General features: G+C 62.6%; 49 protein-coding genes and 1 pseudogene (2 of these 50 running past the window's edge). 19 read left to right on the top strand and 31 right to left on the bottom strand.

All coding sequences use genetic code 11. The features are described 5' to 3' along the window. Positions 1-63 carry the beginning of a 50S ribosomal protein L21 gene (gene rplU / locus BV82_RS04295; RefSeq protein ID WP_010225695.1) on the bottom strand. 249 nt of this gene lie to the left of the window's left edge, so the window shows 63 of its 312 coding nt (coding positions 1-63); its start codon is at positions 61-63; its stop codon lies off the left edge, out of view. Between the two features lie 252 nt (positions 64-315). On the opposite strand from rplU, the gene BV82_RS04290 reads away from it, so the two are divergent. The 3 genes from BV82_RS04290 (at position 316) to BV82_RS04280 (ending at position 2135) form a co-directional block, all read left to right on the top strand. Continuing rightward, entirely contained in the window at positions 316-1284 is a 969-nt protein-coding gene (locus tag BV82_RS04290; protein WP_010225693.1) for a polyprenyl synthetase family protein, read from the top strand. A gap of 136 nt (positions 1285-1420) precedes the next feature. Then, a complete protein-coding gene (locus BV82_RS04285) occupies positions 1421-1762 on the top strand; it encodes a zinc ribbon domain-containing protein YjdM (RefSeq protein ID WP_010226371.1) in 342 nt (113 codons plus the stop codon). Positions 1763-1886: 124 nt separating this feature from the next. Then, positions 1887-2135 (top strand): PA4570 family protein, encoded by a 249-nt coding sequence (locus BV82_RS04280; protein WP_010226372.1) that lies wholly within the window; start codon positions 1887-1889, stop codon positions 2133-2135. A 116-nt stretch (positions 2136-2251) separates the two neighbouring features. On the opposite strand, the gene BV82_RS04275 is transcribed toward BV82_RS04280, so the two are convergent. From BV82_RS04275 to BV82_RS04255, 5 genes are all read right to left on the bottom strand, one after another. After that, positions 2252-2869 carry a BamJ family beta-barrel-assembly machinery protein gene (locus tag BV82_RS04275; RefSeq protein WP_010226378.1) on the bottom strand — a complete coding sequence of 206 codons (618 nt, stop codon included), beginning with the start codon at positions 2867-2869 and terminating at the stop codon, positions 2252-2254. A gap of 86 nt (positions 2870-2955) precedes the next feature. Continuing rightward, a complete protein-coding gene (locus BV82_RS04270; RefSeq protein WP_010226380.1) occupies positions 2956-3261 on the bottom strand; it encodes a DUF6482 family protein in 306 nt (101 codons plus the stop codon). Between the two features lie 134 nt (positions 3262-3395). After that, positions 3396-3884, bottom strand: coding sequence for a TIGR00645 family protein (locus BV82_RS04265; RefSeq protein ID WP_010226381.1), 489 nt, complete (start codon positions 3882-3884; stop codon positions 3396-3398). A 100-nt stretch (positions 3885-3984) separates the two neighbouring features. Beyond that, positions 3985-4326, bottom strand: coding sequence for a PA4575 family protein (locus BV82_RS04260; RefSeq protein WP_010226382.1), 342 nt, complete (start codon positions 4324-4326; stop codon positions 3985-3987). A 173-nt stretch (positions 4327-4499) separates the two neighbouring features. Next, positions 4500-6938, bottom strand: a complete 2439-nt coding sequence (locus BV82_RS04255; RefSeq protein WP_036993802.1) for a Lon protease family protein — start codon at positions 6936-6938, stop codon at positions 4500-4502. A 277-nt stretch (positions 6939-7215) separates the two neighbouring features. Between BV82_RS04255 and BV82_RS04250 the strand changes: the two genes are divergently transcribed. The 4 genes from BV82_RS04250 to BV82_RS04235 all read left to right on the top strand — a co-directional run bounded on the left by BV82_RS04250 (position 7216) and on the right by BV82_RS04235 (position 10740). Further along, on the top strand, positions 7216-7704 hold the full coding sequence (locus BV82_RS04250; RefSeq protein ID WP_010226385.1) for a DUF3015 domain-containing protein: 489 nt from the start codon (positions 7216-7218) through the stop codon (positions 7702-7704). Between the two features lie 77 nt (positions 7705-7781). Then, the gene (locus BV82_RS04245; RefSeq protein WP_036993801.1) at positions 7782-9635 is read left to right on the top strand and encodes a DUF7840 domain-containing protein; all 1854 of its coding nucleotides are present in this window, start codon (positions 7782-7784) and stop codon (positions 9633-9635) included. Positions 9636-9819: 184 nt separating this feature from the next. Beyond that, on the top strand, positions 9820-10176 hold the full coding sequence (locus BV82_RS04240) for a hypothetical protein (RefSeq protein WP_010226388.1): 357 nt from the start codon (positions 9820-9822) through the stop codon (positions 10174-10176). Between the two features lie 66 nt (positions 10177-10242). Continuing rightward, entirely contained in the window at positions 10243-10740 is a 498-nt protein-coding gene (locus BV82_RS04235; RefSeq protein ID WP_010226390.1) for a GreA/GreB family elongation factor, read from the top strand. Here BV82_RS04235 and gdhA read toward each other — a convergent pair. Together gdhA and ettA are read right to left on the bottom strand one after the other, a co-directional pair. Continuing rightward, a complete protein-coding gene (gene gdhA / locus BV82_RS04230; RefSeq protein WP_010226392.1) occupies positions 10737-12074 on the bottom strand; it encodes an NADP-specific glutamate dehydrogenase in 1338 nt (445 codons plus the stop codon). The two genes, BV82_RS04235 and gdhA, sit on opposite strands and share 4 nt — an antisense overlap. Before the next feature lie 244 nt (positions 12075-12318). Further along, positions 12319-13983: an energy-dependent translational throttle protein EttA gene (ettA, locus tag BV82_RS04225; protein WP_010226393.1), complete on the bottom strand. Its 1665-nt coding sequence runs from the start codon at positions 13981-13983 to the stop codon at positions 12319-12321. 1110 nt (positions 13984-15093) lie between these two features. On the opposite strand from ettA, the pseudogene BV82_RS04220 reads away from it, so the two are divergent. Together BV82_RS04220 and glyA are read left to right on the top strand one after the other, a co-directional pair. Then, positions 15094-18081 (top strand): annotated as a pseudogene (locus tag BV82_RS04220) (sensor domain-containing protein); the annotation flags it as partial. Between the two features lie 196 nt (positions 18082-18277). After that, complete coding sequence (glyA, locus tag BV82_RS04215; protein WP_010226395.1) at positions 18278-19531, top strand: serine hydroxymethyltransferase; 1254 nt, start codon at positions 18278-18280, stop codon at positions 19529-19531. Positions 19532-19652: 121 nt separating this feature from the next. Here glyA and yjiA read toward each other — a convergent pair whose 3' ends face one another. From yjiA to BV82_RS04200, 3 genes are all read right to left on the bottom strand, one after another. Next, entirely contained in the window at positions 19653-20621 is a 969-nt protein-coding gene (gene yjiA, locus BV82_RS04210; RefSeq protein ID WP_036993796.1) for a GTPase, read from the bottom strand. A gap of 90 nt (positions 20622-20711) precedes the next feature. After that, positions 20712-20909 carry a YbdD/YjiX family protein gene (locus BV82_RS04205; protein WP_010226397.1) on the bottom strand — a complete coding sequence of 66 codons (198 nt, stop codon included), beginning with the start codon at positions 20907-20909 and terminating at the stop codon, positions 20712-20714. 18 nt (positions 20910-20927) lie between these two features. Then, positions 20928-22994 (bottom strand): carbon starvation CstA family protein, encoded by a 2067-nt coding sequence (locus BV82_RS04200; protein ID WP_010226399.1) that lies wholly within the window; start codon positions 22992-22994, stop codon positions 20928-20930. Between the two features lie 183 nt (positions 22995-23177). Between BV82_RS04200 and BV82_RS04195 the strand changes: the two genes are divergently transcribed. Both BV82_RS04195 and BV82_RS04190 read left to right on the top strand, forming a co-directional pair. Continuing rightward, complete coding sequence (locus tag BV82_RS04195; protein ID WP_010226401.1) at positions 23178-23543, top strand: PilZ domain-containing protein; 366 nt, start codon at positions 23178-23180, stop codon at positions 23541-23543. Positions 23544-23805: 262 nt separating this feature from the next. After that, positions 23806-25326: a nucleobase:cation symporter-2 family protein gene (locus BV82_RS04190; RefSeq protein WP_010226403.1), complete on the top strand. Its 1521-nt coding sequence runs from the start codon at positions 23806-23808 to the stop codon at positions 25324-25326. Between the two features lie 60 nt (positions 25327-25386). On the opposite strand, the gene BV82_RS04185 is transcribed toward BV82_RS04190, so the two are convergent. From BV82_RS04185 to radA, 10 genes are all read right to left on the bottom strand, one after another. Further along, complete coding sequence (locus BV82_RS04185; RefSeq protein ID WP_036993793.1) at positions 25387-26553, bottom strand: Fic family protein; 1167 nt, start codon at positions 26551-26553, stop codon at positions 25387-25389. Between the two features lie 162 nt (positions 26554-26715). Further along, positions 26716-28062: a TolC family outer membrane protein gene (locus tag BV82_RS04180; RefSeq protein ID WP_051636694.1), complete on the bottom strand. Its 1347-nt coding sequence runs from the start codon at positions 28060-28062 to the stop codon at positions 26716-26718. A 5-nt stretch (positions 28063-28067) separates the two neighbouring features. Then, on the bottom strand, positions 28068-29402 hold the full coding sequence (locus BV82_RS04175) for an HlyD family type I secretion periplasmic adaptor subunit (RefSeq protein ID WP_036993791.1): 1335 nt from the start codon (positions 29400-29402) through the stop codon (positions 28068-28070). Between the two features lie 2 nt (positions 29403-29404). Continuing rightward, positions 29405-31174 carry a type I secretion system permease/ATPase gene (locus BV82_RS04170; RefSeq protein ID WP_036993788.1) on the bottom strand — a complete coding sequence of 590 codons (1770 nt, stop codon included), beginning with the start codon at positions 31172-31174 and terminating at the stop codon, positions 29405-29407. Between the two features lie 160 nt (positions 31175-31334). Further along, positions 31335-31952, bottom strand: a complete 618-nt coding sequence (locus tag BV82_RS04165) for a heme acquisition protein HasA (protein WP_010226413.1) — start codon at positions 31950-31952, stop codon at positions 31335-31337. A gap of 81 nt (positions 31953-32033) precedes the next feature. Next, positions 32034-34727: a TonB-dependent receptor gene (locus BV82_RS04160; RefSeq protein ID WP_036993787.1), complete on the bottom strand. Its 2694-nt coding sequence runs from the start codon at positions 34725-34727 to the stop codon at positions 32034-32036. Between the two features lie 178 nt (positions 34728-34905). Next, positions 34906-35367, bottom strand: coding sequence for a hypothetical protein (locus BV82_RS04155; RefSeq protein ID WP_036993785.1), 462 nt, complete (start codon positions 35365-35367; stop codon positions 34906-34908). Between the two features lie 76 nt (positions 35368-35443). Further along, the gene (locus BV82_RS04150) at positions 35444-36442 is read right to left on the bottom strand and encodes a FecR family protein (protein WP_010226416.1); all 999 of its coding nucleotides are present in this window, start codon (positions 36440-36442) and stop codon (positions 35444-35446) included. Positions 36443-36510: 68 nt separating this feature from the next. Then, positions 36511-37014, bottom strand: coding sequence for an RNA polymerase sigma factor (locus BV82_RS04145; RefSeq protein ID WP_036993783.1), 504 nt, complete (start codon positions 37012-37014; stop codon positions 36511-36513). A gap of 104 nt (positions 37015-37118) precedes the next feature. Beyond that, positions 37119-38486, bottom strand: coding sequence for a DNA repair protein RadA (gene radA, locus BV82_RS04140; RefSeq protein WP_010226418.1), 1368 nt, complete (start codon positions 38484-38486; stop codon positions 37119-37121). Positions 38487-38660: 174 nt separating this feature from the next. On the opposite strand from radA, the gene mscL reads away from it, so the two are divergent. Next, positions 38661-39074, top strand: coding sequence for a large-conductance mechanosensitive channel protein MscL (gene mscL / locus BV82_RS04135; RefSeq protein ID WP_010226419.1), 414 nt, complete (start codon positions 38661-38663; stop codon positions 39072-39074). A gap of 48 nt (positions 39075-39122) precedes the next feature. Here the strand turns inward: mscL and BV82_RS04130 are convergent, their stop codons facing one another. Beyond that, positions 39123-39899, bottom strand: coding sequence for a ferredoxin--NADP reductase (locus tag BV82_RS04130; protein ID WP_036993781.1), 777 nt, complete (start codon positions 39897-39899; stop codon positions 39123-39125). Between the two features lie 278 nt (positions 39900-40177). On the opposite strand from BV82_RS04130, the gene BV82_RS04125 reads away from it, so the two are divergent. Continuing rightward, on the top strand, positions 40178-40882 hold the full coding sequence (locus tag BV82_RS04125; protein ID WP_010226421.1) for an autoinducer binding domain-containing protein: 705 nt from the start codon (positions 40178-40180) through the stop codon (positions 40880-40882). A gap of 92 nt (positions 40883-40974) precedes the next feature. After that, positions 40975-42099, top strand: a complete 1125-nt coding sequence (locus BV82_RS04120) for a methyltransferase (RefSeq protein ID WP_036993779.1) — start codon at positions 40975-40977, stop codon at positions 42097-42099. A gap of 170 nt (positions 42100-42269) precedes the next feature. Here the strand turns inward: BV82_RS04120 and BV82_RS04115 are convergent, their stop codons facing one another. From BV82_RS04115 to BV82_RS04105, 3 genes are read right to left on the bottom strand one after another with little or no spacing between them, the layout of a single operon-like run. After that, a complete protein-coding gene (locus BV82_RS04115) occupies positions 42270-42425 on the bottom strand; it encodes a DUF2474 domain-containing protein (RefSeq protein ID WP_010226425.1) in 156 nt (51 codons plus the stop codon). Between the two features lie 12 nt (positions 42426-42437). Beyond that, positions 42438-43445 carry a cytochrome d ubiquinol oxidase subunit II gene (gene cydB, locus BV82_RS04110; protein ID WP_010226427.1) on the bottom strand — a complete coding sequence of 336 codons (1008 nt, stop codon included), beginning with the start codon at positions 43443-43445 and terminating at the stop codon, positions 42438-42440. 3 nt (positions 43446-43448) lie between these two features. Further along, on the bottom strand, positions 43449-44888 hold the full coding sequence (locus BV82_RS04105; RefSeq protein WP_036993776.1) for a cytochrome ubiquinol oxidase subunit I: 1440 nt from the start codon (positions 44886-44888) through the stop codon (positions 43449-43451). Between the two features lie 361 nt (positions 44889-45249). Between BV82_RS04105 and BV82_RS04100 the strand changes: the two genes are divergently transcribed. Beyond that, positions 45250-46476 carry an MFS transporter gene (locus BV82_RS04100; protein WP_010226430.1) on the top strand — a complete coding sequence of 409 codons (1227 nt, stop codon included), beginning with the start codon at positions 45250-45252 and terminating at the stop codon, positions 46474-46476. A 94-nt stretch (positions 46477-46570) separates the two neighbouring features. On the opposite strand, the gene BV82_RS04095 is transcribed toward BV82_RS04100, so the two are convergent. Then, on the bottom strand, positions 46571-47119 hold the full coding sequence (locus BV82_RS04095; protein WP_010226432.1) for a DJ-1 family glyoxalase III: 549 nt from the start codon (positions 47117-47119) through the stop codon (positions 46571-46573). Between the two features lie 39 nt (positions 47120-47158). Next, complete coding sequence (locus BV82_RS04090; protein ID WP_036993774.1) at positions 47159-47638, bottom strand: GNAT family N-acetyltransferase; 480 nt, start codon at positions 47636-47638, stop codon at positions 47159-47161. A 204-nt stretch (positions 47639-47842) separates the two neighbouring features. Here BV82_RS04090 and BV82_RS04085 point away from each other — a divergent pair, with 204 nt between their 5' ends. Together BV82_RS04085 and trmA are read left to right on the top strand one after the other, a co-directional pair. Next, positions 47843-49138 carry an NCS2 family permease gene (locus tag BV82_RS04085; protein WP_010226435.1) on the top strand — a complete coding sequence of 432 codons (1296 nt, stop codon included), beginning with the start codon at positions 47843-47845 and terminating at the stop codon, positions 49136-49138. Then, positions 49135-50220: a tRNA (uridine(54)-C5)-methyltransferase TrmA gene (gene trmA / locus BV82_RS04080; RefSeq protein ID WP_036993770.1), complete on the top strand. Its 1086-nt coding sequence runs from the start codon at positions 49135-49137 to the stop codon at positions 50218-50220. Before BV82_RS04085 ends, trmA begins: the two co-directional genes overlap by 4 nt. A gap of 17 nt (positions 50221-50237) precedes the next feature. Here trmA and BV82_RS04075 read toward each other — a convergent pair whose 3' ends face one another. Next, entirely contained in the window at positions 50238-51410 is a 1173-nt protein-coding gene (locus BV82_RS04075; protein WP_036993768.1) for an alkaline phosphatase family protein, read from the bottom strand. Between the two features lie 171 nt (positions 51411-51581). Between BV82_RS04075 and BV82_RS04070 the strand changes: the two genes are divergently transcribed. Then, positions 51582-52442, top strand: a complete 861-nt coding sequence (locus tag BV82_RS04070) for a shikimate dehydrogenase (protein WP_026001507.1) — start codon at positions 51582-51584, stop codon at positions 52440-52442. Positions 52443-52542: 100 nt separating this feature from the next. Here the strand turns inward: BV82_RS04070 and BV82_RS04065 are convergent, their stop codons facing one another. Next, positions 52543-53211: a TetR/AcrR family transcriptional regulator gene (locus BV82_RS04065; protein ID WP_010220550.1), complete on the bottom strand. Its 669-nt coding sequence runs from the start codon at positions 53209-53211 to the stop codon at positions 52543-52545. Between the two features lie 77 nt (positions 53212-53288). Next, positions 53289-55199 carry a 3-dehydroshikimate dehydratase QuiC gene (quiC, locus tag BV82_RS04060; protein ID WP_010220551.1) on the bottom strand — a complete coding sequence of 637 codons (1911 nt, stop codon included), beginning with the start codon at positions 55197-55199 and terminating at the stop codon, positions 53289-53291. A gap of 302 nt (positions 55200-55501) precedes the next feature. On the opposite strand from quiC, the gene BV82_RS04055 reads away from it, so the two are divergent. After that, a complete protein-coding gene (locus tag BV82_RS04055; RefSeq protein WP_026001163.1) occupies positions 55502-56842 on the top strand; it encodes an MFS transporter in 1341 nt (446 codons plus the stop codon). Here the strand turns inward: BV82_RS04055 and BV82_RS04050 are convergent. Then, positions 56839-56977, bottom strand: partial view of a DMT family transporter gene (locus tag BV82_RS04050; RefSeq protein WP_010220553.1) — the end only. Its footprint extends 740 nt past the window's final position; 139 of the gene's 879 nt are visible here — the last part of the coding sequence; the start codon falls outside the window, past its right edge; the stop codon is at positions 56839-56841. The genes BV82_RS04055 and BV82_RS04050 overlap by 4 nt on opposite strands.

Here is a 56977-nt window from a genome sequence, read left to right as displayed (position 1 = left end):
TTTCAGGTATTCACCTTCGGCGACTTTGTACTGCTTGCCACCGGTAACAATTACTGCGTACATGGGTATTTCTCCGATAATCCTGCTCACCCAGCTCTTTATAGGAAGAGTATTGGCTGGCATGGCTGCATAGGGCTGGAACGGCCCAGTGCAATTGCGTAAGGCAGGTGCTGCCCAGGAAGTTCAGGGTGCGCGATTGTACGCAAGCCCTGCTTTGCTTGCAAGTCCCACCCCCGGCCCGCGGGCAGCGCGCCTTGACACGCCGGGACCCGCGACCTAGCATGCCGCGCAACCTTTATGGAGCACCTGTGGCCGATGCAACCCCAAGCTTTCTACCGTGCGGTAGCGGACGACTTCAGCGCCGTTGACGAGATTATCAAGAAACAGCTGACTTCGCGTGTACCGCTGGTATCGAAAATCGGCGACTACATTACCTCGGCTGGCGGCAAGCGCCTGCGTCCACTGCTGGTGCTGCTGTGCGGCAAGGCCCTGGGCCGCGAAGGCGACGACCTGCGCCTGCTGGCCGCCACCATCGAGTTCCTGCACACCGCCACCCTGCTGCACGACGACGTCGTCGACATGTCCGGCATGCGCCGTGGCCGCTCCACCGCCAACGCCCTGTGGGGCAACGCGCCAAGCGTGCTGGTCGGTGACTTCCTGTACTCGCGCTCGTTCGAGATGATGGTCGAACTGGGCTCGATGCCGGTCATGCAGATCCTCTCCAAGGCCACCCGGGTCATCGCCGAAGGCGAAGTCCTGCAGTTGTCCAAGGTGCGCGACGCCAGCACCACCGAAGAAGTCTATATGGACGTCATCCGCGGCAAGACCGCGATGCTGTTCGAGGCCTCGACCCACAGCGCCGCGGCCCTGGCCCAGGCGAGCGAGGAACAGAGCGAAGCCCTGCGCACCTTCGGTGACCACCTGGGCGTGGCCTTCCAACTGGTCGACGACCTGCTCGACTACAAGGGCGATGCGCAGACCCTGGGCAAGAACGTCGGTGACGACCTGGCCGAAGGCAAGCCGACCCTGCCGCTGATCTACACCATGCGCGAAGGCACCGCCGAACAGGCCGCGCTGGTGCGCCAGGCGATCCAGAAGGGCGGCATCGAAGACCTCGAGAGCATCCGCGCGGCCGTCGAAGCCTCAGGCTCCCTGGACTACACCGCCAAACTGGCCCGCGACTACGTGGCCCGCGCCATCGCCTGCCTGGACGTGCTGCCAGCCAGCGAATACCGCGACGCACTGGTCGAACTCAGCGAATTCGCCGTCGCCCGCACGCACTGATTCGCCACTTCCCTAATCGCGGGGCAAGCCCGCTCCCACACGGTGGGAGCGGGCTTGCCCCGCGATTGCATTCGCCCCACGACAACAAAACCTTATACAATGTAGGTTTTGTACCTGTACGTCTTGAGGAACCTTAGTGAGCACTTTGCCACCCTGCCCCAAATGCAACTCCGAATACACCTACGAAGACGGCGCCCAGCTGGTCTGCCCCGAGTGCGCCCACGAGTGGTCGGCTGCCGGTGATGCCGAAGCAGCCAGCGATGAGGCGGTAAAAAAGGATGCAGTGGGCAACGTCCTGCAGGACGGCGACACCATCACCGTGATCAAGGACCTCAAGGTCAAGGGCACCTCGCTGGTGGTCAAGGTCGGCACCAAGGTCAAGAACATCCGCCTGTGCGATGGCGACCACGACATCGACTGCAAGATCGATGGCATCGGCCCGATGAAGCTGAAATCTGAATTCGTCCGCAAGGTCTGATTCTGGTGGGTTCGGGGCCGCCCTGCGGCCTCGACAGCCCACAACCTGGAAAAAACCGCCAATAGGCACTTGCTATTTTGATAATAAGAATTATTCTCATTGAACGCTTTCAAGGAGAATAGCCATGACTTATCTGATAGACGCCTGGCTTGACCGCCCCCATCCATACTTGCGCATCCTGCACCGGGAAACCGGCGAGGTCTGTGCCGTGCTTGAAGAAGAAGCACTGGACGAACTGCGCGACCAGGGTGACCTGGATCTCAATGGTTTGAATTCGAGTGAGCCGGGTGTGCTCAAGGAACTGGTGAGGAACCTGTTCCTGTTCTGCTATGCGCGGGCGTTGCGCCCGGGTGGGGGGACCGATTGGAACTGAAACCGCATCGCCGGCAAGGCCGGCTCCCACAATGGACCGGTGTGAAGCGAATCCTGTGGGAGCTGGCTTGCCAGCGATGAGGGCCGAAAGGCCCTCTGACGTTCTTAAAGAACGTCTTACAGAACGTCCAGCAGCTCGACGTCGAACACCAGCACGCTGTGCGGCGGGATGCTGCCAACGCCCTGAGCGCCGTAAGCCAGCTCGCTCGGCACGTACAGGCGCCATTTGCTGCCGGCATTCATCAGTTGCAGGGCTTCGGTCCAGCCGGCAATCACGCCGCTGACCGGGAATTCTGCTGGCTGGCCGCGCTCGTAGGAGCTGTCGAACACGGTGCCGTCGATCAGGGTGCCGTGGTAGTGGGTACGCACGCTGTCGTCGCGGCTTGGCTTGGCGCCTTCACCTGCGGTCAGTACTTCGAACTGCAGGCCCGAAGCCAGGGTGGTGATGCCGTCACGCTTGGCGTTTTCAGCCAGGAAGGCCTTGCCTTCGCCAGCGGCAGCTTCGGCCTTGGCAGCAGCTTCGGCTTGCATGATTTCGCGGATGACCTTGAAGCTGGCCGACAGGTCGGCTTCGCTGACGCGGCTGTCCTGGCCGTTGAAGGCGTCGGTCAGGCCGGCCAGGATGGCGTCCAGGCTTACGCCTGGTGGCGGGTTGTCACGCAGTTGGCCACCCAGCTGACGGCCGATGCCGTAGCTGACGCGAGTTTCGTCGGTAGACAGGTTGAGTTCGGACATTTGCTTGCTCCGCTGCAGGGCGCATGACAGCCGCGCCCTTTATGAAAAGGGCGAGCAGCCTAGCACACTGCGCTGGCGCAGATCAGCTACCAGGCCGAACGTCGTGGCATCGGTATTTTCAGGTCGCCATCGCCGGCATCGCCACCGCCGCACATCTCATCATCCATCGACCAGTGCACCAGGTGCACTGGCACCGCTGGCAAACCGCTGAGCAGGCGTTGCGCATCGACTACCGAATGCACTTTCAGGCGCTGCCCATGGGTGTCCGAGAGCGGATGGGCGTGGCCTTTTACCCGTGCCTCGATAATGAAATCACCGCCCTCGATGGCGATCAGGTTGAGCTCTTCGACATGACCGGCTCTGGCCTCGGTGTTCAGTTGGTGAAGGTTCATTGCGATACCTCGTTACCGGAACTTCGAGTGACCGTTCATTCTCTGTACAGCCGCGCACAAAGCACAAGGCAAAACCGCAACCGCCCGTCCGTTTTGCAACGCACGGGCGGTTGTTGACTGGGCAAAACGCCTGATCAGTGCTTGGTGACCTTGTCCAGGTAACCCATGGCAAAGGCCGAGACCACGAAGGTCATGTGGATGATCACGTACCACATCAGGTACTGGGGCTCGATGTTGCGCGCGTCCATGAACACCCGCAGCAGGTGGATCGAGGAAATCGCCACGATCGAGGCGGCGACCTTCATCTTCAGCGAAGACGAGTCCATCTTGCCCAGCCAGCTGAGTTTTTCCTTGTCCTCGTCGATGTCCAGTTGCGAGACGAAGTTCTCGTAACCGGAAATCATCACCATCACCAGCAAACCACCGACCAGGGCCATGTCGATCAGCGACAGCAGCACCAGGATCAGGTCGGCTTCGGCCAGGGCGAAAACGTTGGGCAGGACGTGGAAGATCTCTTGGAAGAACTTCAGTGCCAGCGCCAACAGGCCCAACGACAGACCAAAATAGATCGGCGCGAGCAGCCAGCGCGAGGCATACATCGCATTTTCGATAATACGTTCCATTGAAAACTCGTCAGGTTGGCAAAAAAGCGAGCGCGAGTATAACAGCCACCCATGACAGAAAAAGCCCGTGGCACGCTGCCACAGGCGTGGCGCCTGCGACTCAGGTTTCCGGATGGAACTGGAAGTCGCCGACGTGATGGACGCGCTCGCCGTTGATCCGGCGCAGCTGGGCTTGCAGGTGCACACACCAGATCTGCGGATCATCGGCCAGCTGATAACCGTGCAAGGTCAGGCTGTCGACAATGGCATTGAGCACCGACTCGGCCACGAACGGCCCGTGAAACGGCCCTTGGGCCTTGATCGCAGAGGGCTGCTCGCCAGCCATGCCGGCGGCAAACAGCAAGGTCCACATGCCATTGTCACCGGCCAGTGGGCGGATACTGCATTCAATGCGGGTCACCAGGCCCAGGCATTGACGGGTGAGGCTGAGGCTGCGCGGCATGGCGAAGGTCCTCGGTAAACCCTTGTTCAGCCCTCAGGTGAAGGCTGTCTCGTTCCTGTACCTACGACTGTCCCTGATCTGAAGAATAGAAGAATTCCACCCAGGCGTGGAAAAACCGGCGCCGAATGGTCACACCCCATTTAGCGCCGTTTTTTTGACTCGTACCACTCAGTTCAAGAAGCTTTTACCTGCGCCAGGGCCTGCTCGGCATGTTCCTTCTCTGCCTCCTTGAGGTCCTCTTCACTGATCATCTCGGCGATGACCCGCAGGCGCTCCACCACCCGGGCGTTGACGCTGCCTTCAGGGAACTGGCCCTCTTCATCCGGTTCACCGGCAGGCTCACCGACCAGCAGGCTCAGGGCCTCGTCGGCCTGGCTTACCGCATAGACGTGGAACATACCGGCGCGCACCGCCTGCAGCACCCGCTCATCGAGCATCAGCGTGGCAACGTTGGCACGCGGGATGATCGCGCCCTGTTCACCGGTCAGGCCACGTGCTTCGCACAGGCGGAAGAAGCCTTCGATTTTCTCGTTGACCCCACCCACCGCTTGCACTTCACCGAACTGGTTGATCGAACCGGTAATGGCGAAGCACTGCTTGAGCGGCGTCTTCGACAACGCCGAGATCAGCGTGCAGGCCTCGCCCAGGGAAGCGCTGTCACCGTCGACGTAACCATAGGACTGCTCAAGGGCGATACTCGCCGAGATCGCCAGGGGGAATTCCTGGGCATAACGGCTGCCCAGGTAGCCGGTAAGGATCATCACCCCCTTGGAGTGGATCGGCTGACCAAGGTTGACCTCGCGCTCGATGTCGACGATGCCGCTGCCACCCGGGTAGACCGTGGCGGAAATCCGCGCCGGGATACCGAATGCCGAATCGCCGACTTCGAGCACGGTCAGGCCGTTGCACTTGCCCACCGCGGCACCGTCGGTGTCGATCAGGATGATGCCGGCCAGCATGTCGTCGAGAATCCGCGCCGACACGCGGCCAGTGCGGGTGGCCTTGGCCTTGAGGGCACGTTCGATGTGCCCGGCGTCGGTCATTTCGTCGTTGGCCAGGTGGCGGATGAAGTCCGCCTCGCTGACCAGTTGGAACAGGTCGCCGATGCGCGCCGACAAACGCCCCTGGTGCTCGGCCAGGCGCGCGCTGTAGGTGGCCAGGCGCGCCACCGCATCAGCGCTCAGCGGCGCCATGCCCTCTTCGCTGGTGCGGGTCTTGAGCAACTGGGCGAACTGCTCCAGGCTCTCGTCGACCATGGGGATGTCTTCGTCGAAATCGACCAGTACCCGGAACATTTCCTGGAAGTCCGGATCGTGATCCTGCAGGGCGTAGTACAGCTGCCGCGCGCCGATGATCACCACTTTGATATTCAGCGGGATCATCTGCGGATTGAGGGTCACGGTAGCCAGGCGGCCGTACTCGCCCAAGGGCGATTCCATCTTCAGCTTGCGCGACTGCAGGGCGCGCTTGAGCGCGTCCCAGACAAACGGCTCGCCGAGCATCTTCTCGGCCTCAAGAATCAGGAAACCGCCGTTGGCCCGGTGCAAGGCCCCGGGGCGCAGTTGCCGGTACGTGGTGTACAGCGCCCCCTGGTCGGTGCTGTATTCGATACGGCCAAACAGGTTGTCGTAGGTCGGGTGCGGCTCGAACACCACCGGCGCGCCGCCGCTGGCGTGATGGCCGACCACCAGGCTTGGCGAGTACTGCTCTTCGAGCAGCTTGCGCGCCTGGGCATCGGTCTTGCTGTCATCGACCAATTGCTCGACCACGGTGCGCAGCAGGTACACCTGCATGGCCTGCAGATAAGCGCAAACGGCGGCGTTTTCTGCGTACTTTTCAGACAGCGGCGCCAGCAATGGCTGCAAGGCCAGGGTGATGGTTTCTTCGTTGAGGTGGCGTAGCTGGTTGCTCGACTCGCGCTTCCATTGCGGCAGGCTCGCCAGCTCTTCGTTGAGGCGCTCCTCCAGGGCGGCGATGTCGTCGTGGAAACGCTCACGCTCGGCTTCCGGCAACTGGGCGAATTCGGCTTCGTCCAGCGCCTTGCCATCGGCCATCGGGGTGAAGGCGACGTTGCTGCTGTCGCGGTACAGGGCTACGTCCTTTTCCAGTGAGGCGCGCTCGATCACATCCAGGGCGCGGTCGTAGCGCTGGTTGAAGGCGCGATCGATGGCGCTCTTCTTCTGCTGGTAGGACGGGTGCTCGAAGACCGCCGGGAAAGTCGCCAGCAGGTTGTCGATCAGGCCACCGATGTCGCTGATGAACGCCCCGGCGCTGCCTGGCGGCAACTCCAGGGCGCGCGGCTCGCGTGGCTCGTCGAAGTTGTTGACATAAACCCAGTCCGAGGGCGTATGCAGGCGTTTGCCTTCCGCCTTCAGGTAGCGTTTGACGAACGAGAAACGGCCAGTGCCGGGCTCGCCCATGACAAATACGTTGTAACCAGGGCGCGGCATGGCGACGCCGAACTGCAAGGCTTCAACCGCACGCTCCTGGCCAAGCACACCGCGAAAAGGCTCCAGATCATTGGTGGTGGAAAAAGCGAACTGTTCAGCGGAAAACGGCCGGGTCAGGGCTTCGGGCGCAAGACGCAGGCTCGCAGCGACAGGATCGGGCATCGGGCTTCCTTACTTCGGCGGGGCAGATGTCAGCATTCTGGCGCCGTGCGCGTACGCCTTGCAAGGCTCATCGCTGCGAATTGTCGCAGGGGCGAAAAGCCGATCTACGTCAACATTTTCAGGCAATCTTTCGCAATAAATCACGCAACCCTTAGATCGTGCCTAAACTCCAAACTGCGCGGCTGGGTAAATAACCGACCCGCCCTGGCAACTGGTCCTACAGATATGCCAGACAACCCTGACCTTTGGTATGTACTTCTAGAAAGAGAACAATGCTATGAAACGGATTCTTCTGGGTACTCTGTTCACTGCGGTTTCCCTCAATGCCATGGCCCAGGCGCCTGGCGGACCGGACTGCGGCTGGGGCAACATGCTGTTCGAGGGCCAACGCGGGACACCGGCCCACTTCCTGGCCTCCACCACCAACGGCACGTCCGGCAACGCCACTTTCGGCATGACCTCGGGCACCAACGGCTGCTCGACCAACTCTGCGCTGACCTATGGCGGTAAATCATGGTTCGCCATGAACGGTATGATGAACGAACTCTCCGAGGACATGGCCAAGGGTCAAGGTGAAGCACTGACCACCTATGCCGTGGTGCTGGGCGTTGCCCCGGAAGATCGCGCGCACTTCGCCGCGGTTACCCATCAACACTTCCAGGACATCTTCAAGACCGCCGATGTCACGGCTGAAGACGTGCACAGCAACACCCTCGCGGTGCTGAAAAGCGACCCGCGCCTGGCCAAATACGCCACCCAGGCTTAAGCTCAGCCCACCCGCCCCGTCACCGGGGCGGGTTGTTGTCCGCCTCTATCGGCATCATTCAGACTTAGTTGCCCGACATGCTCAAACGCCTTGCCTACCTGGCGCTCTGTGCCTGCGCCCCGCTGCATGCTGCCCCTACATTCGATGACGCACGCCTGAAGCAACTGGCGGCCGAGCGCTACTGGATCGCCCTCGGTCACTACGAGACGGCCAAGCTTGGCGGTTGGCGCAGCTACGTCGACGACCAGCGCTTCTTTCTCGCCGCAGACGGCGCCCATCACCCGGACCAGGAGCTGCGCGCCACCGTCCAGGCGCTGTATGCCCCGGCGAGCCTCGGCAACAAACACGCCCAGTGCGTGTTCCCGGCGCGTACCCGCTGGTTGCGCGAGCAGTTGCAACTCAGCGACCTGCCAACCCCGGACTGCCAGGAATACACTCAGTGGTTCAAGGACGTCTCACCGCACAGCGCGGTGATGATCTTTCCGGCCGCCTACCTGAACAGCCCGTCGTCGATGTTCGGCCACACCCTGTTGCGGATCGACCAGGCCGACGTGCAGAGCAACGCAACCGCCCTGCTCAGCTATGCGATCAACTTCGGCGCCTATATCGAGGGCAGCGACAACAGCATCCTCTATGCCTGGAAGGGCCTGATGGGCGGCTACCCGGGCCTGTTCGCCCTGGTGCCCTACCAGGAAAAGCTCTCCGAGTACCGCAGCCTGGAAAACCGCGACCTGTGGGAATACCGGCTGAACCTGACCCCGGAAGAAACCGGGCGCATGGTCGAGCATGTCTGGGAACTCAAGCAGATCCAGTTCGACTATTTCTTCTTCGACGAAAACTGCTCCTATCGCTTGCTCGAACTGCTGCAAGTGGCACGCCCGAGCCTGGACCTGACCTCGCAGTTCCCGTTGACCGCGATTCCCACCGACACGGTCAAGGCCGTCAAGCAGTCCGGCCTGGTCGAACGCATCGACTACCGGCCGTCACGCGAACGTGAGCTGCTGGAGCGGGCCAAACCGCTGGATGCCGGCGAGCAACAGCAGGTGCTGGCGGTCAGTGCCGACACCGCCCAACTGCAAAGCCCCGAATTCACCGCCCTGCCGCGCGAGCGCCAGGCCCTGGTACAGGACGCCGCCTATCGCCTGGAGCGTTACCGGGCCAACGGCCAGGAGCGCGACCCGGCACGCAGCAAACGCAGCTTCGAGCTGCTGCGGGCGATTAACCGCAACCCGCCGCCGGAGCTTGAAATCGAACGCCCGGGACTGCCTGAAGACGGCCATCAGTCGCGCACCTGGCAGTTGGGCCTGGGTAGCCGCGATGATCGCGCCTATGCCGAGTATGGCCTGCGCATGGCCTATCACGACCTCAACGACAACGCCTACGGCTTTCCCCTCGGCGCGCAGATCGAGATCCTTCAGCTCAAGCTGCGCCAGTACGAAGGCAACGACTGGCAGGTGCAACGCCTGGACCTGGCCACCATCCGCTCGCTGACCCCGCGCAATGCCTTGCTGCAACCCTGGTCGTGGCAGGTCGCCGGAGGGCTGGAGCGGGTGCTGGGCAAGCATGGCGATGAGGTGCTGGTCAGCCACGTCAACGGCGGCGCCGGCGGTACCTGGCAGCTGGCCGATGACCTGCTTGGTTTTGCCCTGGGCACGGTGCGGGTCGAGCACAACAATGACTTTTCCGGTTTCATCGCCCCGGCAGCGGGGTTCAATACAGGGCTGCTGTGGCGCAATCCGCTGGGCAACCTGAGTGTCGAGGCCAAGGCCGACTACTTCACCAACGGCGAGGTGCGGCGTAGCCTGAGCTTGAACCAGCAGTGGGAATTGTTCCGCGATCTGGGCCTGCGGCTCAGTGCCAGCCGCGACTTCAGCAAGTTGGCGTCGGCGCAGAACGAGGTGATGCTGGAATTGAAGTGGTACCAGTATTAGCAAGGCTGCGCCTTGCATCGCTGGCAAAGCCAGCTCCCACAGGTCAGGTGTACACGGTCCAGTGTGGGAGCCGGCCTTGCCGGCGATGGGCTGCGCAGCAGCGCCAATGCCCTGATCACATCCTTTTGACACGCCAGCGACAATTCCCCACCTAGACTTTCCCTGGCAAGCGGAGAGTTTGAACATGCGGCGGTATTGGCTGGTCATGGTGGTAATGGGCGTGCTCACAGGTTGCCAGACAACCCACGAGCAACTGATCAATCAGGGTTATCCACCGGCCTACGCCGATGGTTTCCAGGACGGTTGCAGCAGCGGTCGCCAGGCCGCCGGAGTGATGGCCGGGGATTTTCGCAAGGACGTGCCGCGCTACCTGCACAACCGTCAGTACGAGTCCGGCTGGGACGATGGCTTTCGCCAGTGCCACGCCATGCAGGAGAACCAGGACCTGCAGGAATACCGCGCCCGACACTGGGATGACCGCGATGAGCAGTGGCAGGAAGAAAAGGATCGGGATGCCGCGCGCGCCTATCGACGCAAGTAGGTCGCAATCGGACATCCGATGCAACCACCGGGCTGTCAGCATGGTCTCCCATGAAAGGAGGCCCTCATGAGCCGAGCATTCGTCAACGAAGACCAGGCCGCCGCCCAGGCCAGCCAGCCGGTGGAACGCCGGATCAGCGAGCAGCCCAACCATGTTACCGCCTGCGGCCTGACCCTGCTGCAACAACGGCTCGCCGAGCTGAACAGCTTGCGCAGCGAACTCCTGAGCCAGGGCGATCAGGCTGACCAGCAGCGCCTGGCCGAAATCGAACGCGACCTGCGCTACTTCAGCGCCCGGGTGCAAAGCGCCCAGGTCGTCGCCCCCGCCACTTCCCATGAAAAGGTGCAGATCGGCAGCCGGGTACTGTTCGTCGATGAGCAGGGCCAGCAGCATCAGGTGCAACTGGTCGGTGAAGACCAGGCCTATGCCGCCAGCGGCCTGATCAACTGGGGTTCACCTCTGGGCCGGGCGTTGCTGGGAGCCGCGCCCGGTGATGAGGTGCTGTGGCGACGACCGGCAGGGGATCTGCGAATCGAGATCGTCGCCATCGAGCCGGAAGCTTAAACCACGCCCTGGGCCAGCATGGCATCGGCAACCTTGACGAAGCCGGCGATGTTGGCGCCCTTCACGTAGTTGATCCGGCCGTTCTCTTCGCCGTAGTGCACGCAGGCATGGTGGATCGATTGCATGATGTTGTGCAGCTTGCTGTCCACTTCACCGGCGGTCCACAACAGGCGCATGGCGTTCTGCGACATCTCCAGGCCACTGACGGCCACGCCACCGGCGTTGGAGGCCTTGCCCGGAGCGAAGAGGATGCCGGCTTCGATGAAGATATCCACAGCCTCGAGGGTGGTCGGCATGTTGGCGCCCTCGGCCACGCAGATGCAGCCGTTGCGCAGCAGGGTGCGGGCGTCTTCGGCGTCCAGTTCGTTCTGGGTCGCGCATGGCAGGGCGATGTCGCAGGCCAGGGTCCAGGGGCGCTGGCCCTTGCGGAACTCCAGGCCAAAACGTTCGGCCAGCTCGCTGATCCGGCCACGCTTGACGTTTTTCAGCTCCATCAGCGCATCCCACTGCTCATCGCTCATGCCGGCTTCGCAGTACAGCGTGCCTTCGGAGTCGGACAACGAGATCACCTTGCCGCCCAGGTCCATGACCTTGCGCGCGGCATACTGGGCAACGTTGCCGGAGCCGGAAATGGCCACCCGGCGACCGTCGATGCGCAGGTCCTGGCGCTTGAGCATCTCTTCGGCGAAGTACACGCAGCCGTATCCGGTGGCTTCCGGGCGGATCAGGCTGCCGCCGTAGGTCATGCCCTTGCCGGTCAGCACCGAGGTGAACTGGTTGGCCAGGCGCTTGTACTGGCCGAACAGGAAACCGATCTCGCGGGCGCCGACGCCGATATCACCGGCCGGCACGTCGAGGTCGGCGCCAATGTGGCGGTACAGCTCGCTCATGAACGCCTGGCAGAAGCGCATGACCTCGGCATCGCTCTTGCCCTTCGGATCGAAGTCCGAGCCGCCCTTGCCGCCGCCCATGGGCAGCGAGGTCAGGGAGTTCTTGAACACCTGCTCGAAAGCCAGGAACTTCAGCACGCCGAGGTTCACCGAGGGGTGGAAACGCAGGCCGCCCTTGTACGGGCCGATGGCACTGCTCATCTGGATGCGGTAGCCGCGGTTGACCTGGACCTTGCCCTGGTCATCGACCCACGACACGCGGAACAGGACCGCCCGCTCCGGCTCGACCATACGCTCGAGGATACCGGCCTGCAGGTAATGAGGATTGGCTTCGAGGAACGGCCAGAGGCTGCGCAGCACCTCTTCGACGGCCTGATGGAACTCAGGCTGGGCCGGGTCGCGTTGCTTGAGGCGAGCGAGGAAATCTTCGACAGATTCGATCATGTAGACATTCACCAGATGGAGTGGGCTTATTGGTTTTTTCCCCGACTTTACCAAGAAGCCACCGCACCGCAACAGGGCGAAATGTCGTTTTTATGAAATTAAATGGTGCATTTGTATAAGTGTATACACTTCATCTTTCAGCGCTAAATCTGTGGGAGCTGGCTTGCCAGCGATGAATTCGACACAAATCCAGGCAAAAAAAAACGGGACCCGAAGGCCCCGTTCCAGTGCACAGCCCTGAGGGTTATGCCAGTTTTTTGTGCCGTACCCGGTGCGGCTGAGCAGCGGCTTCGCCCAGGCGCTTCTTGCGATCGGCTTCGTACTCGGTGTAGTTGCCTTCGAAGAACACCGCCTGCGAATCGTCTTCGTAAGCGAGGATGTGGGTGGCCACACGGTCCAGGAACCAGCGATCGTGAGAGATCACGATGGCGGCGCCCGGGAAGTCCAGCAGGGCTTCCTCCAGCGAACGCAGGGTTTCAACGTCGAGGTCGTTGGACGGTTCGTCGAGCAGCAGGACGTTGGCGCCCTCTTTCAGGGTCAGGGCCAGGTGCAGACGACCGCGCTCACCACCGGAGAGGTCCTTGACGAACTTCTGCTGATCGCCGCCCTTGAAGTTGAAACGGCCCACGTAGGTGCGCGACGGAATCTCGTAGGTGCCGATGCGCAGTTGGTCGGAGCCGTCGGAGATCTGCTGGAACACGGTCTTGTTGCCGTCGAGGTCTTCGCGGCTCTGGTCAACGCAAGCCAGTTGCACGGTTTCACCGATCTCGATGCTGCCCGAGTCCGGCTGTTCCTTGCCCATCAGCATGCGGAACAGGGTCGATTTACCGGCACCGTTGCCACCGATCACGCCGACGATGGCGCCTTTTGGCATGGAGAACGACAGGTTGTCGATCAGCACGCGATCGCCATAGCCCTTGGTGACGTTCTTGAACTCGATGACCTTGTCACCCAGGCGTGGACCGGCCGGGATGTAGATCTCGTTGGTCTCGCTGCGCTTCTGGAACTCCTGCGACTGCATTTCTTCGAAGCGTTGCAGACGGGCCTTGGATTTGGACTGACGGGCCTTGGCGCCTTTGCGCACCCACTCCAGTTCTTCCTTCATGGCCTTTTCGTGGGCCGACTGCTGCTTGGATTCCTGGGCCAGACGATCGGACTTGGCTTCCAGCCAGCCCGAATAGTTGCCTTCGTACGGAATACCGGCGCCGCGGTCGAGTTCGAGGATCCAGCCGGCGACGTTGTCGAGGAAGTAACGGTCGTGGGTAATGGCAACCACGGTACCCGGGAAGTCGTGGAGGAAATGCTCCAGCCAGGCGACGGAATCGGCATCCAGGTGGTTGGTCGGTTCGTCGAGCAGGAGCATGTCAGGGGCCGACAGCAGCAGACGGCACAGGGCCACACGGCGCTTCTCACCACCGGACAGGTGCTCGACCTTGGCTTCCCAGGCCGGCAGGCGCAGGGCGTCGGCGGCCACTTCCAGCTGACGCTCGAGGTTGTGGCCATCGCTGGCCTGGAGGATGGCTTCAAGCTTGGCCTGTTCGGCAGCCAGCTTGTCGAAGTCGGCATCCGGCTCGGCGTAGGCGGCGTAGACTTCGTCCAGGCGGGCCTGGGCGTCCTTGATCACACTGACCGCTTCCTCGACCACTTCACGCACGGTCTTGGCCGGGTCCAGCTGGGGCTCCTGCGGCAGGTAGCCGATGTTCAGTTCGGGCATCGGACGGGCTTCGCCGTCGAACTCGGTGTCTACACCCGCCATGATTTTCAGCAGGGTGGATTTACCCGAGCCGTTGAGGCCGAGCACGCCGATCTTGGCGCCGGGGAAAAACGACAGGGAGATGTTCTTCAGGATTTCCCGCTTCGGCGGGACAACCTTGCCCAGCCGATGCATGGTATAGACGTATTGAGCCATGGATAAACCTAGCGTCAGAGACGAAAAAATAAGGACGATACAGATGAAGGAAGCCGTAGCCCCCAGGAAAGGGCCAAAGCTACCGTAATGCGCCGGGTTGGGCAAACCGCCGACGAACAGGGCTGGCACTTTGCCACGTTTGCGGGCATGCTAGCCGCCCTTCGGGCGTCCGGCTTATAGTGCGCAACCGGAGCCGTCGCCAGGAACGCGGCACTTGCCAACCAGCAGCTCTAAACCTGCCATCCAGCCATACCGCAGGATCAACGTTTGACCAATCTCTCTCAGCCGTCATCCCTGCGCAAGCCGGCCACTGCGTCAGGCTCGCCGCTGCGCGGTTCATTGAAAGGCGCGCTGGCCCTGTTGGTGCTGTTGCTGCTCGGCCTGCTGCTGTGGCAGTTGATTGCCCAGTTCCGTCATACCCAGGCTGACCAGTATCAGCAAAGCTTGAACGACAGTGCCGAGCTCGCCGATCACATGAGCCTGAACATGGCGCTCAAGGCCCAGGTGGCGCTCAATCAGTTCCAGCAATACGGCGTGTCGCCTGGCCCGGAACACCTGCCAAAAGTCATCGCCCAGTTACGCCAGCAACAGCCGAACCTGCTCAGTGTCGCCTGGATCGGCGCCGACGGCAGTCTACAGGCCGACAGCCTGAACGCCAGCCCCGATTACCAGGTGCTGGACGAGCTGCTGCGGCTAAACCAGGGGCGCGACTACTATTACAGCAACAGCGCCGATAACCAGCAGGTCTACCTGTTGCTGCGCCAGCCGGGCGAAGCGCCCAGCGGCTACTGGTTCCTGCGCCTGGCGCCGAGCTACTACAGCGACCTGACCACCCACCTGGACCGGCCCAACCACCCCTTGTGGTTGCTGGAAAACAGCCGTACCGGCGACATCATCAACCGCCATCAACCGACTCCCGGCAGCGATGAGCCGCTGCAAAGCGTGATGCTGGCGTTTCTCGACAACAGCACCTGGCAGCTGCGCGGCCTGTTCGATGCAGGCCTTGCCCGCCAGCAACTGTTGCCGGCACTGATCGGCAAATGCGTACTGGGGCTGTTCTGCGCATTGATACCGCTGCTGGCCTTGATCAACATGCGCCGCCGGCATCGCCTGTTGCAGGAAAGCCGTCGGCGCTACCACGACATTTTCGAAGGTACCGGGGTCGCCCTGTGCGTGCTCGACCTCTCCGGCCTGCCCGGTCAGCTCGAGCGGTATCGCCTGCGCAGCCGCCCGGCCCTGGAACAGCGCCTGGCGTTCGACCAGCCTTTGCGCCGGGTGCTGCTGCAAGAACTGAAAGTCACCGAAGTCAATCAGGTGGCCCTGCAACTGCTCGGCGTCAATTGCTGTGACAGTGCCTGGCAGCGCCTGGTCGAAGGTTCGCAGACCGACAGCGACGGTATCGGCGTCCAGCTGCTCGGGGCGATCCTCGACAACCAGCAACAGCTGGAGCTGGAGGTACGCCTGCCGACGGCGGATGGCGAGGACCTGCACCTGTGGCTGATGGTGCGCTTCCCGCAGCAGCGCCGTGATTACCAGGCGGTGATCCTCAGCATCAGCGATATCACCAGCCGCAAGCAGGTCGAGCTGTCGTTGCTCGAACGCGAAAGCTTCTGGTCGGACGTGGTGCGCACCGTGCCTGACCAGCTGTACGTGCAGGATGTGCAAAGCCAGCTGATGATCTTCAGCAACCGCAACCTCGGCCAGACCCTGGGCTACAGCCGCGCGGAGCTGGCGAAGATGGGCGATCATTTTTGGGAGTTGCTGCTGCACCCGGACGATGCCCAGCTGTACCGGCAATTGCGCCAGCAACAACGCCACTCGGGTTATGTCGAGCAACTGCATTGCCAGCTGCGTTTGCGCCACCACGACCAGTGCTGGCGCCGCTTCGACATTCGCGAACAGGCCCTGACCCGCAACAGCGCAGGTTGCGTGACGCGGATCATCGGCGTCGGCAAGGACGTTACCGAGCAGATCGAGGCCAGCGAATCCCTGCGCGACAGCGAACAACGCTACCGCATGCTCGCTGAAAGCATCAGCGACGTGATCTTCTCCACCGACAGCCAACTGCAGCTGAACTACGTCAGCCCGTCGATCCAGGCGGTCCTGGGCTTTGAAGTGGAGTGGATCATCGAAAACGGCTGGCATTCGACCATCGCCAACCCGGCCCAGCTCACCGGCATCTACAGCCTGGTCGAGCGGGTCAACAAGGCCCTCGGCGACCCCGAACAGCTGGAGCAGTTGCGCACCCAATTGCCGACCCAGCTGTTTTTGTTCGACTGCCTGCGCGCCGATGGCCGCAAGATCCCGATCGAGCTGCGCCTGGTGCTGGTCTGGGATGACCAGGAGCGCTTCGAGGGCATCCTTGGCGTCGGCCGCGACATCAGCCAGCAACGCCGCGCCGAGAAAGACCTGCGCATGGCCGCCACGGTATTCGAGCACTCGACCTCGGCGATCCTCATCACCGACCCGGCCGGTTACATCGTCCAGGCCAACGAAGCCTTCAGCCGCGTCAGTGGCTACGCCGTGGCCGATGTACTGGACCAGTTGCCGAGCCTGCTGACCGTCGATGAGCACCAGGATGCCCACCTGCGCTACGTGCTCAAGCAGCTGCACCAGCGCGGCACCTGGGAAGGCGAAGTGTGGCTCAAGCGCCGCAACGGTGAACACTACCCGGCCTGGGTCGGCATCACCGCGGTACTCGACGATGAAGGCGACCTGGCCAGCTACGTGTGCTTCTTTACCGACATCAGCGAGCGCAAGGCCAGTGAACAGCGCATCCACCGCCTGGCCTACTACGATGCCCTGACCCACCTGCCCAACCGCACCCTGTTCCAGGACCGCCTGCACACGGCCCTGCAGCAAGCCGATCGGCACAAGGCCTGGGTGGTGCTGATGTTCCTCGACCTCGACCGCTTCAAGCCGATCAACGACTCCCTCGGCCATGCCGCGGGCGATCGCATGCTCAAGGACATGGCCGAGCGCCTGCTCGACTGCGTCGATGACGACGACACCGTGGCGCGCATGGGTGGCGATGAATTCACCTTGCTGCTGCAACCGCGCGCCACCCGGGAAATGGCCTTGAACCGCGCCATTCACGTGGCCGAACAGATTCTCGGCAGCCTGGTGCGACCGTTCGTGCTGGAGAACCGCGAGTTCTTCGTCACCGCCAGTATCGGCATCGCCCTCAGCCCGCAGGATGGCAGCGAGCTCAGTCAGCTGATGAAGAACGCCGACACCGCCATGTACCACGCCAAGGAGCGCGGCAAGAACAATTTCCAGTTCTACCAGGCCGACATGAACGCCAGTGCCCTGGAGCGCCTGGAGCTGGAAAGCGACCTGCGCCACGCCCTGGAACAGAACGAATTCATCCTTTATTACCAACCGCAGTTCAGCGGCGACGGCAAGCGCCTGACCGGCGCCGAGGCGCTGCTGCGCTGGCGCCATCCGCGGCGCGGGCTGGTGCCGCCAGGGGACTTCATCCCGGTGATCGAGGAGCTCGGCCTGGTGGTCGATGTCGGCGATTGGGTGCTCAAGGAGGCCAGCCGCCAGCTCAAGGCCTGGCACCAGGCCAAGGTGCGGGTGCCGAAGGTCTCGGTGAACATCTCGGCGCGCCAGTTCTCCGACGGCCAGTTGGGCGAGCGCATCGCAACCATTCTCAAGGAAACCGGCCTGCCGCCGGCGTGCCTGGAGCTGGAGCTGACCGAAAGTATCCTGATGCGCGAGGTCAACGAGGCCATGGTGATCCTCGACAGCCTGAAGAACCTCGGCCTGAGCATCGCGGTCGACGACTTCGGCACCGGCTATTCGTCGCTCAACTACCTCAAGCAGTTCCCCATCGACGTGCTGAAGATCGACCGCACCTTCGTTGACGGCCTGCCCGAGGGTGAACAGGATGCGCAGATTGCCCGGGCGATCATCGCCATGGCCCACAGCCTGAACCTGGCGGTGATCGCCGAGGGCGTGGAAACCCACGAGCAGTTGGAGTTCCTCCGTGAGCACGGCTGTGACGAGGTGCAGGGTTACCTGTTCGGGCGGCCGATGCCGGCGCATCAGTTCGAGGCGCAATTCAGCAACGAAACCTTGTTCATGTTCGAGTAGGCAGGAAGCTGCAAGCCTTAAGCTACAAGCGGCAAGTTAGAAGCGTTACGCGTTCGGCCTTTGACTTGCCGCTTGAAGCTTGCAGCTTGTCGCTCATGAGCCCCATTTGTCTGCGACATGATGCCCTTTCATATGCCAGACAAAAGCTGATGAGGTAGAATGCCCGCCTATTTCAGCACGATCCTTGAGGACCGCCATGTTCAGCCGTGATTTGACCATTGCCAAGTACGACGCCGATCTCTTTGCCGCCATGGAGCAAGAAGCTCAGCGCCAGGAAGAACATATCGAGCTGATCGCCTCGGAAAACTACACAAGCCCCGCTGTCATGGAAGCCCAAGGCTCGGTGCTGACCAACAAGTACGCCGAAGGCTATCCGGGCAAGCGCTACTACGGCGGTTGCGAATACGTCGACGTGGTCGAGCAGCTGGCCATCGACCGTGCCAAGGAACTGTTCGGCGCCGATTACGCCAACGTCCAGCCGCACGCCGGTTCGCAAGCCAACAGCGCCGTCTACCTGGCCCTGCTGTCGGCCGGTGACACCATCCTGGGCATGAGCCTGGCCCACGGTGGTCACCTGACCCACGGCGCCAACGTCAGCTCCTCGGGCAAACTGTACAACGCCATCCAGTACGGCATCGACGCCAACGGCCTGATCGACTACGACGAAGTCGAGCGCCTGGCGCTCGAGCACAAGCCGAAGATGATCGTTGCCGGCTTCTCGGCCTACTCGCAGATCCTCGACTTCCCACGCTTCCGCGAAATCGCCGACAAGGTCGGTGCCTACCTGTTCGTCGACATGGCCCACGTTGCCGGCCTGGTCGCTGCAGGCGTGTACCCGAACCCGGTGCCATTCGCCGACGTGGTCACCACCACTACCCACAAGACCCTGCGCGGTCCACGTGGTGGCCTGATCCTCGCCCGCGCCAACGCCGAGATCGAGAAGAAGCTGAACTCCGCGGTATTCCCGGGCGCCCAGGGCGGCCCACTGGAGCACGTGATCGCCGCCAAGGCCATCTGCTTCAAGGAAGCACTGCAGCCTGAGTTCAAGGCCTACCAGCAACAAGTGGTGAAAAACGCCCAGGCCATGGCCGGCGTGTTCATCGAGCGCGGTTTCGACGTGGTTTCCGGCGGTACCCAGAACCACCTGTTCCTGCTGTCGCTGATCAAGCAGGAAATCTCCGGTAAAGACGCCGACGCCGCCCTGGGTCGCGCCTTCATCACCGTCAACAAGAACTCGGTTCCAAACGACCCACGTTCGCCGTTCGTCACCTCCGGCCTGCGCTTCGGCACCCCGGCCGTGACCACTCGTGGCTTCAAAGAGGCCGAGTGTAAAGAACTGGCTGGCTGGATCTGCGACATCCTCGCCGACCTGAACAACGAAGCGGTGATCGACGCCGTTCGCGAGAAGGTCAAGGCCATCTGCGCCAAGCTGCCGGTATACGGCAAGTAAGCACAGCGTCATGATGTGAAAAAGCCCGGCTCAAGAGCCGGGCTTTTTTGTACCTGTAGGAGCGGGCTTGCCCCGCGATGCAATAGTGATCGCACCATCGCATCGCGGGGCAAGCCCGCTCCTACAGAGTCAAAGCCTCAAACCCTTCGCGAATCTTCGCCTCCGGCAAATCGTCGGCAATGAACACCATCACACTCTCGCGCACTTCCCCCTCTGCCCACTCAGTATCCCAGTCAAAGCCATAAAGCTTGAGCACGCCCTGGAACACCAGGCGCCGCTCCTCTGCGGCAATGTTCAGCACGCCCTTGTAGCGCAGCAGCTGCTTGCCGTGCTCCTCCAGCAACTGGCTCATGAAGTCGCTGAGGCGATCAATGTCCAGCGGCGTATCGGTGCGCAGCACCAGGCTGGAGATCCGATCCGGCGTCGCCGTCTGCACGACCGGGCGCAGGCTCAAACCGCCACCCAGGTCGGCATTGAGGTTGAAGCCGCGCACATCGAGCAATTCGGCCAGGTCGATCTTGCCATGCTCCACCACCCGAATCGGCGCACGACGGTTGATCCGCCCCAGGCGCTCGCTCAAGGCCTGGAAGCTGGCGCCATCGACCAGGTCGGTCTTGCTCACCAGCAGGCGGTCGGCAAAGCCGATCTGCGCCTGGGCAATGGTCTGGGTTAGGTGCAACTCAGCGTGCGCCGCATCCACCAGGGTGATGATGCCGTCGAGGAGGTAGCGCTCGCGCAGTTCTTCGTCGATGAAGAAGGTTTGCGCCACCGGCGCCGGGTCGGCCAGGCCCGTGCACTCGATTACCAGGCGGTCAAAGGCGATCTCGCCGCTGTCCAGGCGCTCGAGCAGCAGGTACAGCGCTTTGGTCAGGTCGGTGTGGATGCTGCAGCACACGCAACCGTTGGCCAGGGTCATGACCTGCACCGGTTCATCGCCCAGCAACTGCGAATCGATGCCGGCATCGCTGAATTCGTTTTCGATGACGGCGATCTTCAGGCCATGCTCGGCCTTGAGCAGGTGACGCAGCAAGGTGGTCTTGCCGGCGCCGAGAAAGCCACTGAGTACGGTGACGGGAATGGGAGATAACAAACCGAATACTCCTGAACGCTGAAAATGACTGTGGGAGCCCGGCGCGAACCAGGCTCCCACAGCTTTGTCACTTGCCTTGCATGCCGCTTTTCAACAGCACTTGGGCCCACCCTTGCCGCCGTAACGAGCCTCCTGGCGTTCGCGGAAGAACTCCTCGTAGGTCATCACCGGCTTGTCCGGGTGCTTGGTCTGCATATGCTCGACGTAGTTGTCGTAGTCGGGCATGCCGACCATCAGGCGGGCTGCCTGCCCCAGGTACTTACCCAGTCGACCGAGATCGTTGAACATCACTGCATTCCTCTTCGGTTACGCATCCGGCAGGGCCTGGAACGGGGACTCTTTGTCAGTCCGCTCTTTTTTGCCCAGGGCAGCGATGCCGACCTTGAGGGCGAAGAACAGAATGCTGAAGACCACGAACAGGAACAGGCCGGTCAGGGCCGCGTTGGTGTAGGCGTTGAAAATCACGTGCTGCATCTGGCCGATGTCCTTGGCCGGGGCCAGCACCTGCCCGGCGTCGAGCGCCGCGCTGTACTTGTTGGCCAGGGCCAGGAAGCCGACTGCCGGGTTCGGGTCGAACAGCTTGATGAAGCCGGCAGTGGTGGTGCAGATCAGCAGCCATACCGCAGGCACCAGGGTGACCCACATGTAGCGTTGGCGCTTCATCTTGATCAGCACCACGGTGCCGAGCATCAGGGCGATGCCGGCGAGCATCTGGTTGGAGATGCCGAACAGCGGCCACAAGGTGTTGATGCCGCCCAGCGGATCGATCACGCCCTGGTACAGCAGGTAGCCCCACAGCGCCACGCAACCGGCGGTGGCGAGCAGGTTGGCGCCCCACGATTCGGTGCGTTTGAGTGCAGGTACGAAGCTGCCCAGCAGGTCCTGAAGCATGAAGCGCCCGGCACGGGTACCGGCGTCCACAGCGGTGAGGATGAACAGCGCCTCGAACAGGATCGCGAAGTGATACCAGAAGGCCATGGTGTTTTCACCCGGCAGCACCTGGTGGAGGATCTGCGCGATCCCCACCGCCAGGGTCGGCGCACCGCCGGCACGAGCCAGGATGGTGTGCTCGCCGATGTCCTTGGCCACCGCTTCGAGGGCGTCCGGGGAAATGGCAAAGCCCCAGCTGCTGACGGTCTGCGCCACCGACACGACGTCGGCGCCAACCACTGCGGCCGGGCTGTTCATGGCGAAGTACACGCCTGGCTCGATCACCGAGGCGGCAACCATGGCCATGATCGCCACGAACGACTCCATGAGCATGCCACCGTAGCCGATGTAACGGGCGTTGACTTCGTTATCCAGCAGTTTCGGCGTGGTCCCCGAAGAGATCAGCGCGTGGAAGCCCGATACCGCGCCGCAGGCGATGGTGATGAACAGGAACGGGAACAGGGTGCCTTTCCAGACCGGGCCGGTACCGTCGGTGAACTGGGTCAGCGCCGGCATTTTCAGCTCGGGAGCGATGATCAGGATACCGATGGCCAGGCCGACGATGGTGCCGATCTTGAGAAAGGTCGACAGGTAGTCACGCGGTGCCAGCACCAGCCACACCGGCAGTACCGCGGCAACGAAACCGTAGCCCACCAGCATCCAGGTGATCTGCACGCCGGTGAAGGTGAACGCCGGGCCCCAGACCGGGTCGGCGGCAACCTGGCCCCCCAGCCAGATCGACAGCAACAGCAGCACCACGCCAATCAGCGAAATCTCACCGATATGGCCCGGGCGGATGTAGCGCATGTAGATGCCCATGAACATCGCGATCGGGATGGTCGCCATCACCGTGAACATGCCCCATGGGCTCTCGGCCAGGGCCTTGACCACGATCAGCGCCAGCACCGCAAGGATGATGATCATGATCAGGAAGCAGCCGAACAGGGCAATGGTGCCCGGAATCCGGCCCATTTCTTCGCGGACCATGTCGCCCAGCGAGCGGCCGTTGCGGCGGGTGGAGAGGAACAGGATCATGAAGTCCTGTACCGCACCGGCCAGCACCACCCCGGCAATCAGCCAGAGCGTGCCCGGCAGGTACCCCATCTGCGCCGCCAGCACCGGACCGACCAAGGGACCGGCACCGGCAATCGCGGCGAAGTGGTGACCGAAAAGAATGTGTTTGTTGGTCGGCACGTAGTCCAGACCGTCGTTGTTAAGCACCGCCGGAGTGGCCCGACGTGGGTCCAGCTGCATCACCTTGGTGGCGATGAACAGGCTGTAGTAGCGATAGGCGACCAGATAGATGGCCACCGAAGCGACGACAATCCACAAGGCGTTGATGGCCTCGCCACGACGCAGGGCGACCACACCCAGCGCACAGGCTCCTATGACTGCCAGCGCCAACCACGGAATGTGGCGTAGCAGGCTATTATTGTTGTTCATGGTTTGCTTCCAGCTAGTGGATAAAAGACAGCCTTTCGAGTCTAGCGATACTGGCAGGAAAGGCCAGCCCCCACGTTGGTCTAGAGCCCTCCAGCGTGGGTTGGACAAACCTCGTTATGCGCCCTTGCGCGGGCCTTGGCAAGTGCTGAGCTATAGTCAGGAAGAACCCCGGAGTGCCTGAACATGAGCGACCCCCAAGAACGTCGACGTTTCCAGCGAGTAGCCTTCGATAGCCCCACCGAACTGCGTCAGGGCGATCGGTACTGGCCGGTCGAGCTGATTGACCTGTCCCTCAAGGGCTTGCTGATCAAGTGCCCAGAACCTTGGGACCCCGACCTGACCCAGGACTTCGAGGCCCTTGTCCACCTGGGGGAGCAAGTAACGCTATGGATGCAGGTGGAACTGCGCCATGAGGAAGGCAATCGACTGGGTTTTGTTTGCCTGCGTACTGATATCGATTCATCGTGCCATTTGCGGCGTTTGGTCGAACTCAACCTGGCCGACAACCCCGAAATGATGCGTGAACTGCGGGAATTGATCGAAGATTAGAATCTGTTAGCACCCTAACCACCAGCCTACCCCTTGCTTTTCTGTCCATCTGGACAGCTTTTTCAGCCTCCCTGTCATTTCTCACGCAGCCTTGCGAGGGCTGCGCGCAGCTGTTGGAACGATCTCTGCATCCAGCCCTGAAGCCAAACCATAGGTAGGACTGTTCCTACGCAAATCTAAAAATTGTATACAATTGTTCTGGCATTCATGTGTAGGACTTGTCTACAGTAGCGCCACAACAATAAAACTGAGAACTTGCCCCATGAATACGTCCTCCCCTAGCACGTCTTCAGCCCAGCGTCCCGAAGACGAGAACCTGGGCCTTGGCGCCAACCTGGCTTATGGCCTGCAGCATGTTCTGACCATGTACGGCGGTATCGTCGCCGTGCCTCTGATCCTCGGCCAGGCAGCCGGCCTGGGCCCCGCCGATATCGGCCTGCTGATCGCCGCGTCGCTGTTTGCCGGTGGCCTGGCAACCCTGCTGCAAACTCTCGGCCTGCCGTGGTTCGGTTGCCAGTTGCCGCTGGTGCAAGGGGTGTCGTTCGCCGGTGTGGCGACCATGGGCGCGATCCTCAGCAGTGAAGGCGGTGGCGGCTTGCCCGGGGTATTGGGCGCGGTCATGGCGGCGTCGCTGATCGGTTTTCTGATTACCCCGGTGTTCTCGCGGATCACCAAGTACTTCCCGCCGCTGGTCACCGGTATCGTCATCACCACCATCGGCCTGACCCTGATGCCGGTGGCCGCACGCTGGGTGATGGGAGGCAACAGCAAGGCGCCGGATTTCGGCAGCATGGCCAACATCGGCCTGGCTGGCCTGACCTTTGTCATCGTCCTGGTCCTGAGCAAGCTGGGTAGCGCGACCATCTCGCGGCTGTCGATCCTGCTGGCGATGGTCATCGGCACCCTGATCGCCTGGTCGCTGGGCATGGCTGACTTCAGCAAAGTTCTCGACGGCCCGCTGGTGGCGTTGCCGACGCCGTTCCACTTCGGCATGCCGACCTTCCACATCGCCGCCATCCTGTCGATGTGCATCGTGATCATGGTGACCCTGGTGGAAACCTCGGCGGACATCCTCGCCGTCGGTGAAATCATCGACACCAAGGTCGATTCCAAACGCCTGGGCAATGGCCTGCGCGCCGACATGGCCTCGAGCATCCTGGCGCCGATCTTCGGCTCCTTCACCCAGAGCGCCTTCGCCCAGAACGTCGGCCTGGTAGCCGTGACCGGGGTCAAGAGCCGCTACGTGGTGGCCACTGGCGGGGTGATCCTGGTGGTGCTCGGCCTGCTGCCGATCATGGGCCGGGTGATTGCCGCGGTGCCGACCTCGGTACTGGGTGGCGCCGGCATCGTGCTGTTCGGCACCGTTGCCGCCAGCGGCATCCGCACTTTGTCCAAGGTCAGCTACAAGAACAACGTCAACCTGATCATCGTTGCCGCCTCCCTGGGCTTCGGCATGATCCCGATTGCCGCGCCGAACTTCTACGCGCAGTTCCCCAACTGGTTCGAGACCATCTTCCACTCCGGCATCAGCTCGGCTGCGATCATGGCGATCGTGCTCAACCTGGTGTTCAACCACTTCACCGCCGGCAACTCCGACCAGCAGTCGGTATTCGCCGCCGCCTACGAACGCACCCTCCACTACTCGGACATTTCCGCCCTGCGCGATGGTGACTACTTCGAAGACGGCAAGCTGTTCAACGCCGAAGGCAAGGAGGTACCGGTGATGAGCGAGGGCGAGCATGGAGAGCCGCCGGCGCGACGAGAGGCGATTTCGGAGCACTGATTGGGTTGCGCTTGATTCAACAGGGCCGGTGCTTATGCACCGGCCTTTTCTATTGCGCCGTTATTGATGCGCCGATGACAGCTGCTGGGTAATGAATCCCTCGGCGGTCAGCGCACGGATAACCCCACGCAAAAGGTAGCTGTGGGAAAAGCCCAAGGTGTATTGGCGGGCATTGGGCTTGATCGGGACCAGCATGCCGCGCTCAACCAGTTTCTTGATCTGATACGTACGTTGAGGGCCATTCAGTCCCGGCATCGCGGCTGCCAGGTCACTCGATCTGGCAATTGCGCTGTCACTATCGAGCAGCAACCGGAGCACTCCGTACTCAAGCTCGGTAAGCAACGCCCGCTCACGGGCATGGGCCAGTGCTGGAGACAGGATGGCCTGTTTCAAATAACGGTAATCCAATAATCGATCAAGCTTCCTGAGTTCGTCCAGAATGCCCCGCAGAACATACTCGCACCACCGCTCCTGCCCTTCAGCCGTACCGGCATCCGCTTGGGCAAGCATTTCGTAATAGCGTTCGCGGTCATTGCAAAACACCGCGGTCGGGTTGAGCAAACGCCCACCTGCAGCGACGTTGAATCCATATTTGATCAACATCACATAGGTCAATAACCGCACCACGCGGCCATTGCCATTGCTGAACGGGTGAATCCAACCGAATCGATGATGAGCGATGGCAACCTTCATCAGATCGTACTTTTGGGGATCCCTGCGATTGATGAAAGCAACCAGTTCCTCCATGTAACCTTGGACCTGCACCGGATCGGGCGGGAAATGGCTCGACTGGGCGATATGCACCTGTCCAGCGCGGAAACTGCCAGGGGTTCGATCCCCTTCCCTGTCGAGGTCGTCGACGGTAATGGCATGCAACTCTCGCAGCAGATGCAAACCGACGTCATCCGCCTCATTGAAATGGTCCTCGACAAAAGTCATGGCTTTTTCGATATTGGATATTTCGCGAAGCTGGTCCGATGCAGAGTCAGCCCCCTCCACTTTGCTTTCGACATAGTCCGCAAGTGTCGTGTGGTTACCTTCGATACGTGCCGAACCCAAGCTCTCTAGAAGGTGGAAAATGCTCTTGAGCTGGAAGAACAGACTGGAAGGTGTGGTGCCAGCAAGCCGATAGCGACGTAAGTGCTCAAGCTCCGTCAAGACATCCACCAATGGCGAGTCGAAGGAAGGGTTAAGCAGTGCCAGTTCGTGGTGCTTGAAAGTCGGCATGTCGAATTATCTCAAGAGCACTTCTTCAGTAAGTCAAAAAATAGCACATGAAAGCCCTGTAAATACTGGGTTTTATAAGAAAGCGCTTAAGCAATTATGTCAAAACACGGCGAGTAGCCAAGTCAAACGCTTGGTTACTGCAAGTCAAATGGCAAGCTGAACTCAGCCTGCAGCCAAATCCCCCGGGCCGCTGGCAAAGTAGCCATTCAGTTGCTGCAAATCCTGCGGTTCCAGCACCCCAGCCAGATAACGCAGCTGCAACCAGGCGCGCAGGTAATCGTAGCGCGCCTGCGCCAGGTCGCGGCGGGCGCTGTACAACTGCTGTTCGGCATCGAGCACGTCGAGGTTGACCCGCTCGCCACCGGCCACGCTTTTGCGCGTGGCCGTGATCAAGCCGCTGGCTGACTCGACCGCCAACTCATAGGCGCGGATCTTCGCCGTGCTGCTGGCACAGAGGTTGAACTGCTTGCGCAACTGATTGAGCGTGTCGGCAATCTGCCCATCCAGGCTGAAGCGCGCACTGTCGCGCTCGGCAGCCGCCTGGCGGGTGGCCGCCGACACGCCGCCGCCGGCGAACAACGGCAGGCTGACCTGGATGCCGATGCTGTCGGTGTCATAGCGCTGGTCGTAGCTGCTTTCGGAGCTGGAGCTGGATTTGCCGGTGCTGGCATAGGCACTCAGGGTCGGCAGGTGGCCGGCGCGCTGACGCTCGACGGCGTAGTCGGCGGCAACCAGGGCGTGACGCTGGGACGCCAGTTCGGCGTTGTGGGCCACGGCAAGATCCCGCCAGCTTTCGAAGCGCAGTGGCTGCAAGGGTTGAACGCGGAAATCACCATTCAACGGCGCCAGGTCGGCAACCTCCAGCGGCTCACCAATGATTGCCTGCAAGGCGCGCAGGGCCGCATCGAGGTTGTCGCTGGCCTCGATTTCCTGGGCCTGGGCCAGCTCATAGCGCGCCTGGGTTTCCAGCAGGTCGGTACGGGTACCCTCGCCGCCCTTGAGCAAGCGCCGATTCAGTTGCAATTGCTCGGCATAGGCACGGCGCTGGGCCTGGGCCAGGGCGATCTGCTCGTTGGCGAACAGCGCCTCACTGTAGGCGGCGAACACCCGCACCGCCAGCTCCTGGCTGCGGCTGCGAAAACGCTCGTCCGCCAGCAACGCCTTGGCCACACCCTGGCGGTACTCGGCCCAGGCACCATAGTCGAACAGCGGCTGTTGCACGGTCAGCGTCGAGGTGTAGCTGCGGTAGTCACGCTGGCTGGTGACGTTGCCACGGGCGTTGGTCTGGGTCACTTCGGAATCGTTGCGGGCATTGTTGTAGCGGTAGGACAGGTTCGGCAGCAACGCTGCCCGGCCGATGGCGCGGCTCTCAAGGCCGGCATCGCGCTCGGCGATGGCGGCATGGAAGGCCGGATCGTTGCGCAGGGCCAGGGCATAGGCATCGCCCAGGTCCACTGCAGCGGCCGACAGGCTGGTGCCCAACAACAGCAGGCATGACCACACTCGCATCGACATCATTCCTCCGCCAGGGCGACATGCACCCGGTCGGTCAACGGCTTGAACAGGTAATTGAGCAGCGAGCGCTCGCCGGTACGCACGAAGGCTTGCACCGGCATGCCGGGGCGGATGTCCTGGCCGGCCAGTTGCTGCAAACCGGCGTCACTGACCTTGGCGCGTACCTGGTAGTAGGGCTGCTGGGTTTTCTCATCGACCAGGCGGTCGGCCGAGACCAGGGTCAGCTCACCCTCGACCCGTGGCGTTTTGCTCTGGTTGAAGGCGACGAACATGATCTCCACCGGCAACCCCGGGTGCAGGCGGTCGACCAACTCCACCGGCGCACGGGCATCGATCAGCAACGGCGCATCGCTGGGAACGATCTCCATCAGTTGCTGGCCACGGGCAATCACCCCGCCATTGGTGAACACGCTCAGGCCCACCACCGTGCCGCTGGCCGGGGCGCGCAGCTGGGTGTTGGCCAGTTCGAAGGCGGCGCTGCGCAGGCGGTTGCCGAGGTCTTCGGCGCTGGACTGCATCTCGCTCAACTGCTGGCCGACTTCGCGCTGGTACTCCTGTTGCCGCTGGGCCATGCGCAGTTTCAGCTCCAGAACCTGGCGGCGGGTGCGGCCGATATTGCCCAGGTCCTCCGAAATCGCGCCGTTGATCTGCGCGTACAGGCGTTCGCTGTCGAGCAAGCGGTTGCGCGGGATGTAACCGTCGCGGGCCAGTTCACGCAGGCCCTGCAGTTGCTCATCGAGCGCGGCGCGTTGCTCCTGCTTGTGGCTCATCGAGCCCTGCACGCCGGCCAGCATGGCCTCGGCGCCGGCGATGTTCTCGCGCAGGCCGGCCAGCTCCATGTCCAGCGACTGGCGCCGGCTGTTACGCAACTGGCGCTGCAGTTCCAGGGCGGTGGCCACCCAGGGCTCGGCCGCCAGGGCCTGCAGCTCGGTCGGGAAGGTGATCGATGCCAGCCCGTCACGCTCGGCTTGCAGGCGCGCTTCACTGGCCCGGGCGTTAACGTACTGAACCCTTAACGAATCATGCTGGGCCTGAGCCTGGGTGGCGTCCATCTGCACCAGCACCTGCCCGGCACTGACACGGTCGCCGTCGCGCACCAGCAGACGTTCGATGGTGCCGCCCGTGGGATGCTGCACAGCCTGGCGACTGCCGGCGACCACCACGTTGCCCGAAACCGGCACGCCCTTGTCCAGCGGTGCCAAGGCGGCCCAGAGGATGAAACCGCCAAAACCACCGATCACCAGCCAGCGGCCCAAACGGCTGTGGCGGCGGGCATCGAGGGTCAGCAGGTTGTCGGGAATGGCATGCGCGTGAAGCGACTGAGGGACGGTCATGATCAGGATCTCGGGGTGCCGTAGCTCATGCTGACGCTGGCCGCGCTGCGTAGCGCCGGGGTGGGGGTGGGAATGCCGGCCGGCTTATGGCTGCGCTGCAGGTCCTGCAGCACCCGTGCGCTCGGACCGAAGGCCTGCATCTGGCCGTTCTGTAGCACCAGCAACTTATCCACAGCCGCCAGCAGGCTGGACTTGTGGGTAATCAGGATCAGCGTGCGCTGCTGCGCCTTGATCTGCTTGATAGCCTCAAGCAAAGCGCGCTCGCCAACATCATCCAGGTTGGAATTGGGTTCATCGAGCACGATCAGCGCCGGCAGGCCGTACAACGCCCGGGCCAGGCCGATGCGCTGGCGCTGGCCACCGGACAGCCCCGCCCCGCCTTCACCCAACTGGGTGTCATAAGCATTGGGCAGTTTCAGGATCAGCTCGTGCACACCGGCCCGTTGTGCGGCGGCCACCACCTGTTGCGAGTCGACCGCACCCAAGCGGGCGATGTTCTCGGCAATGCTCCCGGCGAACAGCTGCACGTCTTGCGGCAAGTAACCGATGTGGGTGCCGAGCAGGCCCTTGTCCCAGTGCTGCAGCTCGGCGCCATCCAGGCGCACCTTGCCGGCAGCCGGCAAGGCAGCGCCAACCAGCAAACGCGCCAGCGTCGACTTTCCCGAGCCGGACGCGCCAATAATCCCCAGGCTGTCGCCGGCCGCCAGCTCGAAACCGAGATTGACCAGGCACGGCTTGCGCGTGCCCGGCTGCATCGCACTGAGCTGCTCCACCAGCAAGCACCCGCTCGGTGCCGGCAACGGCATGCCGGCCGCGCGCGGCGGTTGCTCGCTGAGCAAACTGTACAACCGCTCATAGGCCTGGCGTGCCGACCCCCACTGGCGCCACACGGCAATCAGCTGGTCGATCGGCGCCAGCACCCGGGCCATGAGAATGGAGCCGGCGATCATCATCCCCGGGGTAATCAGTTGCTCGATCGCCAGCCATGCGCCCAGGCCCAGTACCAGCGATTGCAGGGCCAGGCGCAGGCCCTTGGACACTGCGGTGATCGCTGCCGTGCGTTCGCTGCCGAGGTTCTGGCGCAGGAGAAAACCGTGGTGCAACCTGGCCCAGCGCTGACGCACCGCCGCCAGCATGCCCATCGCCTCCATGACTTCGGCATTACGCAGGTTGGCGCCAGCCTGCTGTCCGGCCTGCTGCGACAGCTGCCCGGCTTCGGCGAATGGCGCCTGGGTCAGGCGCTCGTTGATCCAGGCGAGGATCGTCAACAACACGGCGCCAACCAGCGCCATCAACCCCAGCCAGGGGCTGAACAGGAACATCACCAGCAGGTACACCGGGAACCATGGCGCATCGAAAAAGGCGAACAGCGCCTGGCCGGTGGCGAACTGGCGCAAGGTGGTCAGGTCGCTGAGCACCTGGGTCGCCGCACCCTTGTGGCCGGCCAGGCTGGCCTGATAGGCGGCCTCGAACACGCGCGGGTTGAGGCGCATGTCCATCTGCGTGCCGAGACGGATCACCACCAGGCTGCGCACCCATTCCAGCAGGCCCATGAAGGCGAACAGGCCCAGCACCATCAGGCTGAGCATCAGCAGGGTCATCTCATTGCCCGAAGACAGCACCCGGTCGTAGACCTGCAGCATGTACAGCGCTGGTGCCAGCATCAGCAGGTTGATCACCGCAGTGAACAGGCCGATGTTGGCAAAGCCGGCGCGGCAGGCCTTGAGCGCCTGCAATACTTCGTTCGCAGGGCGGGAGCGGGTTGCTTTCATGAAGGACCTCAACAGGGCGAGCCCGCGGGCGGTTGACCTCGCCGGCGCAGGCTCGCAGAATTCGCACCACCGCCGCCTGGGCCCGGCAAAGACGCAGGCGGCGGGGTAAGCCAGCAGCGAATGGAGGAGTGATCTTCCATTCGCTTTTTTTTGCCTGGGGTCAGGCGGCCAGGGCAAAGTCCTCGGCCAGGGCTTGAACGCCCACCACATCAGCCGAAGCGACATTCAGCGGGCCACCGGCCAGGGCAGCGCTGATGGCGTCGAAGGTGTCGTCGGTGGATACGCCGTAACCGGCCAGCAGGTTGTCCAGCACGCCTTCCAGGGCCGAGGTGTTGCCCTGCATCAGGCCGTAGATCACGCTCTGCACTTCGTTGCCGGCGCGACCGGCGCCCAGCGCCGCCTCCAGGTCCAGGCCATTGAACGTGACCACTTCTTCGGCCAGGGTGAAGTTGCTGCCATTGCCGCCACCGAGCTTGTAACCCAGCGAAACGCTGTCCACTTCGCCCCACAGGTAGTGGTTCATGTTGCTGCTGGCCGGTTGGCCCGGGTTGAACACATAGTGCAGGCCGTTGGTGGTATCGCTGCTGGCTACGAAGGCGTAGTCGGAACCATTGGCACCGTGGGTCGCATACTGCTCGCCGTTGAAGCCGCCTTTGTTGAAACCGCCGGTGTTGCTGTAGCCATGACCTGCGGTGGCGAAACCGGCCGCCCAGGTGGCCAGGTAATCGTCAACGGTGTAGGAGGCGTACGCTGCATCGTAAGAAACGGAAAGGCTCATGTCTCATCCTCTAAATAGTTGAGGGTTGTGGTTCGAAGGCGTGTTCCATGCCTTCGGTGTTGCCCGGTATGGGCAATTCGGTCAGAACTTGTACTCGAGCATCCCGGTCAGGGTCCGGCCACGGGCCAGGGACAGGTTGTTGCTGTCGCCCATGGCCACGAAGTACGCCTGGTCGGTGAGGTTTTCCAGGCTCAGGGCCAGGTTCAGCTGCGGCGTCATCCAGTAGCTGCCGTACAGGTCGTAGACCTTGTACTGCGGCCACAGGGCCTGATCGAGGTAGGAGTAGTTGTGGGTGTCCAGGTTGGTGCCGTTGCCTTTGCTGTAACGCAGGCGGGCACCGACATCGAGCTGGTTGTCGAGAAAACGCAAACCGACGGTGAGCGAACCGCGATCAGCCGGCATGTAGGTGGCGTTACCCATGATGTCGCCGCAGCGGCTGTAGTTGTTGAGCTCTGCATTGTCGAACGCCTCGCTCACCGGCACCCGCCGCATGATGATGCGATTGCCGACCTTGAGCGGGCGCAGCACCGTGCCCACGCGCTTGAGATCCTTGGCTCCCCCCAGGTAGAACTGCGGCGAGCAGAACTCGTTGCTGCCGATCATGTGGGTGTAGCTGAGCTTGCTGTAGAACCGCCCGGCGTCGTAATCCACGGCGTATTCCACGCCACGGAACTGGGTCTGCTGCTGGTTGTTCTGGTACGCCATGCGTCCGGTCGAGGTGCCTGCTGCGGTCAGGCCCGGCACATCGACGTTGATATCGAGGAACGAGAAGTTGTCGATCCGGGTGTCGAAGTAAGCGACCTTCATGCCCAGCCGATCGCCTTCACGGAACAACGACTCCTTGAAGATGTTCACCCCCAGCTCCCAGTCGTGGGAGCGTTCGGCTTGCAGGAACGGGTTGGGGTAGACCATCTCGGCGCCACCGCCGCCGTGGGGACGGCCGGACATGAACACTTCGGTGACCGAGGGTGGCCGCCAGCCACGGCCCCAACGGGTGTACAGCTGCAGCCAGTCGACACCCGGCTTGACGGCAATGCCGAAGGTCGGCGAGAAGCGCCCTTCTTCCTGTGCCTCGTCAAACAGCAGGTGCGTCGCCGGCTTGCCCAGGTCGGCCTCAAACGGTCCGTCCGGGTACATCCACACGGTCATGCCGGTTTCACCCGTGAGCCGGTAGCGGTCATAGCGCAGGCCGGCATCCAGGGTCAGCCAGTTGCCGTGTTCGTACTGCACTTGCCCGAACAGGCTGGCCATGACGCGCTTGCCGCCCGGCGTCGACCCCTGAACGTAGGGGTAGGCTTCTTCGTTGCTGGCCGGCACGCGATCGGTGCGCGGCTTGAATTTGTCCTGGAACAGCTCGGTGCCGTAGTCGAACGTCAGCTGGTCGCTCGCCCCAAAGTAGAAGCGCGAGGTGTTCTGCAACTGCAGGCCCCAGGTATCGGTCTGGAAGCGATCGCTGTAGGCCGCATAGTAGTTTCCGCTTTGCGGGCTGGCATTGTTGCCGGCATTCCAGCGATCCTGGCGGGTGCTGACGAAATAGAGCTTGGCCCTAAAATCGATCAGGTCGCTGTCGGGGCTGAAGCTGTAGTCGAGGGCGACGTTCTTGGCATTGATGTCGTTGCTGCCGGAGCGCTGGTAGAAGTACTGGTCCTCGGTGTCGTTGAGCCAGGTCCAGGCATCCTTGCTGTCGGTGTCGGTCTCCATGTAGCTCAACTGCACGCGCTGATCCTGGGGCAGGTTCAGGCCCAGTTTGATCATCTGCGAACGGGTGACGCTGCCCATGTCTTCGACTTCACCCTTGAGCCAGTCGTCCCAGGCGGCGGGAAACTGGTTCTTCAGGCGAATCTCGGTGCCGAGGTTGTCTTCATTGTTGCTGCCCGCCCGGTAGTTGCCGAAATGGCGCTCACTGACGCCGAGCAAGACATCGCCGACTTCATTGCCGAACGCGAACAGCGCACTGCCATTGAAGTACGTGCCGTTACCCAGTTCACCGATACCGTGACCGGCGCGCAGGCGGCCGCCGTATTCCTTGCCGGCACCGAGAAACTCGCTGGCCTGCACGGTGTTGAAACTGGCAATACCACCGATGACCCCGGCGCCGCCCATGCCTGAGCGCGAACCTTTTTCGATCTCGACACTGCTGATGAACTCCGGGTCAACGAACATCACCCCGTTGCGCTGCTGGTGACCGTTGACGTTGAAGTTCTGGCGCATCCCGTCGATGTTCATGTTGACCCGGCCGTAGTCCTGCACGCCGCGGATATTCACCGACAGGCCCGGGTCGCGCTGGTTGACGGCGGTGTAGACGCCGGCGGTTTCTTCGAGCATGTCGGCGGCATGGCGTGGCGGGCGCTTGTCGATCTGCTCGCGGGTGATGACGCTGACCGAACGGGGAGTCTGATAAACCCAATCGGCATCGCTGTTCGAGTCGACATGCGTGGCGCCCAGCTCCAGCGCCTGGCCGTCGTCGCTCACCCGCTCCAGGCCGACCCGGTCGGAGCCGCTGAAGCGATAGCGCACGGGCGAGCCGCGCAACAACAGGCCAAGCCCTTCCTGTGCCGAATGCTCGCCGCGCAAGCCTTCACTGCGCAGGCCTGCCAGCTTGCGGCTGTCGAAGAACACCTGCACCCCGGCCTGTTCGGCGAAGGCCAGCACAGCACTGTCCAGGGCCTGGGCGGGAATGTCGAAGTGGATCAGCGCGGTGCGCTGGCTGGGTGTCGCGGGCTCGGCCGCCTGGACGCTGCCAATCCCCATCGGCAAGGTCCAGGCGCCCAGCATCAGGCTGCTGGCAAGGGCTACCCGACCGAGCGGTCGGGTGCGTCGTTGGTGTGGATTGCTCACGTCTGTTGCTCGCTGTGTTGGCGTTTTCTAGTAATGAAAATCAATCTCAACAAACAGACGTGCAACGTGGGGAAAGTCAGTAAAGAAATTTCAAAAGAAATTTAACCCGTGAACATCAGACGCCGCAGGTGAGCGCCGATTGCCCTTGTTTACGGTCCTTGCCGCTGTTTTCGATGATCGATGCCGTCACCGCAACCTCATCGCCGCTGGCCGACATGTCACCGTCTTCGGCCACCCGGTAGCCCAGTTTGCGAAACAGCGTACGCACCTGATCGGGCGGCGCATCAAAATAGATCCCGTGCCATTCATAGCCGATGAATACCGCCGTGACCTTGATGCCATGGAAGGGCAGGTCGACCGGGTAGCTCACCTCCTCTTCCTGCGCCTTGGCAGGCAGGGCCTGACGCTTGGCAATCGCCTTGTCGAAGTAAGGCTCAAGCGGTGCACCGAACTCGCAGGTGGCGGGGTCGAACTGCACCAGGTTGTCGTCGGCCGCCAGCACCTGAGTGCTGCACAATCCGAGCAGCAAGGCGCCGGAGAGGGATGAAGCAATACACGCGAGAAAACCACTGGCCATATCCCTGCCTTCAGATCATCGTGAAAACGCCAGTTTCGTGGAAAAAACCGCTGCCGACAATCGCCCGCCAAGGCACTCAATAGATCAGGGTCAGCCCCGGCAGATCCAGCCGACTGACCTTGAGTTCATCGGTCAGCAGGCCCAGCGCGGCGTCCAGGTTATCCAGACGAAACATGCCGCTGACTTCACGCCGTGCCAGGGCCTGATCGGTGATCAGCAGGTGCCCGCTACGATAGCGATTGAGTTGCGCGGCCACCTCAGCCAGCGGTTCGCGCTCGAACACCAGCACGCCGCGCTGCCAAGCGGTGGCACGACGCACGTCCTGCTCAGGCCACAGGCGAATACCGTGGGTCGTGTCGTAGCGCAGGCTCTGACCTTCCTTGAGCAACTGCTCGCCGCTGCCCGTTTGCGCGGCGTCCTGCAAGGTAACCGCAACACTGTGCTCGAGCATGCCGACCCAGGTGCCGCCATCAGGCTCGGGGCCCACCACGAAACGCGTGCCCAGGGCACGGCTGCTGCCCCCTGCCCGCTCGACCACGAAAGGCCGTTGTTCGGTGCCGGAGACCGGCGCAACAGTAAACACCGCTTCACCGGCCAACAGGCGCACACGACGTTCGCTGTCGCTGTAGGCCAGCTCGATGCCACTGTGACTGTCCAGGTCGACCTGGCTGCCATCGGGCAAACTCACCCGGCGCACTTCACCTTTGGCCGTTGCGTAATCGGCGTGCAATGCCAAGGAAACGCTGGGCAACTGATCCACAGCGACAACCGCCAGCACCCATGCAGCCGTAGCGCTCAATGCCCAGCGCAAGCGTGAACGGCGTCGGCGCCCGGCCAGTGGACGGGCCACGGCAAGCGACGCCCTTGGCGCACCCTGGTCAAGCGAGCCAAGACGGCCAAGGTCGGCCCAGGTCGCCTGGGCAAACGCCAGCGCCTGGGCATGGCGCGGATCACTGGCCAACCAGCGCGCCAGCGCCTGCTCCTGCTCGGTTCTCAACGGGCCGGCGCTGAGCAGCACCGCCCACTCGGCGGCCTGCTCGCGAATGGCTTGCTCTGGCGAGTTCTGGCTGGTCACACGGTTCTCTCGAGTTCTGGTTATATGAGTGCTGACGTCTGAAGGCGCATTTCCCAGTAAACCGTTCGTCATCCTGGTTCCTGCAGACACTGCATCACATAGGCCAAGGCCTTGGCCAGATGCTTCTGCACCGAGCTGTCGGAAATGTCCATCGCGCGCGCCACCTCGGCGTGGGTCATGCCTTCCAGGCGGTTGAGGCGGAACACGTCCTGGGTACGCGGCGGCAAGTCGGCCAGCGCCCTGCGCAGGCGGCGCATGTGCTGTTCAGTGGCGGCATGTTCATCCAGGCCCGGGCGGTCTTCGACGATGGTTTCCAGTGCCTCGTGAGGCACCGAATCGGTCTTGCGCCGTTGCTGCTGACGAACATGATCGATCATCAGGTTGTGCGCAGTGCGATAGAGATAGGCCGGGGTGTTGTCGATCCGTTCATGGCCCTGTTGCTCGGCCAGGCGCAGAAAGCTCTCCTGCACCAGGTCGGCAGCCAGTTGCGGATCACGCACCTTGCGCGTCAACACCCCCTGCAAGGTTCTCGCGTGCTTGAGGAACAGCCGCTTCAAGTCGGACTCCGCCACGCGAACTCCCTGTGGATGGCCGGAAGAAGGCGGTATGCTACTCGTTAGTGAGAATCACTTGCAACTTCACCCCGGCACGCCTTGCACGCGCCGGGGTGCGCAGGTCACTCGAACAGCGCGTCCAGTGCCTGCTCAAGCCGGGTCACGGCAATCACCTGCAATCCGGGCGGCGCTTCCTTCGGTGCGTTGCCCTTGGGCACGATGGCACGCTTGAAGCCATGCTTGGCCGCTTCCTTCAGACGCTCCTGGCCACTGGGTACCGGGCGTACTTCGCCGGACAGGCCGACCTCGCCAAACACCAGCAGGCCGTTGTCCAGCGGGCGGTTGCGCAGGCTGGACATGATCGCCGCCATCAGCGCCAGGTCGGAGGCTGTCTCCAGCACCTTGACCCCGCCGACCACGTTGAGGAATACGTCCTGGTCGTGGGTAGGGATGCCGCCATGGCGATGCAGCACCGCCAGAAGCATCGCCAGGCGGTTCTGGTCCAGGCCGAGGGTAACCCGCCGCGGGTTGGACAGGTGGCTGTCATCGACCAGCGCCTGTACCTCCACCAGCATCGGCCGGGTGCCTTCCCAAGTGGCCATGACCACACTGCCCGGCACCTCTTCCTGGGCACGCGTGAGAAAGATCGCCGACGGGTTGGAAACTTCCTTCAAGCCACGGTCGGTCATGCCGAATACACCCAGCTCGTTGACCGCGCCAAAACGGTTCTTCACCGCGCGTAACAGGCGCAGGCGGCCGTCGGACTCGCCCTCGAAATACAGCACGGTATCGACCATGTGCTCGAGCACCCGCGGCCCGGCCAGCGCGCCTTCCTTGGTCACGTGACCGACCAGGAAGATCGCCGTGCCGCTCTGCTTGGCATAGCGCACCAGCAACGCCGCACTCTCGCGCACCTGGGAAACGCCGCCGGGAGCCGACTGCAACTGTTCGGTGAAGATGGTCTGGATCGAGTCGATGACCATCACCTTGGGCTTCTCGACCCGCGCCGTGGCGATAATGGTTTCGATGCAGGTTTCGGTCATCACCCGCAGTTTGTCCTGGGGCAGGCCCAGGCGCCGGGCACGCATCGCCACCTGTTGTTGCGACTCTTCGCCGGTGACATACAGCGCCGACATGCGCGTGGCGATGGCGCACAGGGTCTGCAGGAGGATGGTCGACTTGCCGATCCCCGGGTCGCCACCGATCAGCACCACCGAGCCATCGACCAGGCCGCCGCCGAGCACCCGGTCCAGTTCGGCGCTGGCGGTGGTGAAGCGCGGGATTTCTTCGACGCTGACTTCGGCCAGGGTCTTGATCTGCGCCTGTTGCCCAGCCCAGCCGGTGCGCCCGCTGGGGGCCGCGGCGGCGCCGCTTTCCAGCACGGTCTCGACCAAGGTGTTCCAGGCGCCGCATTCAGCGCATTGCCCGGCCCATTTCGGGAAGGTGGCGCCGCACTCGGTGCAGCCGTACATGCGCTTGGCCTTGGCCATGGGACGGTCCTCTGGAAAAAGGCACCATCATAGCCGACCTCGACAGCCTGGGCGGGCACAGAAAACCACAAAACTATTCGGTATAACCGCAGTCTGTTGCAGCAGCGCGGAGCATGAAGCGCATAGCTGATTTACACTGCGTTTACCAATCTCATCTGTTACAAGGAATAAACCATGGGCGTGCTCAGTGAATTCAAGGCCTTCGCGGTCAAAGGGAATGTCGTCGATATGGCCGTCGGTATCATTATCGGTGCCGCCTTTGGCAAAATCGTTTCATCTTTCGTAGGTGATGTGATCATGCCACCGATCGGTCTGCTGATCGGCGGCGTCGATTTCAGTGACCTGGCGGTAACCCTCAAAGCCGCCGAAGGCGACATACCGGCCGTGGTAATGGCCTATGGCAAATTCATTCAGACCATCCTCGACTTCATCATCGTCGCCTTCGCGATCTTCATGGGCATCAAGGTCATCAACCGCCTGAAACGCGAAGAAGCCGCCGCACCCACCCTGCCGCCGGTACCCAGCAAAGAAGAAGAGCTGCTCACCGAGATCCGCGACCTGCTCAAGGCGCAGAATCGGCAACCCTGAGTGCAGGGATAAAAAAACGGCGCCTGCGGGCGCCGTTTTGCTTGCGGCTTACCAGTAGGTCTCGACGGCTACCTGGCCGGGGCGGCGGCTGAGGCTGAGGTTCATGTCGCATTGTTTGAGCACTTTGCGGGTGTCATCGACCATCTGCGGGTTGCCGCAGAGCATCACCCGCGAATGTTCCGGGGTCAGCGCCAGGCCTGCTGCGCGTTCCAGATCGCCATTCTCGATCAGGGTGGTGATGCGCAGGTTCAGGGCGCCGGGATGCTGTTCACGGGTAACGATCGGGATGAACTGCAGCTTGCCGGCAAATTCCGCCAGGTAGTCGCGTTGCTCAAGGCCCGCGATCAGCTCCAGGTACGCCAGCTCCCGGGCTTCGCGCACCGAGTAGACCAGCTTGATCGATTCGAAGCGCTCCCACACCTCGAAGTCCTGGAGGATCGACAGGAACGGCGCAATACCGGTGCCGGTTGCCAGCAGCCACAGGTCGCGGCCGTCGACAAAGCGGTCGAGGGTCAGGTAACCAAAGGCCTGGCGATCGATCAGCAGGCTGTCGCCTTCGCCCAGTCGGCTCAGTTCACTGGTGAACTCACCGCCCGGCACCACGATGGAAAAGAAATCCAAGTGCTCGTCGAATGGCGAGGACACCATCGAATAAGCGCGCCAGACCACGCTGCCGTCAGCCTTGGTCACCCCTAGGCGGGCGAACTGGCCGGCACGAAAACGAAAGCCCTGGTCGCGGCTGGTACGCAGGCTGAACAGGCTGGGGGTCAGTGGCTGGACGTCGAGCAGCGTCTGGCGGGTGAACTTTTCAGCACTGGCAGTCATGACTCGCTCCAAAGAAAAGATGGCCCAGTGTCGCGCAAACGCTGCGGGATAAACACCGTTGGTTTGTAGTGGCATCGACCAGTGGCGTGGTCAGTACCAGTGATAGCCCATTGATTTCAAACTGATATCAAACAACTACGCCACTGTGTGCTAAAGAACATCCCTGTAGAAATGTTCACATTTCTATAGCCAAAAAACCCAACAAAATCGTGGGACATTTCCTACACTACTTTCCACCTTTATTCAGTTGTTGGATCCATCAACGAGAGACTGGCCCCATGCCGCACTGGAAAGAACAGCAGCTAGAGCAGTTGCTGGGTGAAACCGACGAACAACGGATGTTTGAGCTCGCGGTTTCCCTGGCCCAGCAATTGGGCATGGAGTACCTGGCCTTCGGCATGCGCGTGCAGATCGCGACTCTGGCGCCTCAACTAAGAACCTTCAACAATTATCCCGACGCCTGGAACGAACACTACCAACGCTGCAACTACCTGGACATCGACCCAATCGTCGCCCACGGCCATCGTTCGCTAATGCCGATCCTGTGGTGCGATGACCTGTTCCGAGAGACGCCTCAATTCTGGGAAGACGCCCAATCCCACGGTCTGCGCCATGGCTGGAGCCAGTCGGCACACGATATGCGTCACAACGAAAGCATGCTCAGCGTCGCCCGCAGCCAACAAGCAATCAGCCTCGAAGAGCTCTACGACAAGGCCGGCCAGACGATCTGGCTGTGCAACCTGCTGCATACGCTGATGATTGACCGGCAGCCGGGGCACGAAACACCGGCCTGCAATTTATCCGCGCGGGAGACCGAAGTACTGAAATGGTCTGCCGCCGGCAAGACCGCCGCCGATATCGCCTGCATCCTTTCGCTGTCGCAGAGCACGGTGAACTTTCACATCCGCAGCATCATCAGCAAAACCAACGCGAGCAACAAAGCCGGCGCGATCGCCATTGCGGCGATGCGTGGCCTGATCTGAGCCAACAGCCCCGTCCCCCTGCAAAGCACGGTAGAATCACGGCCCTGTAGAGCGCGCCACGCGCGCACATCAATGCCCCAGAGCCTTACACCATGCCCCTGCTGACCAGCCCTTTCGCCGAACTCGACCTGCTTCGCCAGCCCGAGCAAGCCAACGACCCCCTGCAAGCCTTCGATGCTGCCGACGAGTATTTGCTGGAGCACCTGGCCGAACAGTCACCGACGGCGAGTACCCGGGTGCTGGTGCTCAATGACAGCTTCGGTGCCCTGGCCACCAGCCTGGCCCCCCATGTAGCGGTGCTCAGCAGCGGTGATTCGCACCTGGCGCATCTGGCCCTGGAAAAGAACCTGGTGCGTAACGGCCTGGCCTTCGATGCAGTACCGTTCGTGGCGGCCAGCAAGCCGTGGCAGGGGCCGTTCGACCGGGTGCTGGTACGTGTGCCCAAGACCCTGGCGTTGCTCGAGGAGCAACTGATCCGCTTGCAGGGCCAACTGACGCCCGGCGCGCAAGTGGTTGCCGGCGCCATGATCAAGCACCTGCCCCGCGCGGCGGGTGATCTGCTGGAGAAGTATATCGGCCCGGTGCAGGCATCGCTGGCGAAGAAAAAGGCCCGGCTGCTGATTGCCACCTTCGAGCCAAAGCCGGCGTTCACCTCCCCTTACCCGACCCGCTATCAACTCGACGCGCCACACCTTGAGCTGCTCAACCACGCCAACGTGTTCTGCCGCGAAGGCCTGGATATCGGTACCCGGGCGTTCCTGCCGCACCTGCCCAAAGACCTCGGCGATGCACGGGTCGCGGACCTGGGCTGCGGCAACGGCGTGCTGGCGATCGCCAGCGCCCTGGCCAACCCGCAGGCGCAGTACACCCTGGTCGATGAATCGTACATGGCGGTGCAATCGGCACTGGAGAACTGGCAGGTGGCGCTGGGCCAGCGTGAAGTCACTGTACGCGCTGACGACGGCCTGGCCGGGCAGCCGGCACAGTCGCTGGATGTGGTGCTGTGCAATCCGCCGTTCCACCAGCAGCAGGTGGTCGGTGACTTCCTCGCCTGGCGGATGTTCCAGCAGGCTCGTGAGGCATTGGTGGTCGGCGGCGCACTGTACATCGTCGGCAACCGTCACCTGGGGTATCACAGCAAGCTGGCGCGCTTGTTCCGCGGGGTCGAGCAGGTGGCGGCGACGCCGAAGTTCGTGGTGCTCAAGGCGCGTAAATAAACCAGCACCGCGTCACCTGCATCGCTGGCAAGCCAGCTCCCACCATAGACCGGTGTCCACTGGCCCTGTGGGAGCTGGCTTGCCAGCGATGAGGCCCTAAAAAAAACCCTCCGCAGCTGACGCTGCGAAGGGCTGTAAATCCGCCGCAAGGCGGGATGGGAAATATCGTTTCAGTGCGTGCTCAGTCCGGCCGCACTCATGAACAGGCGCATCAGCCAGGCCACCAGGGCCAGGCTCAGCACACTGCCCACCCAGATCAGCGCCAACCAGCCCAGGCGCTGCCAGAGCGGTTTCTTCTCTTCGTCAATCGTGCCTTTGCCAGTCATTGCCATGCTCCCCTAGTGGTAACCATCTTCGTGGGTCACCTTGCCGCGGAACACGTAGTAGCTCCAGAAGGTGTAACCGAGGATGAACGGGATGATGAACAAGGTCCCGACCAGCATGAAGCCCTGGCTCTGCGGTGGCGCAGCAGCATCCCAGATCGAGATCGACGGCGGGATGATGTTCGGCCACAGGCTGATGCCCAGGCCGCTATAACCAAGGAAGATCAGCACCAGGGTCAGCAGGAACGGGGTGTAGTGAGCATTACGCGCCACCGCCCGGAGCAAACCGTAGAGGGTCACCAGCACCAGGATTGGCACCGGCAGGAACCAGAACAGGTTCGGCAGGCTGAACCAGCGCTCGGCAATGTCCGGATGGGCCAGCGGCGTCCAGATGCTGACGATACCGGTCACCGCCAGCAGCACCAGGGCCAGCGGGCGCGCCAGGTCATGCATCTGCAGCTGCAGTTTGCCTTCGGTCTTCATGATCAGCCAGGTGCAGCCGAGCAAGGCGTAGGCGACGATCAGGCCCAGGCCGCAGAACAGGCTGAACGGGGTCAACCAGTCGAGGCTGCCGCCAGCGTAGTTGCGATCGACCACCTCGAAGCCTTCGATGAAGGCGCCCAGCGCCACGCCCTGGAAGAAGGTCGCCGCCAGCGAGCCGCCGATGAACGCCTTGTCCCACAGGTGGCGCTTGGCCGCAGTGGCCTTGAAGCGGAACTCGAAGGCCACGCCGCGAAAGATCAGCCCGACCAGCATCAGCATCAACGGCAGGTACAACGCCGAGAGCACCACTGCGTAGGCCAGCGGGAAGGCGCCGAACAGCGCCGCACCACCGAGCACCAGCCAGGTTTCGTTACCGTCCCAGACCGGCGCCACGGTGTTCATCATCACATCGCGGTCCTGCTCGCCCTTGACGAAGGGAAAGAGAATGCCGATGCCCAGGTCGAAGCCGTCCATGACCACGTACATCATGATGCCGAAGATGATGATGATGGCCCAGATAAGCGGAAGATCAATGCCCATGATTCAGTTCCCCTTGTTCAGGCTGGCGGGCTCGCCATTGTCATGGTCGTCATCGGCGGCGGACAGCGGCCGGGCGGGGGTGCGTTGCTGGCCAGGGCCACCGGGATTGGTCTCGTCGCCTTCACCGGTTTTCGGCCCTTTGCGCACCAGGCGCATCATGTAGCCCAGGCCAGTGCCGAACAGCGCGAAGTAGACCACCACGAACATCACCAGGGTCAGGCCGAGCTGGCCGTAGCTGTGGTTCGAAGCGCCATCGGCGGTACGCATCAGGCCGTAGACCACCCAGGGCTGGCGACCGATCTCGGTGGTGAACCAGCCGGCGAGGATCGCGATCAGGCCGGACGGCCCCATCCACAGGGTCAGGTACAGGAACGGCCGCGAGCTGTAGAGCTTGTCGCTTTTGCGCAGCCACAAGCTCCAGAGGCCGACGAAGATCATCAGCATACCGAGGCCGACCATGACCCGGAACGACCAGAACACGATGGTCGAGTTAGGCCGGTCTTCTTTCGGGAACTCCTTCATCGCCGGCACTTGCTTGTCCAGGCTGTGGGTCAGAATCAGGCTGCCCAGCGCCGGGATTTCCAGCTTGAAGCGGGTGGTCTCGGCCTGCATGTCGGGGATGCCGAAGAGGATCAACGGGGTCGGTTCGCCCGGCACGTTTTCCCAGTGGCCTTCGATCGCAGCAATCTTCACCGGCTGGTGCTTGAGGGTGTTGAGGCCGTGGAAGTCGCCGATCACTGCCTGTACCGGGGCCACGATCAGGGCCATCCACATGGCCATCGACAGCATCTTGCGGATCGCCGGGTTATCGCGGCCGCGCAACAGGTGCCAGGCTGCCGAAGCGCCGACGAAGAACGCCGTAGCCACAAAGGCGGCCGTCGCCATGTGCGCCAGTCGGTAGGGGAACGACGGGTTGAAGATCACTGCGAACCAGTCCACCGGAACGACCACGCCGTTGACGATTTCGTAGCCCTGCGGGGTCTGCATCCAGCTGTTGGAAGCAAGGATCCAGAAGGTCGAGATCAAGGTGCCGATGGCCACCATGACCGTGGCGAAGAAGTGCAGGCCACGGCCGACACGGTTCCAGCCAAAGAGCATGACGCCAAGGAAACCGGCCTCGAGGAAGAAGGCCGTGAGTACTTCATACGTGAGCAGCGGGCCGGTGACGGAGCCGGCGAAGTCGGAGAACTTGCTCCAGTTGGTGCCGAACTGGTAAGCCATGACCAGGCCGGAGACCACCCCCATGCCGAAGTTGACGGCAAAGATTTTCGACCAGAAATGGTAAAGGTCACGGTAGACGCTGTTGTTGGTTTTCAGCCACAACCCTTCGAGAACAGCCAGGTAGCTCGCCAGGCCAATGGTGATGGCCGGGAACAGGATGTGAAAGGACACGGTAAACGCGAACTGAATTCGGGCGAGATCTAGAGCCTCTAATCCGAACATAGTGCTTCCTCTGTCAGGTAATCCGGCGTCAGGCGATGGCCTTGGCGCCAACTGCCCCCACGGTAGTTGAGTGCGGCAAGTTGGAATTGTTCTGTAAACATCACATCGCAGGGAATTCGGCCGTCTGGCCCTACCGTTGCAAATGAAACAATTGATCCAGATCAACGGTTGCCTGAAAGGATAGTCCTGAACGGACTGCGCGCTTGTGTGGTTGATTGCCGCGTGACCGGTTGTCTCACCCCCTTTACCGCGCCCTAAAACAGTGCGCTAACCGCACGCAGGCCGAACTCCTCGCAACCTACTGTTACAAAGTGATGATAATCTGCACCGCCGATCCCTTCGCCGAGGCTCTGTTTCGCCGATGTCAGACCCTGTTCTGCTACTGCGTCATCACCGTCCCTTCCTGGCCTTCTGGCTGGCCCGGGTGTTTACCGCCAGTGGTTTCCAGATGCTCACCGTGGCGATCGGCTGGCACCTTTACCAGTTGACCGGCAATGTCCTCGACCTGGGCCTGGTGGGACTGGTGGAGTTCGCCCCGCGGGTGCTGTTCATGCTGCACACCGGGCACGTTGCCGACCGTTATGACCGGCGCCGGGTCGCGGCCTTGTGCCAGAGCGCCCAGGCCATGATCGCCCTGGTGCTGGTGGTTGCCAGCAGCACCAACAGTGTCAGCCGCGAACTGATCTTCCTGTTGGCGTTTTTGCTCGGCAGCGCACGCTCGTTCGAAATGCCGGCAACTCAGGCGCTGCTGCCGAACGTGGTGCCTTCCGAGCTGTTCCCGCGTGCAGTGGCCGCTTCTGCCTCGGCGATGCAGGCAGCAACGATCGTGGCGCCGGCGGTAGGCGGCTTTCTGTATGCCTTCGGCAGCGTCTGGGTGTATGGGCCGACGGTGGCGCTGTACCTGATCGCCTGTGTACTGACCCTGGGCCTGGTCTCCCGTCAGCAACCGGGCAACCAGGGCCGCGCCAGCCTCGAATCGTTGATGGCCGGGATTCGCTTTATCCGCAGCCGCCCGGACATTCTCGGCGCCATCTCCCTGGACCTGTTCGCCGTGCTGCTGGGCGGCGCCACCGCACTGCTGCCGGTGTTTGCCAAGGACATCCTGCTCACCGGCCCATGGGGCCTGGGCCTGCTGCGCTCGGCGCCGGCGGTGGGCGCCTTGCTGATGTCGCTATGGCTGGCGCGCTTCCCGGTGGAGCGCAAGGTCGGGCGGGTGATGTTCACTGCCGTCGGCGTGTTTGGCGTGGCGACCATCGCCTTTGGCCTGTCCACTTCGTTCTGGTTTTCCCTGGCCGTGCTGGCGGTGCTGGGTGCCGCCGACATGATCAGCATGGTGATTCGCGGCGCCTTCGTGCAACTGGAGACCCCGGACGAGATGCGGGGCCGGGTGAGTGCGGTGAACGGGCTGTTCATCGGTGCGTCGAACCAGCTCGGTGAGTTCGAGTCGGGGGTGACGGCGCACTGGTTCGGCACGGTGCCGGCGGTGGTGCTGGGCGGGGTCGGGACGCTGCTGGTGACCGGGGTGTGGATCAAGCTGTTCCCGACCTTGGCTGGGCGCGATCATATGCAGAACAGGCCCGAGGATTGACCTCAGGGGCCTCATCGCTGGCAAGCCAGCTCCCACAAGTCCGGTGCATGCAAAACCTGTGGGAGCTGGCTTGCCAGCGATAGGGCCAGCACTGTCACACCCGCAACAGGCCTGCCACCCGCTTGCGCAGCGCCCGCCCCGCCACCTGTTCAACCAGCACCAAGGCAAACTCCAGCGCCGCCGCCGAGCCCTGCGCGGTGATGCAATTACCATCCACCACCACCGGCTGATCGACAAAACTGCACCCGGACAAGCCCTGGCTGACACCTGGATCACAGGTCATGCGCCGCTGACGCAACACGCCATAGGCCTGCAGCGCCAAGGGCCCTTCGCCGATCGCGGCAAAAAACTTCCCGGCCTTGGCCTGATCCTTCACCTGCTGCGCCAGCGGCTGGTGGGCAGTCATGTGCTGTGCGCCTTTTTCGCCCCCGGGCAAGACCATCAGGTCAAACGGCTGGGCCAGCAGGTCGACCAGCATGCCGTCGGCGGTCAAACGCGTGCCACGGGCACAGGTGAGCATCCGCCGGCCTTCAATGCTGGCCACCACTACTTCCAGTTCGGCGCGGCGCAGCACGTCGATCAGGGTCACGCTTTGCAAGTCATCCACGCCTTCGGCGACGACGATCAGGGCTCTGTGGGTCATCAACTGCTCTCCGCCGGGGTATCTAACAAGCGTAGTCGCTCACAGCGCCAGGGTCAGTTGACACTCATACCCCTTGCGCGCGCGGTAGCCATCACCACTGTCGACCCAGCCGGTGGCCCGGTACAAGGCCAGGGCGGCGTGGTTGCCCGGGTCCACCGATAGCTGCAGGCAGCGCACCGCGGGCCACAGGTCGCGCACCAGGCCCGGCAATGCCTGCATGCAGAATCGCCCCAGACCACGCCCCTGCAGGCGTCGATCCACCTGCAAGGCATTGACCGTCGCGGCATCGACCCTGGCCCAGGGCGCCAGGAACGCCCCGCGCTGGAGCAACAGGAAGGCACGCGGCACGGCCTCCACCAGCAGCGCCACGCCGCGCAGGTCAGGGCTGTCTTTACTGTGCAGGATGTACAGCGCGCCGGCCATATCACCGGCATAGCGCTGCTGCTCGGGCTGCACCTGGATGTCGATCAGCCGATCGCGCTGGGCCGGGGTGAGGTCGCGGTAGTCGATCAGTTGCACAGCGTGGTCTCGTAAGGGGGGAACGGCGCAGAACCTGCAGATATCTGCAGTGTATCGCGACATTAATTACCGCTGCCTGAGCATGCTGGTATGATGCGCGGCTTTTTTCCGACCCAGGGAAAAACCACAGTCTCCCGGTACAGTCTGTGCTTTGCTAACTGGGTCGATACATTCACGGCGCCGGGAGCGCCACGGGGAGCAGGCATGCTGGAAAGGCTGTTTCAACTAAAAGCACACGACACCAATGTCCGCACCGAGATTCTCGCGGGCGTGACCACCTTCCTGGCCATGGCCTACATTCTGTTCGTCAACCCGAGCATCCTCGGCGAGACCGGCATGGACAAGGGCGCGCTGTTCGTCGCGACCTGCCTGGCCGCGGCCATCGGCTCGACCACCATGGGCCTGATCGCCAACTACCCGATCGCCCTGGCACCGGGCATGGGCCTGAACGCCTTCTTCACCTACACCGTGGTCCTGCACATGGGCCACACCTGGCAGGTGGCCCTGGGCGCGGTGTTCATCTCGGCCGTGTGTTTCTTCCTGCTGTCGATCTTTCGCATCCGTGAATGGATCGTCAACAGCATCCCGTTGCCGCTGCGCTCGGCGATTGCCGCCGGTATCGGCCTGTTCCTGGCGCTGATCGCCCTGCACAACGCCGGCATCGTCGTCGATAACCAGGCGACCCTGGTGGGCCTGGGCGATCTGAAGAAGCCAGCGCCGATCCTCGCCACCCTGGGCTTCTTCCTGATCGTTGCGCTGGAGGCCATGAAAGTCCGTGGCGCGGTGCTGATCGGTATCCTGGCGGTAACCGTGGCCTCGATCGGCCTGGGCTTCACCCCGTTCAACGGCGTGGTGTCGATGCCGCCGTCGCTGGCGCCGACCTTCCTGGAACTGGACATCAAGGGCGCGCTGGACGTCGGCCTGATCAGCGTGATCTTCGCCTTCCTGTTCGTCGACCTGTTCGACAACTCCGGTACCCTGATCGGCGTCGCCAAGCGCGCCGGCCTGATGCGCAAGGACGGCCACATGCCGAAAATGGGCCGTGCGCTGATCGCCGACAGTACCGCCGCCATGGCCGGCTCCCTGCTGGGCACCTCGACCACCACCAGCTACATCGAATCCGCTGCCGGCGTGAGTGCCGGTGGCCGTACCGGCCTGACCGCCATCGTCGTGGCCATTCTGTTCCTGCTGGCGTTGTTCTTCGCACCGCTGGCCGGTAGCGTGCCGGCCTTCGCCACCGCCCCTGCGCTGTTGTTCGTCGCCGTGTTGATGGCTTCGGGCCTGGCTGAAATAAACTGGGACGACATTACCGAAGCCGCGCCGGTGGTGGTTACCGCCCTGGCCATGCCGCTGACCTACTCGATCGCCAACGGCATTGCCTTCGGTTTCATTGCCTGGACCGCGATCAAGCTGCTCTCTGGCCGTGCCCGTGACCTCAACGCGGCGCTGGTGATCCTCTCGATCCTGTTCGTCATCAAGCTGGGCTGGTTCAACGCATGAGTGCTGTCTTCGATCCTTCGACCTACACCCAACAGCTCGACGCCAAGGTCGCGCGCCTGCGCGAGCTGCTGGCGCCGTTCGCGGCTCCCGAACCTGCGGTGTTCGACTCGCCGCGCGAGCACTATCGCCTGCGCGCCGAGTTTCGCCTGTGGCGCGAAAACGAGCAGCGCTTCTACGCAATGTTCGCCCCGGGCGAGAAGTACACGCCGATCCTGATCGAAGACTTCCCGATTGCCAGCCAGCAGATCAACGACCTGATGCCACGGCTCAAGGCCGCCTGGCAGGCCAGTTCGGCGCTGAGCTTCAAGCTGTTCCAGGTGGAGTTCCTCACCACCCTGGCAGGCGATGCAATGATCACCCTGTGCTACCACCGCCCGCTGGACGAGCACTGGGAAGCCGCCGCGCAACAACTGGCCAGCGACCTGGGCGTGAGCATCATCGGTCGCTCCAAGGGCAAGCGCGTAGTGATCGGTCGCGATTACGCCGTCGAAGAGTTGCAGATTGCCGGGCGCACCTTCCGCTACCGCCAGCCTGAAGGCGCCTTCACCCAGCCCAACGGCGCGGTCAACCAGAAGATGCTCAACTGGGCGTATGAGGCCCTGGGCGAGCGCGAGGACGACCTGCTTGAGCTGTACTGCGGCAACGGCAACTTCACCCTGCCGCTGGCCACCCGGGTACGCAAGGTACTGGCCACCGAGATCAGCAAGACCTCGGTGAATGCCGCCCTGCACAACCTCGACGACAACGCTGTGGATAACGTGCGCCTGGTGCGTTTGTCGGCTGAAGAGCTGACCGAAGCACTGAACGAGGTCCGGCCATTCCGCCGCCTGGAAGGCATCGACCTCAAGAGCTACCAGTTCGCCAGCGTGTTCGTCGACCCGCCGCGCGCCGGCATGGACCCGGACACCTGCGAGCTGACCCGACGCTTCGACAACATCCTGTACATCTCCTGCAACCCGGAAACCCTGGCGGCGAATATCGCCCAGTTGCACGACACCCATCGCATCGAGCGTTGCGCGTTGTTCGACCAGTTTCCGTATACCCACCACATGGAGAGTGGGGTGTTGCTGGTTCGGCGTTGACCCGCGATCAGGGCCCTTCAGCCATGCCCCGAACACATCAACAACGGCACCAGCTGATCCTCATCGGTCAACGCCCCATGGTGCCCCCGCCACTGGCTGGCGTGCTTCTCCACCTCGCTGCGAATGATCCCGCCGGCCCCGCTCGGGATCACGATCAAATCGCCAATCCGCGCTTCCGCCTGGCTGAGCAACACATCGCCGAACAGCCCCTTGGCAATTGCCTGGGCCTTGCTCAATACCCGGTATTGATCCCCGAGACGATTCTGCCAACGTTCGTGCACACGATCCTGCTGGTGCTCGTGGGTATACAGATAACGCGCACGAATATCCCCGGCCATCGCCCGCACGCCTTCCTGGAGCACGGGGTCCAGGTCAAAATCATGCACCTGTTCGCTGTCCAGCGCTTGCATGCCGTGATCGGCAATCACCATCATCCGGGCCTGTTCGGGCAAGCGTCGGGCGATGGCCTGGGCCAACTGATCGGCAATCGCCAGTTGCTTGAGCCAACCCTCGGAGCCTGGGCCGAACAAGTGCCCGGCAAAGTCCAGGTCGCCGAAATAGGCAAAACAGAACGCCGGCCCCGGCACCGCCAGGGCGGCGTTGATCAATTGCGGATAAGCGTCATAGGCCGGTGCCGGGAGGATCGTGCCGGCCTTGTAGATCGCCCGGCTGAAGTCGGAGTTGGCATAGCGCCCGAGCATCACCGTGCTGATGGCGACGCCCTGCGCGGCGGCCTGGCTCCAGGCATCGACGGGCACGATAAAGGCCTCCGGCGGCGGCGCGACGCTGGCCTGCGCCTCGACCTGCAAGGGCGACGTGGTCCAGGTCAGCGGCGACAGTTCGGTCTGTTCATCCAGGGCAAACCCGCAGCCAACGATGCCGTGGGCGCCGCTGCCCAGCCCTGAGGTCACCGAGGCCAGGCTGGTCGCAGTGGTGGCCGGAAACCCGACCTTGAAGTGGCTGTCCGGCTGCATCAATGAGGCAAGAAACGGTGCATGCCGGGCATGCGCCTGCAGCAGGTTCCAGCCCAGGCCATCGATCAGTAGCAGGCAGGTGCTGCGCGAATGATCGAGGCGAAAGGCATTGCGAAAACCATGGCCACCCAAGGCGGCGAAGATCGACTGGGTCAGGTTGGCCAGGCCTGGCCAGGTCTCACCCAGCGACTGCAGCTCATTGATCGGCGTTGCCATGTCTCCCTCCGTGGTCAGGTGCAAAGCAACATGTGTAGCACAGGCTGTGCGATCAGCGCACAGAAAACACATCTGCGGGCCTACGGCCAATTGACCAAATTAACCATTCGGTACATTTTCTAACTGACGCGCTCCCTCTTCATTACCAAGAACAACAACGGAGTTTTCAGCATGGCTTTGGCCTCCTCTTCCGGCATCCTCGCCGGCCTTATCGGCGCCGGCATCCAGGCCTCGCGCACCCCGGCGCTGCACGAGCACGAAGGCGCCGCGCAAGGCCTGCACTACCTGTACCGGCTGATCGACCTGGATCAGCTCAAGCTCGACAGCAGCGCCCTCGAAGAGCTACTGACTGCGGCCCAGTACATGGGCTTCACCGGCCTTAACATCACCTTCCCGTGCAAGCAGGCGATCTTGCCACTGCTCAATGAACTGTCGCCGCAAGCCCGGGGCATCGGCGCGGTGAACACCGTAGTGTTCAAGGATGGCAAACGCATCGGCCACAACACCGATTGCCTGGGTTTTGCCGAAGGTTTTCGTCGCGGCCTGGCCGATGCGCCGCGCCGCCAGGTAGTGCAGATGGGCGCAGGTGGCGCCGGGGCTGCGGTGGCCCATGCGCTGCTGGAAGAAGGTGTCGAGCAGCTAACGGTGTTCGATGTCGAACTGGCCCGCGCCCAGGCCCTTGTGGATAACGTGAACCAGCACTTTGCAGGCAGCCGCGCCAGGGTCGGCCATGATCTGCAGAGCGCCATGGCCAGCGCCGACGGCCTGGTCAACACCACGCCCATGGGCATGGCCAAGCTGCCGGGCATGCCGGTGCCCAAGGCGCTGTTGCGGGCTGAACTATGGGTGGCGGAGATCGTTTATTTCCCGCTGGAAACCGAGCTGCTGCGCGAAGCCCGGGCCCTGGGTTGCCGCACCTTGAGCGGGGCGAACATGGCGGTGTTCCAGGCGGTGAAAGCGTTTGAACTGTTCAGCGGGGTGAAGCCGGATGCGGCGCGGATGATCGAGCACTTCAACAGCCTGGGTGACTGAAAAGCATCGCCGGCAACGCCGGCTCCCACAATGGATCTGCATGCGCCGCAACTGTGGGAGCTGGCTTGCCAGCGATGGGCCGCAAAGCGGCCCCGGATCCTCAGGCCTGCAAGAACCTCTGCACCGCCTCGCAAATCATTTGCCGATGCCGGTCCTTGACCGCCTTGTCCTCGAAATCCACCTGGAAGATCTCGCCAAAGGTATGCCGGTTCGACACCCGGTAGAAACAGAACGAGCTGATCAACAGGTGCACATCCAGCGCCTCCAGCCCCTGGCGGAAGACGCCCTCGGCAGCCCCGCGCTTGAGCACTTCATCCAGCGCTGTCAGCACCGTCTTGTTCATCGAGCGAATGGTCGACGAGCGCTTGACGTACTCGCCGTGGTGCATGTTCTCGTTGCAGACGATGCGCACGAAGTCGACGTTGCGATCATGGTGATCGAAGGTGAACTCCACCAGCCGGCGGATGCCCAGGCGTGGCTCGAGCTCGGCCAGGTGCAGGTTGCTTTCAGTGCTGCGGATATCGCCGTAGAGCTTCTCCAGTACCTCGACGTACAACTGCTCCTTGCTGTTGAAGTAGTAGTAGATCATGCGCTTGGAGGTTTGCGTGCGCTCGGCGATCGCATCGACCCGGGCGCCAGCCAGCCCCTGCTGGACGAACTCGCTGATTGCCGCCTGGAGAATGTTCTCGCGGGTCTTTTCCGGGTTGTTCTTGCGGCCCTTGCGCGGCGCTTGTTCAGGGGCTGCGCAGAGTGCTGGGGTAGTCGTCATACGGGACTCATGGCCATCGGTTAACCCGGCAATTATGAGCCCCGGGTGCTGAGTAAGGAAGCCTCGCCGCCTGTGCTCTACAACTTGGCCTGCGCCGGCGCGCCGGCACGGGCCTTGGCCATGGCGGCCAGGCGCACGGCGACGTTGGCCGCACCATAGCCACTGTAGCCGTTACGCCGCTGCAGCACTTCGAAGAAGAAGCGTTCCTCGAACGGCTCGGTATACACATGAAACAGTTCACCACCCTGGGCATCGCGGTCGTACAGCACGTTGTAGTAGGCCAGCTCGCTGAGAAACTCGTCGTCGAAATCAAAGCGCGCGGCAAGGTCGTCGTAATAGTTGAGCGGGATGTCGAGCAAGGCCACGCCGGACTCCTTGGCCTGTTTGACCGCAGCAAAAATATCGGCGCAATCAAAAGCGATGTGGTGCACGCCCGAGCCCCGGTAATGCGACAGGGCATGGGCAATCGCTGTGTTGCGGTTTTCCGAAATGTTCAGCGGCAGGCGGATCGAGCTGCAGCGGCTGCGCAAGGCGCGGCTCTTGACCAGGCCATAAGGGTCCGGCAGCACGACTTCGTCATCGGCGCTGAAATCCAGCACGCTCTTGTAGAACAGTGCCCAGCTGTCCAGGCCGTCGGCCGGCAAGGCCAGGGCCATATGGTCGATGCGGGTCAGGCCCAGGCTGTTGCCCGGTTGTACCTGCACACTGAAATCGGTGTCATAGATGGTCCGGCCCTGGGCGTCCTGGTCAACCAGGTAGATCAGGCTGCCGTCCGGTGCGCGCACCGCGGCCAGCTCGCGCTCGTTGGGGCCGACCAGGCCACGGTAAGGCTGGCCATGGTAGGCCACGGCACGGGCCAGGGCCTGGGCGCTGTCCTTGACCCGGATCGCCGTGGCGCACAGCGACGGACCATGGCTTTCAAAGAAGTTGTGGGCGAACGAATAGGGTTCGGCATTGAGGATCAGGTTGATGTCGCCCTGGCGCAGCAGGCTGACATTCTTCGAGCGGTGCACGCCGGCGCGGGTAAAGCCCAGACGCTCCAGCCAGATACCCAGCTTGGCCCCCAGGGCATCGTCGACGGCAAACTCAAGGAACTCGATACCGTCATAGGCACTGGCAGGCGGTGGGGCGAACAGCAGGTCCTCGCTGGCGGGCGCTACGCGCTCTTGCTCAAGACGCTGACGGGTTTTTTCTTCCAGATACAACAGCGAGCGCAGGCCATCGGCGGCATTGGCCCGTGGCGGCGCGGCGCGGAATCCATCGTTGAAGATTTCCAGCGACAACGGGCCACTGTAACCACTGGCCAGGATCGGTGCCAGAAAGCCTGCCAGGTCGAACTCGCCCTGCCCCGGGAAGCAGCGAAAATGCCGGCTCCACTCCAGCACGTCCATGGCCAGGATCGGGGCATCGGCCATCTGCACGAAGAAGATCTTGTCCCCCGGCACTTGGGCGATGGCCCTTGGGTCGCCCTTGAGCGACAGGGTGTGGAAACTGTCGAGGATCATCCCAAGGCTGGCATGGTCAGCGGTTTTGACGATGTCCCAGACCTGCTCCCAAGTGTTCACATGGCGGCCCCAGGCCAGGGCTTCGTAGCCGATGCGCAAACCACGGGCACCGGCCCGTTCGGCCAGCAGGCGCAGGTCGTCCACCAGCACCTGGCGCTCTGCAAGGGAGTCGGCAGCGACGTTGCTGCACACCAGCACCAGATCGGTGCCCAGCTCCTGCATCAAATCGAATTTGCGCTCGGCCCGCTCCAGGTTGCGCGCCAGGCGATCGCGGCGGCAGCCCTCGAAGTCGCGAAACGGCTGAAACAAGGTAATTGCCAGGCCCAGGTCGGCGCAGCGCTGGCGAATTTCACGCGGGCTGCCGGCGTAGTACAGCAGGTCATTTTCAAAGATCTCGACCCCATCGAAGCCCGCGGCGGCGATGGCTTCGAGCTTTTCTGGCAAAGTACCGCTCAAGGATACGGTGGCGATCGAACGCTGCATTATTCTGGCTCCGATGGGCAGGCAAAAACCGGGTAGAGGAATTATTGGCGTTGAGCAATTTTTGCTCAATGAAAAAGGTACGAACTAGTTAGTTTTGTGTTCGATTATCGCCCAAAATAGCGTTCGATGAATTGACCCTTTTTTGACCACAGGCGCACCATTTCGACACGGGCCAAGTGACCCACGAGCCAAAAGCTCCCCGCCACCTGCCAACTACTCGACTGCCGAACACCTCGGCGACCGTTGCGTTGCGTTCCACCCCAAGGCTTGACCCATAAACATAAAAATACGGGTAACCCGCGATGATCCACTCTCAACCCACCCGCATGGCCCAGCCTCTGGGCAGTACTCCGCACGCAGGCATCGGCGACAAGCTGCGTGGCGCCATGGCCGTCGGCAAGACCCGTTGGGTCATGCTCGCCCTGGTGTTCTTCGCCACCACCTTGAACTACATCGATCGCGCCGCTCTCGGCGTGATGCAGCCGATCCTGGCCAAGGAAATGAGCTGGACGGCGATGGATTACGCCAACATCAACTTCTGGTTCCAGGTCGGTTACGCCATCGGCTTCGTGCTCCAGGGCCGCTTGATCGACCGGGTCGGCGTCAAGCGCGTGTTCTTCTGCGCCGTGCTGCTCTGGAGCCTGGCCACCGGTGCCCACGGCCTGGCGACCTCGGCAGTGGGCTTTATGGTCTGCCGGTTCATCCTTGGCCTTACCGAAGCGGCCAACTACCCGGCCTGCGTCAAGACCACCCGCCTGTGGTTCCCGGCCGGTGAACGGGCGGTGGCCACCGGCATCTTCAACGCCGGCACCAACGTCGGCGCCATGTTCACGCCGATGCTGCTGCCGTTGATCCTCACCGTCTGGGGCTGGCAAGCAGCGTTCATGGGCATGGGCGCGCTGGGCCTGGTGTGGGTGGTGTTCTGGGGCCTGAAGTACTTCAACCCCGAAGACCACCCTAGCGTCAGCAAGGAAGAACTGGCCTATGTGCAAGGCGAAGCAGAACCGGATCAGGCTCGCGTGCCGTTCTCACGCATCCTGCGCATGCGCGGTACCTGGGCCTTCGCCCTGGCTTACTCGGTGACCGCGCCAGTGTTCTGGTTCTACCTATACTGGCTGCCGCCGTTCCTCAATCAGCAATACAGCCTGGGCATCAGCGTGACGCAGATGGGTATCCCGCTGATCGTCATCTACCTGAGTGCGGATTTCGGCAGTGTCGGCGGCGGCATTCTCTCCTCGTTCCTGATCGGCCGCGGCATGGCCCCGGTCAAGGCGCGACTGCTGTCGATGCTGTTGTTTGCCACCACCATCATCGGCGTGATCTTCGCCGCCGGCGCCAACAACCTGTGGGTCGCGGTACTGGCGATTTCCCTGGCGATCGCCGCGCACCAGGCCTGGACCGCCAACATCTGGAGCCTGGTAATGGACTACACACCCAAGCACATGATGAGCACGGTGTTCGGTTTCGGCGGCATGTGCGCGGCGATCGGCGGCATGTTCATGACCCAGTTGGTCGGCTACATCCTCACCACCACCAACAACAACTACACCCTGCTGTTCACCATGATCCCGGCCATGTACTTCATCGCCCTGACCTGGATGTACTTCATGGCCCCACGCAAGGTGCCAAAAGTCGAGGCCTAACGGCGCCTCTGCAACCAGGCGGCGCCCAGGCCGCTCAGGCAGATCAAGGCAATCCCCACCAGCCCGGCCATGTCCGGGCTGTGTCCGAACAGCACCAGGCCGAGAATCCCGGCGAACACGATCTGGCAGTAGCTG

The organism is Pseudomonas donghuensis (assembly GCF_000696345.2).
In the GTDB taxonomy this organism is placed as follows: domain Bacteria; phylum Pseudomonadota; class Gammaproteobacteria; order Pseudomonadales; family Pseudomonadaceae; genus Aquipseudomonas; species Aquipseudomonas donghuensis.
Note: the sequence above shows the minus strand (reverse complement) of the source record. Positions and strands in the feature narration are given on the sequence as shown.

Excerpts from the sequence above, each read along its gene's own strand:
- BV82_RS04290 (WP_010225693.1), top strand. The coding sequence starts at position 316 with ATGCAACCCCAAGCTTTCTACCGTGCGGTAGCGGACGACTTCAGCGCC.
- BV82_RS04280 (WP_010226372.1), top strand. The coding sequence starts at position 1,887 with ATGACTTATCTGATAGACGCCTGGCTTGACCGCCCCCATCCATACTTG.
- BV82_RS04275 (WP_010226378.1), bottom strand. The coding sequence starts at position 2,869 with ATGTCCGAACTCAACCTGTCTACCGACGAAACTCGCGTCAGCTACGGC.
- BV82_RS04270 (WP_010226380.1), bottom strand. The coding sequence starts at position 3,261 with ATGAACCTTCACCAACTGAACACCGAGGCCAGAGCCGGTCATGTCGAA.
- BV82_RS04265 (WP_010226381.1), bottom strand. The coding sequence starts at position 3,884 with ATGGAACGTATTATCGAAAATGCGATGTATGCCTCGCGCTGGCTGCTC.
- BV82_RS04260 (WP_010226382.1), bottom strand. The coding sequence starts at position 4,326 with ATGCCGCGCAGCCTCAGCCTCACCCGTCAATGCCTGGGCCTGGTGACC.
- BV82_RS04255 (WP_036993802.1), bottom strand. The coding sequence starts at position 6,938 with ATGCCCGATCCTGTCGCTGCGAGCCTGCGTCTTGCGCCCGAAGCCCTG.
- BV82_RS04250 (WP_010226385.1), top strand. The coding sequence starts at position 7,216 with ATGAAACGGATTCTTCTGGGTACTCTGTTCACTGCGGTTTCCCTCAAT.
- BV82_RS04245 (WP_036993801.1), top strand. The coding sequence starts at position 7,782 with ATGCTCAAACGCCTTGCCTACCTGGCGCTCTGTGCCTGCGCCCCGCTG.
- BV82_RS04240 (WP_010226388.1), top strand. The coding sequence starts at position 9,820 with ATGCGGCGGTATTGGCTGGTCATGGTGGTAATGGGCGTGCTCACAGGT.
- BV82_RS04235 (WP_010226390.1), top strand. The coding sequence starts at position 10,243 with ATGAGCCGAGCATTCGTCAACGAAGACCAGGCCGCCGCCCAGGCCAGC.
- gdhA (WP_010226392.1), bottom strand. The coding sequence starts at position 12,074 with ATGATCGAATCTGTCGAAGATTTCCTCGCTCGCCTCAAGCAACGCGAC.
- ettA (WP_010226393.1), bottom strand. The coding sequence starts at position 13,983 with ATGGCTCAATACGTCTATACCATGCATCGGCTGGGCAAGGTTGTCCCG.
- glyA (WP_010226395.1), top strand. The coding sequence starts at position 18,278 with ATGTTCAGCCGTGATTTGACCATTGCCAAGTACGACGCCGATCTCTTT.
- BV82_RS04205 (WP_010226397.1), bottom strand. The coding sequence starts at position 20,909 with ATGTTCAACGATCTCGGTCGACTGGGTAAGTACCTGGGGCAGGCAGCC.
- BV82_RS04200 (WP_010226399.1), bottom strand. The coding sequence starts at position 22,994 with ATGAACAACAATAATAGCCTGCTACGCCACATTCCGTGGTTGGCGCTG.
- BV82_RS04195 (WP_010226401.1), top strand. The coding sequence starts at position 23,178 with ATGAGCGACCCCCAAGAACGTCGACGTTTCCAGCGAGTAGCCTTCGAT.
- BV82_RS04190 (WP_010226403.1), top strand. The coding sequence starts at position 23,806 with ATGAATACGTCCTCCCCTAGCACGTCTTCAGCCCAGCGTCCCGAAGAC.
- BV82_RS04185 (WP_036993793.1), bottom strand. The coding sequence starts at position 26,553 with ATGCCGACTTTCAAGCACCACGAACTGGCACTGCTTAACCCTTCCTTC.
- BV82_RS04180 (WP_051636694.1), bottom strand. The coding sequence starts at position 28,062 with ATGCGAGTGTGGTCATGCCTGCTGTTGTTGGGCACCAGCCTGTCGGCC.
- BV82_RS04175 (WP_036993791.1), bottom strand. The coding sequence starts at position 29,402 with ATGACCGTCCCTCAGTCGCTTCACGCGCATGCCATTCCCGACAACCTG.
- BV82_RS04170 (WP_036993788.1), bottom strand. The coding sequence starts at position 31,174 with ATGAAAGCAACCCGCTCCCGCCCTGCGAACGAAGTATTGCAGGCGCTC.
- BV82_RS04165 (WP_010226413.1), bottom strand. The coding sequence starts at position 31,952 with ATGAGCCTTTCCGTTTCTTACGATGCAGCGTACGCCTCCTACACCGTT.
- BV82_RS04160 (WP_036993787.1), bottom strand. The coding sequence starts at position 34,727 with ATGCTGGGCGCCTGGACCTTGCCGATGGGGATTGGCAGCGTCCAGGCG.
- BV82_RS04155 (WP_036993785.1), bottom strand. The coding sequence starts at position 35,367 with ATGGCCAGTGGTTTTCTCGCGTGTATTGCTTCATCCCTCTCCGGCGCC.
- radA (WP_010226418.1), bottom strand. The coding sequence starts at position 38,486 with ATGGCCAAGGCCAAGCGCATGTACGGCTGCACCGAGTGCGGCGCCACC.
- mscL (WP_010226419.1), top strand. The coding sequence starts at position 38,661 with ATGGGCGTGCTCAGTGAATTCAAGGCCTTCGCGGTCAAAGGGAATGTC.
- BV82_RS04130 (WP_036993781.1), bottom strand. The coding sequence starts at position 39,899 with ATGACTGCCAGTGCTGAAAAGTTCACCCGCCAGACGCTGCTCGACGTC.
- BV82_RS04125 (WP_010226421.1), top strand. The coding sequence starts at position 40,178 with ATGCCGCACTGGAAAGAACAGCAGCTAGAGCAGTTGCTGGGTGAAACC.
- BV82_RS04120 (WP_036993779.1), top strand. The coding sequence starts at position 40,975 with ATGCCCCTGCTGACCAGCCCTTTCGCCGAACTCGACCTGCTTCGCCAG.
- BV82_RS04115 (WP_010226425.1), bottom strand. The coding sequence starts at position 42,425 with ATGACTGGCAAAGGCACGATTGACGAAGAGAAGAAACCGCTCTGGCAG.
- cydB (WP_010226427.1), bottom strand. The coding sequence starts at position 43,445 with ATGGGCATTGATCTTCCGCTTATCTGGGCCATCATCATCATCTTCGGC.
- BV82_RS04105 (WP_036993776.1), bottom strand. The coding sequence starts at position 44,888 with ATGTTCGGATTAGAGGCTCTAGATCTCGCCCGAATTCAGTTCGCGTTT.
- BV82_RS04100 (WP_010226430.1), top strand. The coding sequence starts at position 45,250 with ATGTCAGACCCTGTTCTGCTACTGCGTCATCACCGTCCCTTCCTGGCC.
- BV82_RS04095 (WP_010226432.1), bottom strand. The coding sequence starts at position 47,119 with ATGACCCACAGAGCCCTGATCGTCGTCGCCGAAGGCGTGGATGACTTG.
- BV82_RS04085 (WP_010226435.1), top strand. The coding sequence starts at position 47,843 with ATGCTGGAAAGGCTGTTTCAACTAAAAGCACACGACACCAATGTCCGC.
- trmA (WP_036993770.1), top strand. The coding sequence starts at position 49,135 with ATGAGTGCTGTCTTCGATCCTTCGACCTACACCCAACAGCTCGACGCC.
- BV82_RS04075 (WP_036993768.1), bottom strand. The coding sequence starts at position 51,410 with ATGGCAACGCCGATCAATGAGCTGCAGTCGCTGGGTGAGACCTGGCCA.
- BV82_RS04070 (WP_026001507.1), top strand. The coding sequence starts at position 51,582 with ATGGCTTTGGCCTCCTCTTCCGGCATCCTCGCCGGCCTTATCGGCGCC.
- BV82_RS04065 (WP_010220550.1), bottom strand. The coding sequence starts at position 53,211 with ATGACGACTACCCCAGCACTCTGCGCAGCCCCTGAACAAGCGCCGCGC.
- quiC (WP_010220551.1), bottom strand. The coding sequence starts at position 55,199 with ATGCAGCGTTCGATCGCCACCGTATCCTTGAGCGGTACTTTGCCAGAA.
- BV82_RS04055 (WP_026001163.1), top strand. The coding sequence starts at position 55,502 with ATGATCCACTCTCAACCCACCCGCATGGCCCAGCCTCTGGGCAGTACT.